The 55,944-nt window shown below is 55.6% G+C and carries 60 protein-coding genes, 1 tRNA gene and 6 pseudogenes (2 of these 67 only partly in view); 39 read left to right on the top strand and 28 right to left on the bottom strand.

What is annotated here, in order from left to right:
- From HYG81_RS42940 to HYG81_RS42950, 3 genes are all read left to right on the top strand, one after another.
- Positions 1–1,002, top strand: the end of a protein-coding gene (locus tag HYG81_RS42940; protein WP_226778489.1) for a DUF1156 domain-containing protein. It extends 1,872 nt beyond the left edge of the window; only the last 1,002 of its 2,874 coding nucleotides appear in the window; the start codon falls outside the window, past its left edge; it ends in the stop codon at positions 1,000–1,002.
- Between the two features lie 26 nt (positions 1,003–1,028).
- Positions 1,029–3,257 (top strand): DEAD/DEAH box helicase, encoded by a 2,229-nt coding sequence (locus tag HYG81_RS42945; RefSeq protein WP_226778490.1) that lies wholly within the window; start codon positions 1,029–1,031, stop codon positions 3,255–3,257.
- 598 nt (positions 3,258–3,855) lie between these two features.
- Positions 3,856–7,779, top strand: a complete 3,924-nt coding sequence (locus HYG81_RS42950; protein ID WP_226778491.1) for a helicase-related protein — start codon at positions 3,856–3,858, stop codon at positions 7,777–7,779.
- A gap of 104 nt (positions 7,780–7,883) precedes the next feature.
- Here HYG81_RS42950 and HYG81_RS42955 read toward each other — a convergent pair whose 3' ends face one another.
- From HYG81_RS42955 to HYG81_RS42980, 7 genes and pseudogenes are all read right to left on the bottom strand, one after another.
- On the bottom strand, positions 7,884–8,075 hold the full coding sequence (locus HYG81_RS42955) for a hypothetical protein (RefSeq protein WP_226778492.1): 192 nt from the start codon (positions 8,073–8,075) through the stop codon (positions 7,884–7,886).
- Between the two features lie 1,244 nt (positions 8,076–9,319).
- Positions 9,320–12,811, bottom strand: a complete 3,492-nt coding sequence (locus tag HYG81_RS42960) for a UvrD-helicase domain-containing protein (RefSeq protein WP_226778493.1) — start codon at positions 12,809–12,811, stop codon at positions 9,320–9,322.
- Entirely contained in the window at positions 12,801–14,039 is a 1,239-nt protein-coding gene (locus HYG81_RS42965) for a PD-(D/E)XK nuclease family protein (RefSeq protein ID WP_226778494.1), read from the bottom strand. The genes HYG81_RS42960 and HYG81_RS42965 overlap by 11 nt, the downstream gene beginning before the upstream one ends.
- Positions 14,036–14,923 carry a hypothetical protein gene (locus tag HYG81_RS42970; RefSeq protein WP_486641989.1) on the bottom strand — a complete coding sequence of 296 codons (888 nt, stop codon included), beginning with the start codon at positions 14,921–14,923 and terminating at the stop codon, positions 14,036–14,038. The genes HYG81_RS42965 and HYG81_RS42970 overlap by 4 nt, the downstream gene beginning before the upstream one ends.
- Before the next feature lie 3 nt (positions 14,924–14,926).
- Positions 14,927–15,094, bottom strand: a complete 168-nt coding sequence (locus tag HYG81_RS45950) for a hypothetical protein (RefSeq protein ID WP_425607577.1) — start codon at positions 15,092–15,094, stop codon at positions 14,927–14,929.
- Positions 15,095–15,331: 237 nt separating this feature from the next.
- Positions 15,332–15,430: pseudogene (locus tag HYG81_RS45955) on the bottom strand (DUF7692 domain-containing protein); the annotation flags it as partial.
- 215 nt (positions 15,431–15,645) lie between these two features.
- On the bottom strand, positions 15,646–16,392 hold the full coding sequence (locus HYG81_RS42980; protein WP_226778496.1) for an HFX_2341 family transcriptional regulator domain-containing protein: 747 nt from the start codon (positions 16,390–16,392) through the stop codon (positions 15,646–15,648).
- Between the two features lie 208 nt (positions 16,393–16,600).
- Between HYG81_RS42980 and HYG81_RS42985 the strand changes: the two genes are divergently transcribed.
- Complete coding sequence (locus tag HYG81_RS42985; protein WP_226778497.1) at positions 16,601–17,164, top strand: hypothetical protein; 564 nt, start codon at positions 16,601–16,603, stop codon at positions 17,162–17,164.
- 328 nt (positions 17,165–17,492) lie between these two features.
- Here the strand turns inward: HYG81_RS42985 and HYG81_RS42990 are convergent.
- The 4 genes and pseudogenes from HYG81_RS42990 to HYG81_RS43005 all read right to left on the bottom strand — a co-directional run bounded on the left by HYG81_RS42990 (position 17,493) and on the right by HYG81_RS43005 (position 20,467).
- Positions 17,493–19,104: pseudogene (locus HYG81_RS42990) on the bottom strand (DUF7845 domain-containing protein).
- A 2-nt stretch (positions 19,105–19,106) separates the two neighbouring features.
- Complete coding sequence (locus HYG81_RS42995; protein ID WP_226778498.1) at positions 19,107–19,439, bottom strand: hypothetical protein; 333 nt, start codon at positions 19,437–19,439, stop codon at positions 19,107–19,109.
- Positions 19,440–19,955: 516 nt separating this feature from the next.
- A complete protein-coding gene (locus tag HYG81_RS43000) occupies positions 19,956–20,186 on the bottom strand; it encodes a DUF7563 family protein (RefSeq protein WP_226778499.1) in 231 nt (76 codons plus the stop codon).
- 175 nt (positions 20,187–20,361) lie between these two features.
- Positions 20,362–20,467: transfer RNA gene (locus tag HYG81_RS43005), tRNA-Ile, on the bottom strand.
- 642 nt (positions 20,468–21,109) lie between these two features.
- Between HYG81_RS43005 and HYG81_RS43010 the strand changes: the two genes are divergently transcribed.
- Positions 21,110–21,610, top strand: a complete 501-nt coding sequence (locus HYG81_RS43010) for a Cdc6/Cdc18 family protein (RefSeq protein ID WP_226778500.1) — start codon at positions 21,110–21,112, stop codon at positions 21,608–21,610.
- 44 nt (positions 21,611–21,654) lie between these two features.
- Here HYG81_RS43010 and HYG81_RS43015 read toward each other — a convergent pair whose 3' ends face one another.
- The 5 genes from HYG81_RS43015 to HYG81_RS43035 form a co-directional block, all read right to left on the bottom strand.
- Positions 21,655–21,942 carry a PadR family transcriptional regulator gene (locus HYG81_RS43015; RefSeq protein ID WP_226778501.1) on the bottom strand — a complete coding sequence of 96 codons (288 nt, stop codon included), beginning with the start codon at positions 21,940–21,942 and terminating at the stop codon, positions 21,655–21,657.
- Positions 21,943–22,030: 88 nt separating this feature from the next.
- Positions 22,031–22,282: a hypothetical protein gene (locus HYG81_RS43020; RefSeq protein WP_226778502.1), complete on the bottom strand. Its 252-nt coding sequence runs from the start codon at positions 22,280–22,282 to the stop codon at positions 22,031–22,033.
- Between the two features lie 206 nt (positions 22,283–22,488).
- A complete protein-coding gene (locus HYG81_RS43025) occupies positions 22,489–23,322 on the bottom strand; it encodes a VOC family protein (protein WP_226778503.1) in 834 nt (277 codons plus the stop codon).
- A gap of 61 nt (positions 23,323–23,383) precedes the next feature.
- Positions 23,384–23,710, bottom strand: coding sequence for a DoxX family protein (locus HYG81_RS43030; protein ID WP_340674457.1), 327 nt, complete (start codon positions 23,708–23,710; stop codon positions 23,384–23,386).
- Positions 23,711–23,766: 56 nt separating this feature from the next.
- The gene (locus tag HYG81_RS43035; RefSeq protein WP_226778504.1) at positions 23,767–24,600 is read right to left on the bottom strand and encodes a bile acid:sodium symporter family protein; all 834 of its coding nucleotides are present in this window, start codon (positions 24,598–24,600) and stop codon (positions 23,767–23,769) included.
- A gap of 372 nt (positions 24,601–24,972) precedes the next feature.
- Here HYG81_RS43035 and HYG81_RS43040 point away from each other — a divergent pair, with 372 nt between their 5' ends.
- The 4 genes from HYG81_RS43040 to HYG81_RS43055 all read left to right on the top strand — a co-directional run bounded on the left by HYG81_RS43040 (position 24,973) and on the right by HYG81_RS43055 (position 26,647).
- A complete protein-coding gene (locus HYG81_RS43040) occupies positions 24,973–25,383 on the top strand; it encodes a hypothetical protein (RefSeq protein WP_226778505.1) in 411 nt (136 codons plus the stop codon).
- A 327-nt stretch (positions 25,384–25,710) separates the two neighbouring features.
- On the top strand, positions 25,711–25,980 hold the full coding sequence (locus HYG81_RS43045; RefSeq protein ID WP_226778506.1) for an AbrB/MazE/SpoVT family DNA-binding domain-containing protein: 270 nt from the start codon (positions 25,711–25,713) through the stop codon (positions 25,978–25,980).
- Positions 25,981–26,337, top strand: a complete 357-nt coding sequence (locus HYG81_RS43050; RefSeq protein WP_226778507.1) for a type II toxin-antitoxin system PemK/MazF family toxin — start codon at positions 25,981–25,983, stop codon at positions 26,335–26,337. It abuts the gene before it with no gap.
- Between the two features lie 109 nt (positions 26,338–26,446).
- Complete coding sequence (locus HYG81_RS43055; RefSeq protein ID WP_226778508.1) at positions 26,447–26,647, top strand: CbaC protein; 201 nt, start codon at positions 26,447–26,449, stop codon at positions 26,645–26,647.
- Between the two features lie 98 nt (positions 26,648–26,745).
- On the opposite strand, the gene HYG81_RS43060 is transcribed toward HYG81_RS43055, so the two are convergent.
- Positions 26,746–26,934 (bottom strand): PLP-dependent transferase, encoded by a 189-nt coding sequence (locus tag HYG81_RS43060; protein ID WP_226778509.1) that lies wholly within the window; start codon positions 26,932–26,934, stop codon positions 26,746–26,748.
- Between the two features lie 1,399 nt (positions 26,935–28,333).
- Between HYG81_RS43060 and HYG81_RS43065 the strand changes: the two genes are divergently transcribed.
- The 4 genes from HYG81_RS43065 to HYG81_RS43075 all read left to right on the top strand — a co-directional run bounded on the left by HYG81_RS43065 (position 28,334) and on the right by HYG81_RS43075 (position 30,211).
- Positions 28,334–28,681, top strand: a complete 348-nt coding sequence (locus HYG81_RS43065; RefSeq protein WP_226778510.1) for an SWIM zinc finger family protein — start codon at positions 28,334–28,336, stop codon at positions 28,679–28,681.
- 278 nt (positions 28,682–28,959) lie between these two features.
- On the top strand, positions 28,960–29,184 hold the full coding sequence (locus HYG81_RS43070; protein ID WP_233289943.1) for a DUF2267 domain-containing protein: 225 nt from the start codon (positions 28,960–28,962) through the stop codon (positions 29,182–29,184).
- On the top strand, positions 29,184–29,312 hold the full coding sequence (locus tag HYG81_RS45510) for a hypothetical protein (RefSeq protein ID WP_255647817.1): 129 nt from the start codon (positions 29,184–29,186) through the stop codon (positions 29,310–29,312). Before HYG81_RS43070 ends, HYG81_RS45510 begins: the two co-directional genes overlap by 1 nt.
- Before the next feature lie 110 nt (positions 29,313–29,422).
- Positions 29,423–30,211, top strand: a complete 789-nt coding sequence (locus HYG81_RS43075) for a TrmB family transcriptional regulator (RefSeq protein ID WP_226778512.1) — start codon at positions 29,423–29,425, stop codon at positions 30,209–30,211.
- A 13-nt stretch (positions 30,212–30,224) separates the two neighbouring features.
- Here HYG81_RS43075 and HYG81_RS43080 read toward each other — a convergent pair whose 3' ends face one another.
- Complete coding sequence (locus HYG81_RS43080; protein ID WP_226778513.1) at positions 30,225–30,512, bottom strand: amphi-Trp domain-containing protein; 288 nt, start codon at positions 30,510–30,512, stop codon at positions 30,225–30,227.
- Positions 30,513–30,757: 245 nt separating this feature from the next.
- Here HYG81_RS43080 and HYG81_RS43085 point away from each other — a divergent pair, with 245 nt between their 5' ends.
- The 15 genes from HYG81_RS43085 to HYG81_RS43150 all read left to right on the top strand — a co-directional run bounded on the left by HYG81_RS43085 (position 30,758) and on the right by HYG81_RS43150 (position 41,412).
- Complete coding sequence (locus HYG81_RS43085; RefSeq protein WP_226778514.1) at positions 30,758–31,402, top strand: hypothetical protein; 645 nt, start codon at positions 30,758–30,760, stop codon at positions 31,400–31,402.
- The gene (locus HYG81_RS43090) at positions 31,399–31,863 is read left to right on the top strand and encodes a hypothetical protein (protein ID WP_226778515.1); all 465 of its coding nucleotides are present in this window, start codon (positions 31,399–31,401) and stop codon (positions 31,861–31,863) included. Before HYG81_RS43085 ends, HYG81_RS43090 begins: the two co-directional genes overlap by 4 nt.
- The gene (locus HYG81_RS43095; RefSeq protein WP_226778516.1) at positions 31,863–32,207 is read left to right on the top strand and encodes a hypothetical protein; all 345 of its coding nucleotides are present in this window, start codon (positions 31,863–31,865) and stop codon (positions 32,205–32,207) included. Before HYG81_RS43090 ends, HYG81_RS43095 begins: the two co-directional genes overlap by 1 nt.
- 107 nt (positions 32,208–32,314) lie before the next feature.
- On the top strand, positions 32,315–32,638 hold the full coding sequence (locus tag HYG81_RS43100) for a DUF8118 domain-containing protein (protein WP_226778517.1): 324 nt from the start codon (positions 32,315–32,317) through the stop codon (positions 32,636–32,638).
- Positions 32,635–32,820 (top strand): hypothetical protein, encoded by a 186-nt coding sequence (locus tag HYG81_RS43105; RefSeq protein WP_226778518.1) that lies wholly within the window; start codon positions 32,635–32,637, stop codon positions 32,818–32,820. The genes HYG81_RS43100 and HYG81_RS43105 overlap by 4 nt, the downstream gene beginning before the upstream one ends.
- A complete protein-coding gene (locus tag HYG81_RS45960; RefSeq protein ID WP_425607578.1) occupies positions 32,813–32,977 on the top strand; it encodes a DUF7563 family protein in 165 nt (54 codons plus the stop codon). The genes HYG81_RS43105 and HYG81_RS45960 overlap by 8 nt, the downstream gene beginning before the upstream one ends.
- A gap of 3 nt (positions 32,978–32,980) precedes the next feature.
- Entirely contained in the window at positions 32,981–33,220 is a 240-nt protein-coding gene (locus HYG81_RS43110; RefSeq protein WP_226778691.1) for a HalOD1 output domain-containing protein, read from the top strand.
- A gap of 330 nt (positions 33,221–33,550) precedes the next feature.
- Positions 33,551–36,610 (top strand): PAS domain-containing sensor histidine kinase, encoded by a 3,060-nt coding sequence (locus HYG81_RS43115; protein WP_226778519.1) that lies wholly within the window; start codon positions 33,551–33,553, stop codon positions 36,608–36,610.
- A 303-nt stretch (positions 36,611–36,913) separates the two neighbouring features.
- Positions 36,914–37,057, top strand: a complete 144-nt coding sequence (locus tag HYG81_RS43120; RefSeq protein WP_226778520.1) for a hypothetical protein — start codon at positions 36,914–36,916, stop codon at positions 37,055–37,057.
- Positions 37,058–37,214: 157 nt separating this feature from the next.
- Positions 37,215–37,733, top strand: coding sequence for a DUF7342 family protein (locus HYG81_RS43125; protein ID WP_226778521.1), 519 nt, complete (start codon positions 37,215–37,217; stop codon positions 37,731–37,733).
- An 88-nt stretch (positions 37,734–37,821) separates the two neighbouring features.
- The gene (locus tag HYG81_RS43130) at positions 37,822–38,166 is read left to right on the top strand and encodes a toxin-antitoxin system TumE family protein (RefSeq protein ID WP_226778522.1); all 345 of its coding nucleotides are present in this window, start codon (positions 37,822–37,824) and stop codon (positions 38,164–38,166) included.
- Positions 38,167–38,591: 425 nt separating this feature from the next.
- The gene (locus tag HYG81_RS43135) at positions 38,592–39,620 is read left to right on the top strand and encodes a DUF7995 family protein (protein ID WP_226778523.1); all 1,029 of its coding nucleotides are present in this window, start codon (positions 38,592–38,594) and stop codon (positions 39,618–39,620) included.
- Positions 39,621–39,729: 109 nt separating this feature from the next.
- Complete coding sequence (locus tag HYG81_RS43140) at positions 39,730–39,939, top strand: DUF8129 domain-containing protein (RefSeq protein ID WP_226778524.1); 210 nt, start codon at positions 39,730–39,732, stop codon at positions 39,937–39,939.
- Between the two features lie 927 nt (positions 39,940–40,866).
- Positions 40,867–41,019, top strand: coding sequence for a DUF7837 family putative zinc-binding protein (locus HYG81_RS43145; protein WP_226778525.1), 153 nt, complete (start codon positions 40,867–40,869; stop codon positions 41,017–41,019).
- A gap of 165 nt (positions 41,020–41,184) precedes the next feature.
- On the top strand, positions 41,185–41,412 hold the full coding sequence (locus HYG81_RS43150; RefSeq protein WP_226778526.1) for a hypothetical protein: 228 nt from the start codon (positions 41,185–41,187) through the stop codon (positions 41,410–41,412).
- A gap of 107 nt (positions 41,413–41,519) precedes the next feature.
- On the opposite strand, the gene HYG81_RS43155 is transcribed toward HYG81_RS43150, so the two are convergent.
- The 3 genes from HYG81_RS43155 to HYG81_RS43165 all read right to left on the bottom strand — a co-directional run bounded on the left by HYG81_RS43155 (position 41,520) and on the right by HYG81_RS43165 (position 42,999).
- On the bottom strand, positions 41,520–42,350 hold the full coding sequence (locus tag HYG81_RS43155; RefSeq protein ID WP_226778527.1) for a helix-turn-helix domain-containing protein: 831 nt from the start codon (positions 42,348–42,350) through the stop codon (positions 41,520–41,522).
- 101 nt (positions 42,351–42,451) lie between these two features.
- Complete coding sequence (locus HYG81_RS45965) at positions 42,452–42,526, bottom strand: hypothetical protein (protein ID WP_226778692.1); 75 nt, start codon at positions 42,524–42,526, stop codon at positions 42,452–42,454.
- 185 nt (positions 42,527–42,711) lie between these two features.
- Positions 42,712–42,999 (bottom strand): PadR family transcriptional regulator, encoded by a 288-nt coding sequence (locus HYG81_RS43165; RefSeq protein ID WP_226778528.1) that lies wholly within the window; start codon positions 42,997–42,999, stop codon positions 42,712–42,714.
- Between the two features lie 227 nt (positions 43,000–43,226).
- Between HYG81_RS43165 and HYG81_RS43170 the strand changes: the two genes are divergently transcribed.
- The 5 genes and pseudogenes from HYG81_RS43170 to HYG81_RS43190 form a co-directional block, all read left to right on the top strand.
- Complete coding sequence (locus HYG81_RS43170) at positions 43,227–43,826, top strand: hypothetical protein (protein WP_226778529.1); 600 nt, start codon at positions 43,227–43,229, stop codon at positions 43,824–43,826.
- 353 nt (positions 43,827–44,179) lie between these two features.
- Positions 44,180–44,422 carry a DUF7692 domain-containing protein gene (locus HYG81_RS43175; protein ID WP_425607584.1) on the top strand — a complete coding sequence of 81 codons (243 nt, stop codon included), beginning with the start codon at positions 44,180–44,182 and terminating at the stop codon, positions 44,420–44,422.
- 152 nt (positions 44,423–44,574) lie between these two features.
- Positions 44,575–45,498 (top strand): transcription initiation factor IIB, encoded by a 924-nt coding sequence (locus HYG81_RS43180; RefSeq protein WP_226778531.1) that lies wholly within the window; start codon positions 44,575–44,577, stop codon positions 45,496–45,498.
- Positions 45,499–45,624: 126 nt separating this feature from the next.
- On the top strand, positions 45,625–46,563 hold the full coding sequence (locus HYG81_RS43185) for an ArdC-like ssDNA-binding domain-containing protein (protein WP_226778532.1): 939 nt from the start codon (positions 45,625–45,627) through the stop codon (positions 46,561–46,563).
- Positions 46,564–46,653: 90 nt separating this feature from the next.
- Positions 46,654–46,911: pseudogene (locus HYG81_RS43190) on the top strand (transcription initiation factor IIB family protein); the annotation flags it as partial.
- 118 nt (positions 46,912–47,029) lie between these two features.
- Here HYG81_RS43190 and HYG81_RS43195 read toward each other — a convergent pair.
- Positions 47,030–47,706 (bottom strand): annotated as a pseudogene (locus HYG81_RS43195) (IS6 family transposase).
- Between the two features lie 197 nt (positions 47,707–47,903).
- Between HYG81_RS43195 and HYG81_RS43200 the strand changes: the two are divergent.
- On the top strand, positions 47,904–48,560 hold the full coding sequence (locus HYG81_RS43200; protein ID WP_226778533.1) for a trimeric intracellular cation channel family protein: 657 nt from the start codon (positions 47,904–47,906) through the stop codon (positions 48,558–48,560).
- 153 nt (positions 48,561–48,713) lie between these two features.
- Here HYG81_RS43200 and HYG81_RS43205 read toward each other — a convergent pair whose 3' ends face one another.
- The 4 genes and pseudogenes from HYG81_RS43205 to HYG81_RS43220 all read right to left on the bottom strand — a co-directional run bounded on the left by HYG81_RS43205 (position 48,714) and on the right by HYG81_RS43220 (position 51,700).
- The gene (locus HYG81_RS43205) at positions 48,714–48,977 is read right to left on the bottom strand and encodes a hypothetical protein (RefSeq protein ID WP_226778534.1); all 264 of its coding nucleotides are present in this window, start codon (positions 48,975–48,977) and stop codon (positions 48,714–48,716) included.
- A gap of 417 nt (positions 48,978–49,394) precedes the next feature.
- Positions 49,395–50,372 carry a BtrH N-terminal domain-containing protein gene (locus HYG81_RS43210; protein WP_226778535.1) on the bottom strand — a complete coding sequence of 326 codons (978 nt, stop codon included), beginning with the start codon at positions 50,370–50,372 and terminating at the stop codon, positions 49,395–49,397.
- Between the two features lie 239 nt (positions 50,373–50,611).
- Positions 50,612–50,716 (bottom strand): annotated as a pseudogene (locus HYG81_RS43215) (IS6 family transposase); the annotation flags it as partial.
- A 105-nt stretch (positions 50,717–50,821) separates the two neighbouring features.
- Positions 50,822–51,700: an amidohydrolase family protein gene (locus HYG81_RS43220; RefSeq protein WP_226778536.1), complete on the bottom strand. Its 879-nt coding sequence runs from the start codon at positions 51,698–51,700 to the stop codon at positions 50,822–50,824.
- 158 nt (positions 51,701–51,858) lie between these two features.
- On the opposite strand from HYG81_RS43220, the gene HYG81_RS43225 reads away from it, so the two are divergent.
- Positions 51,859–52,011: a hypothetical protein gene (locus tag HYG81_RS43225; protein WP_226778537.1), complete on the top strand. Its 153-nt coding sequence runs from the start codon at positions 51,859–51,861 to the stop codon at positions 52,009–52,011.
- A gap of 188 nt (positions 52,012–52,199) precedes the next feature.
- On the opposite strand, the gene HYG81_RS43230 is transcribed toward HYG81_RS43225, so the two are convergent.
- Positions 52,200–52,958: an enoyl-CoA hydratase/isomerase family protein gene (locus HYG81_RS43230; RefSeq protein ID WP_226778538.1), complete on the bottom strand. Its 759-nt coding sequence runs from the start codon at positions 52,956–52,958 to the stop codon at positions 52,200–52,202.
- 27 nt (positions 52,959–52,985) lie between these two features.
- Positions 52,986–53,636 carry a helix-turn-helix domain-containing protein gene (locus tag HYG81_RS43235; RefSeq protein ID WP_226778539.1) on the bottom strand — a complete coding sequence of 217 codons (651 nt, stop codon included), beginning with the start codon at positions 53,634–53,636 and terminating at the stop codon, positions 52,986–52,988.
- A gap of 107 nt (positions 53,637–53,743) precedes the next feature.
- Between HYG81_RS43235 and HYG81_RS43240 the strand changes: the two genes are divergently transcribed.
- From HYG81_RS43240 to paaC, 4 genes and pseudogenes are all read left to right on the top strand, one after another.
- The gene (locus HYG81_RS43240; protein ID WP_226778540.1) at positions 53,744–54,685 is read left to right on the top strand and encodes a Phenylacetic acid catabolic protein; all 942 of its coding nucleotides are present in this window, start codon (positions 53,744–53,746) and stop codon (positions 54,683–54,685) included.
- 5 nt (positions 54,686–54,690) lie between these two features.
- A pseudogene (locus HYG81_RS43245) lies at positions 54,691–54,864 on the top strand (PacF protein); the annotation flags it as partial.
- A 54-nt stretch (positions 54,865–54,918) separates the two neighbouring features.
- Positions 54,919–55,224, top strand: a complete 306-nt coding sequence (locus HYG81_RS43250; protein WP_226778693.1) for a phenylacetic acid degradation protein PaaB — start codon at positions 54,919–54,921, stop codon at positions 55,222–55,224.
- On the top strand, positions 55,224–55,944 hold the 5' portion of the coding sequence (paaC, locus tag HYG81_RS43255; RefSeq protein ID WP_226778541.1) for a 1,2-phenylacetyl-CoA epoxidase subunit PaaC. It continues 113 nt past the right edge of the window; 721 of the gene's 834 nt are visible here — the first part of the coding sequence; the start codon lies at positions 55,224–55,226; its stop codon lies beyond the right edge, outside the window. The genes HYG81_RS43250 and paaC overlap by 1 nt, the downstream gene beginning before the upstream one ends.

Genomic DNA, 55,944 nt, shown 5'->3' on the forward strand with positions numbered 1-55,944 from the left:
TTCACTCACAAAGAGACAGATGCATGGGATACACTCACAATGTCTCTTATTAACTCTGGCTTCACTATTACTTCAACACATCCGGTCACAAGTGAAATGCCGGCTCGGCTCGATACACAGGGAAGCGGATCAGCGGATAGTACACTGTTTCTAGTTGGAAGAAAGCCTGTTTCGAAGGCAGCTGTCGATGATACACCGTCGCTTTGGAGTGACGTGAAATCAGATACACGGAACGTTGCAAAAAGAGCAGCCCAAGACCTAATCGGCTCAAATTTGAATCTCACAAAAACTGATGTGATCATTAGCGCTTTTGGACCAACATTGCGTACGTTTGCAGAGTCATACCCTGTTGTCGACGACGAAGACAATGAGGTCTTGCCACGCCGTGCCCTCGAGGAGGCTCGCGAAGCTGTTACCCAGGTCCTTGTTGATGAGTACCTTGAGGCCGAGGGGATTGACGAACTCGACGATGTCACCGAGTGGTACATCCTTTGCTGGCTCGTCCACGAATCCGAGACGTTCTCCTATGACGAGGGCCACCAACTCGGTCTCGGGATCGGCGTCGACATCGGTGAGATCAAGCGCAGCACGAAGACCTGGCGAAAGAGCCGCGGCGATATCACACTCCGCGGCCAGGCTGACCGCGTCCAGAATATCAACGAGAAGCCCGAGGATCGCTCGAGCCGGATCCCGGTGAACCCAGACGATCTTTCCTTTAGTCTCGCGCTGGACAAGGTCCACGCGGCGATGCACGTCTACGATGTCCAAGGGGAGAGCGCCTGCTGTGACTGGCTCCGGGAACGGAACTTCGACACGGACTCGACGTTCAAGGCGACTCTCAAGGCGCTACTCCAAGTGCTGCCCCACGATCACGACGACTGGGAACTTGCACGGGATCTCGCTGCCGGGCGGACTCGAGACGTACTCAATCTAGACTTCAGTCCGAACGTCTTCACCGACGATGGAGATGAGATGACGCAGACCAAGCTTGAGGACCACTGACTGCCCCACTACTACCGAACATCAAAATGGAAGGCTTACTTGACAACTGGCGATACCAGACCGCAGACCTATTCAGAGCAGATATTAGTGAAGACGATTACGAACCTGTCGACATCGAAGTGGCCGTAGAGCGCGCGAAAGAATTGACCGGGATTGAAATCCCCTCCGTGGACAGGTACGTCATTCCCCTGTTCAAGATCGACGAGCCGATACTAGTTGATCAATACGTTTTCTATACACCTAGTAGCGGCCAACTCAGGTGGTACGATCCTGGATTTGGAATTTCTGGTTCAAAGCGATCCGCTTCCTGTGAAACGTTAGGAACGACTGAGATCGGTCAACGTCTCCGGTTTTGGCTCCCGTCCTATCTGGAGGAGCCAGAGTTGCCGATTGACGACTCCGAGTTACCGCCCGAGCAGATCCAGCCATCCGACCGATTGAGTGACGACGAGCAAGCGGCGTTCTTCCGGGACCTGAAGGGCTTCGTTCGCTCCGAACGCGAGAGCGAACGTGACTCCAACTGGGAGACGTACTCCGAGATGGGGCTTGATGTCGCGATTAATCGGAATCGCATCTCTGGTCCATTCATCTCTATTCGAGGAACGACCGGAGAGAGTGGCGACCAGGCCTACGTCTTCCAGATCGCAGTGGACGAGGACGAGGAAGATGAGGACGAGATCGATTTGCGCGATGACGAGGGACTCTTCGGTGGGAACTTCTGCATCGCAGACACTGACGCGAACAACGAGCAGTTCCCACTTGAGGTCGAGATTCTCTCCGTCGACGGGCCAAATATCACCATTCAACCTGACTGGAGCACCGTCGAGAATCGGCCCGTGGCCGAAAAGATTCTGAGCAGCGACGAAACCGAACTCTGGTTCCACGAGCTGCTGAACCCGATTCCCTTCGAACGACGTCTCACGGCGATCAATGAGGTCAAGAGAAATGAATCAAAGCGTGAACTCCTCACCGGCCAACGTTCCGTCGAATTCAACGTCAACAGGTACGCGATCCCTGATCCGGAGATTGAACTCAATGACTACCAGTACCAGGCGCTACTCTGGGCTGACAGTACGAGCGATGTAGTCTGTATCCACGGCCCACCAGGAACGGGAAAAACTCGAACGCTTACTGCATACGTCCAGCATGCCGTCGCAAAGGGGGAATCAGTACTCGTGACAGCCCACTCGAACCAGGCCGTCGACAATCTATTGGTTGGCGATAGCACTCCAGGCACGCCGGAAGAAGATACGCTGCACGCGATGGCACAGGATTCAGAGACGGATCTATCGATAGCACGGGTCGGAAACAATACCCGGGAATCAGTCGTAGAAGCAAACTACGTCGATCGTTCACCGAAAGCAGCTGACGTCGTTGCAGCGACGACTAGCGGGGCGTCGCAGTTCAACCAGAACGAATTCGACGTCGCGGTCGTCGACGAGGCGACACAGGCGAGCCGTCCTGCATCGGCAATTGTGCTCAACTGTGCTCGGAAGCTCATTCTCGCAGGGGATCACAAGCAACTCTCACCTTATAGTGCAGCAGAGCCAGAGGATGATGACCATCATATCTCTCTTTTCGAGTACCTTCTTGAGCGATACGACGATGATATCTCTGTTCTCCTACGGACACAGTATCGAATGAACGAGGAGATTGCAACATTTCCAAACGACGCCTTCTACAATGGTGAGCTGAAAACTGCTGACCAATGTCGTAACTGGACTGTTGATGACTTGAAGCCGATTATGGGAATCGATATTGCTGGCGATGAACAACGACAGACACACGGCAACTCCCTCTACAACTACGAGGAAGCGCAAGCGGTTGCGAAACAGGTGAAACTTCTTGTTCAAAACGATCTCGATCCCAGTGATATCGGCGTTATCACGGCATACAGTGGTCAGGTCGGGAAAGTAATTAATCAAGTCAATCAACTCGATATCGACAATCCGAGGCGAGTCGATGTCGATACAGTCGACTCATTTCAGGGTGGCGAACGCGAAGCGATCATCGTTTCGTTCGTCCGCAGCAATGACGACGGACACAGCGGCTTCCTCGAGTTCCCAGAAGAAGGGCCTCGGAGATTGAACGTTGCACTCACTCGAGCTCGCAAACGCTTAGTCCTGATCGGTAACTGGGACACCTTGGGAACAGTAGCGCCACACCGATCACCCGATGAGAGTTGTGCTTACCTCTACGCGTCTCTAGCTGATCGGCTTCAATCGCAAGAGCGGATGTTATCAATCGGAGAGTAGAAGTGAATACGGTTGACCGTCGCTATTCGCGAACACTAACTCGGCGTCCGATCAAGAACCCTTGTCCTCTCTCTAACCGAACACGAATCGACTTACCTGGGGTCCCTCCTTCGATATGGACTTGGTGATTCTTGTATTTCGCTATAGTATCACGGGTCCCACCTGAGGAGTCGACACTAAGCGTCACTACTTTTCCATCTGCCTCTTTTTGTGAGATCGTATCAGTGGTGGAGTGCGAGGAACTCTTTTGTGACGTACTATTCGTAGAACGGGACTCGGTTGTTTCCGCCTCCACCGAAGATCGTTGATGGGACTCCATCGATCGAACATTCCCATCAACGATGGCGGCATCGTTCTGTCGTGCACGGTCGTGAAACGTTCCTTTACTATCCCCAACGTCTCCAGGTTTTGACTCCCCTACGTTGTAATCAGAATCACTGCGGTGGCGGTAGCCATACCGATCACGGTTATTCCCTGCCATGTGGGGCACGTTCACACTGAAAAGTGAAATAGTTTTGGCAATCAGACAATTTCGGAAATCAGATATGATATAGACCCTTAAGTGATATGTGGCCTGAATGAGAACGGGAGAATATAGATGTCCGGCCTCGCTGAACGCACTTGGGAATCAGTCTACGAAAGCAGACCTCAATCAGAAGGGTCGTACCTTGTCGATGAGTTTTACGTTCCTGCACTCGAACGAAGTATCCGTTACGACCGTATCGCTGGCTATTTTTCTAGCAGCGCACTTGCAGTTGCCTCCCGTGGGATACATTCACTTCTCGAGAATGACGGCGAGATGCGGCTCGTAGTCGGTACCGAACTGTACGAAACTGACCGACCGGTTCTCGAGGCACTCACCGACGAGCTAGAAAAGTCACTCGAAAATCTCGATGACGAACGATTGGACGCACAGCTTGCACTTCTTGCCCGGTTGCTCCGTGAAGACCGGCTCCACATCAAGGTCGCCGTCCCACGTGAGGGGAACTGGCGGATCTTTCATCCGAAGATGGGAATTTTCCACGATGAGGACGATGATGCGCTGTCATTCGAGGGTAGCGTCAACGAGACGATCGGCGGCTGGAAGCGAAACTATGAGCGATTCAAGGTCCACTGTTCGTGGATCGACGAACAGCAATCGTACGTCGACGGGGATATCGACACGTTTGATCGACTCTGGTCCGACAAACACCCTTACGTCGAAGTGTATGACCTGCCCGAAGCGATAGAGAAGGAACTCATTGACTGGAAAGACCCTGGTTCGGAAGCCGATCTTGAAGAAGCAATCCAGATCGCCCGTGGCGAAGCGCCACCAACCGAACGCGATAAGGCGAATATCATCGCAGACGGCCACCTTTCCCCAGGTGGACTCGCACTCGCTGAAGAAGCAAGTACAATCACGCCGTGGCCACACCAGCGTGTCGTCTCCGATACGCTCGTCAACACCTATCCGAACAGTTTCCTACTCTGTGACGAGGTCGGGCTCGGGAAGACGATCGAGGCGGGTCTCACACTCTCCCGGCTCGGTCTCACTGACGAACTCGAGACGGGGCTGTTGCTCGTTCCAGCAAGCCTCACCATTCAGTGGCAAGAAGAGCTCTGGGAGAAATTCAATTTGAACGCGTATCGCTACGAGCGTGGGAGCAACTACGAGTACGCCTTTATCGATGCGTTCGGTCAGGAACACGCTCCACCAGATATTTCTGAGATCGACGCCGATTCTCACGAGCAGGCGTGGGTCGACAGCCCCATCTGGCGGTTCCTGCACGATCACCAAGCCAACGATCCTGCCGATTCACCTGCTATCGTCGTTATGTCCTGGCATACAGCTCGTATGTCGGGTCGCTGGGATCAGGTTGCACCGGAAAATGGTGAACAGGTTCGGACGCGTGACGATGTCCTCGCGTGTTGTCGTGGGCGGTCTCTGACCGATCGCGAAGGTGTCTGGGATGCCGTTATCGTAGACGAAGCCCACAACGCCCGGAAAGGGAGTAGCTTCTATGCGATGCTCGAGCAGCTCCGGGAGCACACACAGACATACTATTTGCTCACTGCAACACCGATGCAGCTGCACGCTGGTGAGCTCTACGATCTGATGTCACTGCTCGACCTGCCCGGCGAGTGGGATAACAAGGATGACTTCGTCGAGTTCTTCGAAACGCGACAGGCACTTACACAAGTACTCGGGTCGGAGTTAGGGGATGAAAATACATCTACTGGCGATTCGTGGTCAGCGCAGGCAACACTCACAGGGGGACACTACCAGGATCGACTCCCGGGAGACCGAAGCCTTTCTGATCGAGTCTTCGATGCCGTCGCCACTGAGTTGGATGTCGGTGACGAACAGCATGCGCGTTCTATCGCAAAACAGCGGGTCCTTCGAGCCTGCGACCTTGCCAGCGACTATGGTGAGCACTACGATGGATATATCGAGACGTTCGAAGCCGCAATTGACGAATACGATATCGATCCGTTTGAGGCCAAGGAAGATGACAAGCTGAAATACCTCCTGTATCCGGAGTGGAAAGCCAACGACGAGTGGCTGATGTTCTCGCGGAACGATCGACTCAACGCATTAGACGAACTCACCGACGGCGGTTGGCGCGTCGTCCAGGACGTTCTCTCCGCCTCGACTCCTGTTGATGCACTCATTCATCGCAACACCCGACCAACGCTTCGTAAATATGAACAGGTCGGGCTTCTCGATGAGACTGTCCCAGATCGCAATCCAAAGCAGCGGAAGATCGACCTCACAGAGGAAACCCGTCACGTCTACGATCGGATCGACGAATTCACGCGGAAGTTCTACAAACTCGCCCAACAATCGAACGAGGCTGAGTCTCGCGCGATCGGGTTCGTGATGACCACGTACCGGCAACGGCTCACGAGCAGTGTCTACGCGATTTCACAGAGTCTCCAGACACGCCTTCGAAAGCTCCGTAGCCAACGAGCCGTACTCAAAGGAAAGCAGCGAGCAGCGAACCGGAAATATAGTGACTCCGAACAGGTTGTTCTCGAAACGCTCTCCGAGTACGATCTCGAGGATGTCGACGCTCTAGATGAACTTGGGGACGACCTCGAGGATACTGATCTTGCGGAGATCATCCCGAATGTCACCGACGAAGGAGTTCATCTGTTAGAAGAAGAAATCGAGGAGCTAGAGTCGTTCGTCGGCGAACTCGAACGGATCGATCAGGACCCGAAGATTGGGCAGCTCATCGACGATCTCAACGAATTAGATCGGGAGGGACACAACCGGGCCATCGTATTCACGCAGTATACAGACACGATGGACTTCATTCGGAAGAGCCTCGTCTCTATTCACGGCGAGACAGTTGCGACATACTCCGGGCGCGGTGGGGAAATCTACGATTCAGAGGCGGAGGAGTGGATGGTGGTCGGTAAAGAGCGTGTGAAACGCGAATTTGCCACTGATGAGGGACAGGTAGATATTCTTGTTTGTACCGACTCAGCCAGCGAGGGGCTAAATCTGCAGGAATGTGGTGCGCTGATTAATTACGATCTTCCGTGGAATCCGATGCGAGTTGAACAGCGTATCGGTCGTATTGATCGTATTGGCCAGCAACACGATGAGATCACGATCTTGAACTATAGCTATACGGATACAGTGGAGACAGACATCTATGATCGTCTCGACCAGCGTATCAACCTCTTCGAAAATGTCGTCGGCGAAATGCAACCTGTGCTCTCAGGCGTCAGCCAACAGATTCGAACTGCGACTCTCGAAGCCGACCGTGACAGTAGTACTGAGATGGTCGAGAAGGCCGATCGTGAGTTTTCTGAACAAATATCAGAACAAGAGAACAGCGACCGTGTTGATGTTGGTGAGTCATTAGAAACGGTAGAGACACTCGTTCCACAGAAAATTATCGACGAAGCGAAACTGGATGCTTGGCAGTCCTACAATCACCCAGATCTACTCGACGTAGGGGAGACGGATTATAGCTATTCAGCACCGTTCGTAACTTCGAGCCTTGAAATTGTCTTGACTGAAAACGAAGCGTTCACCGATGAGGGAATCACGTTTACGTCAGTCCGTGAACTCGATATCGAACTGACGGAGGGTGACTATGCCGATGCTATCGACTTTGCGGAGAGGATCTATCGTCTCAACTGTAGCGAGCTCACCGTTCCCAACTCTGATGACGAACACACATTCGCCGAGATCATTGCCCCAAACGACGAGTGTGTTGCAGTGACGTTCTCGTCGGACTGTGCCAATGAGTTCTCCTCGATCCAGTATCTTGCACCCGGAAATCCACTGCTCAGACAGCTTGTCGACGTAATCCGGGCCAAGAGTGAGCAACCAGATCGGTTATCGAAACAGACAGTCATGCGTGATGACCGTCCGGTTCGATCTGTTGTTTGTGGGTGGGGTCGAGATAGTGATCTCGCAACGCTTGACTCTGATGGAACCGTCGAAGAGACTCGATCGATGAGTTCTCTTTCAGTATGGAAGGAGCAATTCTTAGCAAACCGCGAACGAACTGATCTCTCCTAACGCGCTTCCTCAATAATTCTCACAAACCACAAAACCAGTCAAAAATCAACGTTTAGAACGAGAAAATAAGGCGCAAGATAGTGTTACCACTAATCAGATACTGCTCAGCCGCCGAGCGCGTTCCGGTTCTTTATCCGACGTGGCAGTTGCTCGCGCTCCTCGAGCAACTTCTTTCGCGTCCTGCTGAGCGGTCGGTCATCTCGAGAACCCCCAGTATTCACACGGGCCTTCGACGGCTGGAAGACGTTCGTGAGATGGAATCGATCAGTCGACCCATCGGCGTACTCGAACATCATCCAGATACCGCTAATACCGAGTTCATCATCGTACTGCTGCTGATAGCTGGTGACCGCTTCACGAGCAATCTCGAGCGCTCGTCTCGGTCAGCTGGCGTGTACCGGACTTGTAGAAGTTTTCGACCCGCTCGTTAGTGTCTTCGCTAGTTGTCCACTCTGGCTCAACAGCCCAGTTTCTAACATGTAGTGGTCAGAATGATGCGACTGAATCAGTCGCTTGATTCAGCCGCTGTCCGGATTTCTGTGTGATGGAGCCACCAAGACTCAAACGCATCCTCACAGATCCGGACGAGTTCATTTCGAACGGTCAGTTGAAGTCTCTTAGATCACGAAACAGGCTCTCAGCCGTCGTTCGTACTTTTTGATCTGGAGTGCACCTTGGTATAACCGGAAGTCATCCGTGTTCGGTTAAGGAAAATCGAGAGACGAGACTGGGATTTAACTTCAGTATCTTCGCAGTAGAGGCTAATTCTCATGGTTGAAACGAGCTGCTCGCTAATCGATGTGGTTATGGTGCACTGAGTGCACTAATAGGTGAGAAATCACAATGACTCGTCCAAAATTCGGGATTTCGCCGTCACCACAAGTCGCCCAGCAACTCGATGATCTCGTCGAGGAGTGTGTCGATCTCGGAGCCAGCCGCTCCGAGATCGTCGAAGCAGTCCTTTCAGCGTATCTCACTACCGATGAAGATCGAATCTCCACAACGCGTGAACTGGTAATTCGACTGCGGCAATCTCGATGAACGCGAGTTAGTGCACTCAGTGCACCTATCTAATTGCGGTCATATCCTGCGAGCTGCACAGCAGAATAATCCAAGAAGGGATTTGTGGAAATAACCTTCTCCGCCTAGTCGGAATCCGGCTGCCTGCTCTTGGTTTCACTGCTTAACCGAACACGGATGAACCGGAAGTACGTATCCGACTCCAGTGCGTCTTTAGCCGATTTGCGCGGACTGTTCGCTGGCATCACATTAGTTGTCCTGCAGTCTTAATAATAGGTTAGGGTCTGAGGAGTAACCGGTACCACCGACAAAACTCTGAACCAGTATGTTATCGCTTGAGAAGACCAAGATTTGTGTTTCCGTTGAATTGTCTTTTGACTTCGTAAACTCGCTAGTAGATATCTGTTCTCACCTACGTATTCAATGGATTCTTTAGAATTACAACAGAGCGGCAGAGTCGCCGATTCACGGGTGATAAAATGGTGTTCGACAATGAGACGGAGTACAATCCGATTGGCAGCTACTGTCGGACTAAAGCCGCGAGTCTCCGTTCGACGATTTCTGACGGCCATGACGACTCGACTGTGTCCTGCTCGACTCCGAAGGTCTCTACTGTCCGATTCACAGGATGGTGCGAACTATCCTGCTGCTCGAAGAGGTACGAGTAGGCAGTCACTTGGAGTTCGTACCGACGTCGCGTCTCCGGCGTTTGATCCGTCAGCGTGATTTTCAGGTCGGCCACGTGCCGTTCGCCGGAGGGCAATGTGACGACGAAATCGCTCGTCCCGTGTATCTCGATCTCGATGTCGTCAATAGTGACGAGACCATCGATGGGCTTCTCAACGGTAACCTGTTCGGCCCGTTGAATCCGATTCCACAAGTCGGACGCGAGGAAGTCGTCCAGTACCTCCTCTCGGAAGAAGGTAAACAGGCCGTCGCGTTCGTTGTCGTCGATTTGCGGAGCGTGGTCGTCCACGACGTCGTCAAACACGTTGCGAACTCCGTCCCCTAGCGAATGGAGTGTCTCTTCGGATACATCGCGTTCGACGAGTGTGGTCAGAACCTCGTGTAGGCAGGTACCGACATTGTTTGGACCCAGCCGGTCGAACTGGAGGGGGACGTGGTACGGAACGTCGTTGGTCTCTGTGTGTAGTGCGTTTCCGAGGAGGTGATTGAGTGCCTGTCCGTCGGGATCGTCCGTGAGCGGATACATCGTGCTCGGTTTGATAAACCGGGGCACCCACGGGTCGAGTTCGGCGCGACGCGGTGGATTGACGGCGACGTCGTCGCCGTGGAACGTAGACGTGGTTGTCCACGTCGCGCGAAGTGTGACGTCGTTGACGCCAACGTCGAACGATCCGTCGTTCGAATCAGCATCTGGGTCGAGGGTGTACGTCTTGGTCTCGTCGCCGGTGAAGTTGAGGCCATCCCGTATCGTGTCGAGCCACCGGTCACGGGGTCGGGATTCACCGAACAGCGACCGTGGAAGTGGAACGACGAGGTGATCTTGCGCACGCGTGAGTGCGACGTACAGAAGTCGCCACGCTTCGGCTCGTTCATTCGCTGCAACCCATTTGAGGCGGTCGGGACCGACGAGTGACGTCGAGTCCGCAGACTTAGTGACGTCGTCGCACCAGTGGCCCGTGGCCCACCGCAGTCCGACATCGCGGTCCCGCGTGTCCTCGGGATCGTAGAGCCCGTTGGCGAACGGTGGGAGCGCAATGTCTGAGGGGATGTCGGTGTTCGTCGGAGGGGCGAGTCCGGCAGTGTTCCCTTGAGTGATGAACCGTTGGGCCTGCGGTCCGTGCTTCCAGAGACCGAACCCAGGATTCGCAACAACGACGACATCGTCTTGATCGCCCTTGGTGTCGTGTATCGTGCGGAATTCGACATCGGGACTCGTTTCGGCCGTGCTCGGCTGGTTCGGCCCCAAGTACGTGTTCTCTCGAAACGGTTCGATCAGCTCGGTGAGTTCGCGCGGAGTGAAGTGCTCATCTACTTCCCATCCTTTCAGGGTCTCGACGAGTGCATCGAGATTGGCGACTCGTTGTGCAGGATCGACGTCGAAACACCCGTGTGGATCTGCTCGAAGGGCGAGCGTCTCGATGACGTCCTCAACGTACGTTCCAGCGGGACAGGAGAGGAAGGTATCGCGCCGTTCGCAGAGATCGGCGAGGCCACTGAGCACGCGCTGGTGGACATCCGAGAGACCGCAGTCGTCGAGAACCGCGCCGGTGTCCCAACGATGGGTTGCGAAGTCGCTTTCGAGTGATTCGAGACCGAGGTTCGATTCGGTGACGAGGTCGCGGGTTCGATCCGGGTCAGCAGGCGCGACCAGCCACTCACAGACGTCGAGAACCGTATTCACGACGTCGCACTCGAAGAGGTCTTCACTCGCGTTCCGAACGCTGAGCCCCTCCTCATCGAACGCCTCTTTGTACGCGTCCATCTTCGAGGACCATCTGAACAGGACCGTAATCCCGAGAGGAGTTCCGTCGTCATCGGTGAACGTCTCGTCCGCGAGTCCCTTCGAGAGCAGCGCCGCTAGTGTCGTTGCTTCCCCACGACCTTCAACAGGTTTGACCCAGGTGTACGAATCGGGGTCTGAAGCTACCGGATCGAAGGCTGCGATGTGGACACTCGACTCGTCGGTCGAATCCCGATTAGCTTCGAGACCAGGGTATCGGACGTCCAACTCTCCGAGGTCCCCGCGTGCTGGATCAGTGAGAGCTGCCTCAGAGATTTCGTTGATCGCACTGGCGATGTCGGGGACACACCGGTACGTCGTCTTCGCGGTCCGGTGTTCGTGGACGTCCCAGTCAATCCCGAGGTACTCCCCGTTGACCGTCGCCATCTCGAAGAGTGACGGCTCGGCGTGTCGCCACAGGTAGACGCTCTGAAGCAGGTCACCGGCTCCGAACACCCGCGTACGAGGAGTGACGAGATGAGAGAGTGCAGCGTGCTGTATCGACGACACGTCTTGGGCCTCGTCGATGATCAGACTCTGGATACGTGTCTGGTACCGTTGTCTGATTCGTGTACAGTGTGCGTCATTGACGTCGTCAAGTCGGTCGTCGAAGTACGCGTCCACGAGGTACGCGACATCCGTGTGTGACACGACGCCGCGGTCGCGGATGGTCTGCCGATACGTTTGTTGGTACTCTTCGAGCACTACGCAGAAATCGTCGATACGGTCACTCCAGTCGTCGTGAAGTCCCGAATCTGCGTCACAGACCGTGTCTCGTTCGCCATCATCGATGTCGTCGTAGGCGCTCTCGTCAACGTCTGCCCCGATACAGCGATTGATCGCAGCGAAGACGTCGTCGAACGATTCCGGGCGACCCTCCGCGTATACGTTATTGAAGGTCTGTTCGAGACTGGCACGGAATTCCTCCGTAGAGATACGCCGATCCCGGCTGTAGGTGACGGCGGTCTCAAGCATCTCGCTCACGTCGTCATCGTACTCGGCAGCGGGATACGCGTCTTCCAGCCGCTCTAGTCGCTGCGCCAAGTCTGAATCCTCCTGAACTGCCCGGTAACAGGCAGCATGCAGATGTTTCTGTCGAGCCGTGTTTCCGACCACTGGCATCTCCTCGAAGCCGACGTCGGGTGCGATCTCACTCAGCACGTCCCGAAGGATACTGTCGATAGTACCGACGAAAGGTGCTCGTCTGACCCGTTGGATCAGATATTCAAGCTCGGCATCTGAGACCTTGCTTGCGGCGGGGACGAGATTGTGTTCGACGATTTCTCGCAGCCGGTCACAGATTTCCGTGACGATATTCTCCGCCTCGCTACGGTTGAATGAGATGACTGCGACTCGCTGCTCGGGTGTCGGGTCCCCATTAACGTACCGGCGGAGAACGTCCTCTGCGGAGATGTGGTCGGTGACTTCGGACTTCCCGGCACCTGGGACACAGTTGAGAGTATACAATCCCAAATCGTGGTCGAAGTACGCATCCCGAATTTCTCGCTGTGCGTTCTGGAGGCGGATCGGATCGTCACTCACCATCAGACACCTCCTCGTTGAGCATCGCTCGAACATAATCCGGGAGTTCTCGTTCCGGACTCACCAGCCGTCGTCGCTCGTCGGCTGGAACGACGTCAGTCTCCAGATGTTCCAGCAGCGGGGATGGACGACGTTCCTCACCAGAGGTGGATTCGGTGTGGCGAGTTACGATCAGTCCGTCTCCAGCGGCCCGCAAGGTGTCGTCGAACTGATCGCGGTCTCGGCCCGTCGTCCATGCTGTCCGAGGTGCAAGCGTTCCCACGCGGCCTTCTCCACGGAGGATCTTTTCCTGGAGTTCTGGAGGGATAACACTCTCAGTTTGCTTCGGCCACTCGCCGTCTACCAATCCAACGGAAATGACGTACGGTACGTCTAACAGCCACACGTCGTTCGCTTCGAGGATATCGACCGCACGTGCGTTCGAGTGCTCCCTTCGACCGGGGCGCTGAGTTGCGATCAACTGACTCAACTCCGCGATACTACTCCACGACCGGTCAAGCGTTCCTTCGTCAAGTCGATCTGCGTACTTATGACGAAGTTGCTCGACGAGGGTTTTCACGCGAACGACTGCTCGCGCGTCGCGCTCCGTCTCGACGAGAGCCGGGGAATCACGCGCTTCCGTCACCGGAAGCCCGAACTCCTCGTACCGTTCGACGACGTCGATGAGGACGTCGGTAACCGCCGTCGGTCTCGGTTCTGGGCAGTCGTGGAGCCACTCAACGTACGTCACGAGACAGTCATCTGTTTCGGGATTCTCTTCGAGTTCGTCGTGCCACTCCCCGAGCGTTCGTGGTTCGTCCGGTAGCACCTGCATCGATGTCTGGACTGTCTCTGGATCGATTGGCCACGACGGCGACGTCGCCGACTGAGGGCACCAGCGGTGTTCGAGCGGGCGACATAGTACCTCCCGAGAAGGCTCCTCTGTACCGAGTACGTCACACACCGACTCAATGAGTGCGTATGGTCGGGTCTGGGTCACTCTGAGCTGAACCCAGAATACGGGCGTGATACCGTACTGGACCGCTGCACGGTAGAGAGGTTCCTCATACTGGTCTAAATCGCGTGCGACGACGGCGATGTCACGGATGGGCACACCGAGATCCCGGAGGCCGGCCACGGTCGCCATCACGGTTCGAGCCTCCTCTCGGCGCGTTTTCGTCACCAACTCTGCAACGAGGACGTCGGCGTCGCCGAGCGGTTCTGCGAGGGTAAGGCGGTCTGAGGATTTCACGATTTGAACACCACCGTTCCCGGTTCGGCGACATCAAACAGCTGCGGGACTCGCCGCGAAAGGTATGAACCAGTCCCACGTCGGAAATGGATATGGACAGGCACGGTCACCGAGGTCAGTATGGCGTGCAATAGGTCGATATGGGCGGCTGGAACGCCGCTCACGCCGACGAGTGAAACGCAGTCAACCTCTGGGAACGCTTCTTGCCAAACCACTCCGTCAGTAGCGAGGATTTTCCTCGCTGCGCGGCGAACGAACTCCACGTCGGAGATCGACTTCGACGTGCGCCGGCGGAGTGCTCGTTCGATGCCCGTTGCAGCGCTCAGGATCTCAGCTACGTCCGCATCGATTGGGGCTGTAAGCCCATCGACGACGTCTTGAAATATTTCGAGTCGGTTCGGGTGGAAGCCGGTCACGTTCTCAATCTCCGTCCGAATTTGTTCGACGCTCTGTGGATCCGAAGGCACAGCAGGGGACGTTATCGACACCTCGTCGTTCGACAGCACTGATCGAATCATCGACAGGCGATCGATGCGGTCGATTGTCGTCGTCGGAAGATCCACGACATCAAGGAGTCGCTCCCCAACCTCTGTGGGATCGGTGAACTGTAAGCCATCTTTCGGCGTCTGTGCCTCTCGAAGTCGCCGCTGAATATTTCGTCGGTGTAACTCCACCGGAGCCAAGATCAACTCCGTCTGATGCGATGAACGGTCTGCACGCTCTAGTAGGGCTTCTTCGTGCCCCTCGTGGAGAGTCAAATTCTTAGGGAGTTGCTCTTGGTGTGTCTGAGCCATGGGTGTGTTACAGGTCGTAGCGGAGGGGCGACCGAGATGTGCGATCTCGTTAGTCACCGAATCTTCGTCACGTATTGTTGAAGAAATCATCAGTCACTTTAATTCTGATGAATCCTCCGCCGGAGTGTAACATTCGGTCGTAATCCACCGAATTTGTCGTGTGAGTGGGTATGTGGCGTCGGTCGGCTTGACCTGTTTCGAGCGGTCATCATACTGTGCAACGCCGAGCTCGTTGAGTGTCTCCAAATGGACCTGTGTCAATCCGATGGAGACGCGGGTTCGCTGTTCGCTAGTGACTCGACCAGGATCGACAGCGTTCTAACGGGCGGCGATTTCGACGGCGAGTTCGCTAGCGGACACGGGGCTTCTGACCGAGAGAGAGAAAGGATAACTCGTCTCCGTCTGCTATTTGAGATCGCTTCGAAGACATCGCTAGGGTCCATCGAAATCGCGTGACTACACTCGACATCGGTCATCGCTTACCCTCCTGAGCAAGCCACTCTCCACCGCTTTCGTCTTGTTACAGTCGTAGAAGTCGGCTGCGCATTCGATCGCGTCACATCGGTACGCATAGTCACCGTCGGTTCTGATTCGCATACTCGTACACACGACCCCTGAAACCCTCGTTTTTTCGACTCACTGAACGGCCCATTTCAGCCCACAATCGGCGGAACGTGTCGGTCGACCAGAGAAGAACACAGTCTCAAACGACCGAGTGACTCGAGATATGCACACGTGGGTTCACGTTTCGTGTGCATATTCGGGGAACGGGATTTGTCGACGTGCAACCCTAGGGGTGATTGAAGAGTGCACTATTCCTCAAGAATAAATCTAGAGAAGTCCAATACACGTTCGCCTTGTTCTGTTAACGTAATACGTTTCTCGTTACCAATCCGCTGTACACGGATGAATTCTCTTTCCGACAAAGGCGCAATTAGATTACTCCGAACAAGATCATAGATATTATCGCTGTCTTGTCTCTCTATCCCTCTGACTAACGAGAGGTTTTCATCATTAACAAACTTATTTAGATCACTTATGATAACATCATTGCCCCTATCGTTTTCTTCCTTTATGAATTCAAGAACTTTAATCGTTTCTTCATTAGGGGGTTCTATTGGATAAGCAGAGACAGTGAAGGTTTCTTCAACCCCTTGGCTTACCGTTGACTCTCCGTAGTCTTCGGGCTTCACATAGTATGGCCTTCCACCTGCCATCATACACGCCAGCATACCACTGATAGCAGTGATTTTACTCCCAGTAGATATATTCACAAAGACCGCATCTGCATGGTGTTGATAGATTAGATTCTGAAATTCACCAAGTGCCTCTTTCAGATCGAATATATTGCATTCGCGTAACTCGTAATCAATATTTTCGTCGTCAAGTGCTGTTTCTACTTTTTCCCGACATTTAGCACCTAAACTCTCACTTTCATCCTGATCATGAATTAGAAGGATCGCTTTATCTGCATCTTCCTCGATTATCGGTTGATAGATCCGCTCATCTTCGTATCCTAATGGAGCTATATGAATTCGGCGAGGGCCACCTAATGACATATCTCCTACTAAGTAATCAGATATAGATTAGCTTTCGGACTATTATGCGCATCTCAGAATAGACAAAATGGCCCATTCTTTCTAGATCCCCACTTCATCTGGAATTGACTAGGGTATATTTACGACCATATGATACAAAATTACATTCCAACGTCAATGGTATAAGTAATTAGCGGCCTAAGTAACAGATAGGATGATCTGATCAAGTATGATCTCGCAAAAATGCAGCACAGTAGGGAATGGGCGTGCCAGCGCCCATCTCCTATCCCCCGAGATGAGGGAATTATGGTTCGGAACTCATGAGAACATCATTGGACCGCCATATATCTCCTTCGATAATTGGGGCGAATCAGCGCGACCAATGAAGAGAGATATGAGTTCAAAAAGTTCAGGCGGCTCAACCGCTTCCGACGCAGCAGAAGAGTACCTTAGAAACAACAGCGGATGGCATGAGGTCCGAGACCTCGCTAACGCTACCGGCTATAACAAGGATTACATTCGCCGAGTTGCGAAAACGCTCGCGAACAACAATCCTAATGCTGAAAGCCGTAAGAACGGTCGTAAGCAGATTATTGGCTACAGCATCAATGGAAATCTCGAAGTACCTGGCGGAAACAAAACGGCCCTTATCAACCTCATCAAGAAGTATGGGAATAGCCAGCCTGGAAATCTCCAAGGCATGTCGGTCTCAGAGCTCCAGAAGTATCTACGGTATAACATCGCTAACGGAATCGTCCCTCTAGGAAGCAAATTGGAGTTCCGGTGGAAGTAGGGCATAAATCCACCAAACCTCTGTCCAGGTTTACTGAGAAACCCTTTTGTTGGGAGATGACCCCCGTTTCATGTGCTTCAACTGGAGATCTACGTGCGGAGGCAGGGGCGGGGCGCTGTAATTTTTTGGCCCAGTCCCCTTGGGGACACCCGCCAAGGGGGCTTTCGCGCGAAGCGCGAAGCGACCCCGCAGGCGTTGCGGTGCGATCGCGGTGCCGACCCCGTCTTCGAGCCGGTAGATACAACCAGATTTGTCTAAGCAGGGGTATTATTCAAGAATAGTTGATGAAAACAAGGGGAACGAAAGCGTTGCCACTATCGAGGCCGGTTCAACGATCGGCGACAGCGCCGATGAATCCGGTTTCAGTTCCGCCGCCGGGAGTCTTCCAAGTCAGTTCGGTACCGCGGAGGACTGTCGGATCGTTCCCTGACTTCGACTACTTCTCGAGGGCCTCACTGGCGATCGTTCCGAGGTTCTCGAAGCTATCCGCCTTTAGCTGGGAGAGAATCGTATCGATTCGCATCCGACGGGGCTCGCCCCGGTCGTCGAACTCGAGGTCAGCACCGTTCTTCGTGAGCCACTTCTGGAAGGGTGACGACTCGGCGACGTGGCAGCTAAGCCCGTGAGGTGTTGCATCCGGTCGGCGTAGCTCTCGATCGCGTACTCGGCCGACTCAACGAGCGCTCGCAGTTCCTCACGGTACTTTCGGGCCCGGAACGATACGTTTGGTCGAGCTCGAGAACCTCACCAAAATCACTGATCGCCTAGTAGATCGTCGCGGGGTGTTTCCCCAGCTTGTCGGCGAGTCCGTCGATTGTCGAGCCGCCGTCCGTCGCAACCGTCTCGGTCACGTCGCGGGCGGTCTCGCCCATGTCCCGGAGCGTCGTCATCAACAGGTGATGCGACTTCGCCTCGAGGCGCGGCGTTGGGTCTTCGTACGGTTCGACAAGATCGTCACGGACGACCGCGTCGAAGTGATCGTCAGCAATGTACACGCCGTTTCCATCGGGTCCGAGCGGGATGTCTCCCCACTGGAGTGCGTTCAGCAGCGTCTCCTCGATCTGCTCGGTGACCGCGTGGCGATCGGCCCATGCCCATGCCTCGTTGTCGTTCATCGATTTGTTCACCAACACCTCCACTTTCGGGTGGTAGGACGGGTGATTCTTCGAAACCGCGTCCGGGTTCTTCAGCTGGTAGATCTCGAACTTTCGTCCGTAGGTGTCCCGGTAGGAGTTCGCCAGCCGATGCCGGGTCGAGAAACAGCCGGTTCTGGTGATTGATCGCCTCCTTGTTGTTGATATGGAGTTCAGCCTTCACTCCCTCGAGGTCGGACAGGTAGTGCGCGACCTTCTGCAGCACACCGGCCGACGAGAGTCTTTCCGCCCACTTGCGACGGATTCGAACGTACCGCTCGTACGCCCACATCCGGCTTGCTTCGTGCGGCTCGGCTCGGAAGTAGTCAGGATGAATCCGCCGTTGGCGTGGTCGAACACGGCCGCGAAAAACTCCGGCAGCAGCTCGAGGCCACGGTCGGGTTCAATGTTACTCGTGTGGAACTCGACGTCGACGCCGTCGACCTTGCCGATCTGATTTTCCCACGGGAGCTGCAACCGCTTGCCGCTCTCCCAGTGGCGCATATTCGGGAACCGCGAGTCGATGTTGTACGACGCCTTCCGCTCGCCGCGCCCATGACCCACGATATCCCACTCGTAGAGCCGTTCGGCGTTGATCCCGTTCGGCAGTCACGGCGCGAACCCGGACTTGCTATACCAGATCTCTAGGTGCCAGGGCTCGCCGTCGACCTCGATATCGATCTCGAGGTACCCCTCGAAGGGCGGCCCGAGCATCACCGGCGACAGCGCATCGTACGGCCCGCGGCCTCAGTCAGGCCATTTCCAGCTCCCCTCGATCTCGTGCGGTGCCGTCTCGACCTGCGACACCGCTACTCACCTCGCTCGCGTTCGCTCTCGAGCAAGCCGGAGAGCACCGCCACAGGATTCCACCACGTTGCACCCTCGCATGGATAGCAGACGTGCTTGAACGACGTACAGTCCGTTGCTTCGAGCGTCACGGAGTTGGCCTCGGGAGATTGGTCCATCTCTTCGAGGCTGGCACGCTTGACGTGCGTCCGCCCACACCTCACGCAGACCGCGTCGACGGGGATGCCGAACCGACCGGCTACCGGGCTCGCTAACCCGGCCTCGAGGTCGCGGCCGTCTCGATCGGCATCACCGCTGGCCTTCGGACTCTCGAGTTCCGATGCTCGAGAACTCATAACGGCCCCTCACGTGCGTCGCGAACTGCGCGCGTACAGTCAGGACAGATCCGGCGGAGCGTGTCGATGCGATCGCCAGCGCTCACACTTGTCGGATTCGACGAGGCGATTCATCGCGAACCACCGTCCTCGCAATCAGTGTCCGTGTGTAGTGATCGGCCAAAATAGTGGGGCCGGTAACTGAAGCGGGCGGAAACCATGATTATGATCTGGGTGAACCAAATGGTCGATCCCGAGCGGATCGTAGCCGTTTGTGACCGTTGCGGATCAGCGTACGCCGCAAAGGTATTACTATCAGGCAAAATCCGCCCAATAGGGACCGATATCTGCTCCTGCGGGCATAGGAAGTTTCCGAGACTACCATAATCAGTACCGCTCGAGGAGTGTCCGCTGTCGGCGCGAAACTCTCTGTCCCCGAGAGCGCGACGAACATCCTCGTCAGTCGCTTGATGGGCCGGATGGACTATGGGCGTCTGACTCCTGACATCGTACAGACGATTCGCCGGAACGAACCCGCTACACATCGGTCTCACCGCCATGACGGCCGGGTGATGTCTCCGGGTCCAGGTTCGAAACGTCGACGCCAGCTGCAGAGCCGCGACTCAGTCGAGTGTATGTATCGCAGTCACCACAGCGGTGGGCGCGATCGTCGTCGTCACCGAAGACGCGGCGGAACCGGTCGATGATATGGGCACCCCAATGATTACAGGTCGAATTGTCGACCGACGGCCACGGTGCGACCGTCATGCCGACCGCCTCGTTTCGGCTACTAATTTCGCAGGACAGCGATGACCCGGAACCAGTGACTGGTTCGGTTCAGGTTCAGGCAGGGGAATTCGGAAACAGAAAAGTTGCACTTCGAGTGGTTCATGGCCCGATTATCGGCCGAATCCGTTTCGGCTACGCTTCAGGTTTTTGCGGATGGGCCCTGACGGATTCGAACCATCGACCACTCGGTGTCTCACACGATCTCACGAGTCAGATTGTGTTATGAGCCGAGCGCTCTAACCAGACTGAGCTAAGGGCCCGTATATCGGATGAGAGTAGAACATATCATAGTTGTTCTCATTTGAAAGGCCAGGCCTGTTCTTCGCGAGCCACTTATGTAAAGGCAACCACTCAATCATCTGATTGATTCGAGATAATGCTGTGGAACACCCATATTGGATTGGTCGGGCACGGCATTGTGTGTGGGTGAGAGTGTTGCAGTAGACCAGCACGTTAACCGGCCAGAATCCACTGCCGATATTCTGAGATTCGAATACAACGGTGCTGGCCGTCGGGCCAGCGCGCCAATGCGTAGGGGGCCGGTGTTGCCGGCCCGGCCGTAAGACCGTATTATCCCACGCGACGGTTACAACTCGAGCGCGATAACTCTAGTCGTCTAGCTCATCATGAATCGTCTCGCGAATATAACTCTCGAAGCCGAATACCGACGCCTCGGGTACGTCCGATTACAGCCAATGTGCCGCCTCGAGAACAGATCGATAGACGGGCCTATAGACCACGCGCGTGAGAAACACTGCCCACTACTGAACCGTCCTCAGACTCCGCGCCGCATCCGTCGAAACGACGATATCTCGCTTCGAAAGCCGAACCCTGCCACCGGCCACGTTGTCAATCAACGCGTTAGTCCCTTGAGATCGTCCCGATTTCGATCCTCTCGAAGCGTGAGTGTCGCTTTCCCCGCGTGTTCGGTCGCCCGATTCTCGAGAAAACGCGCGAGTGTCGGCGTCGAACCCGGCGTGATCGGTGGCAGCGAGCTCGAGTACATTGCCCGGTGTTCGGATTCAGATGCTCGCGACGCGATCGCGTTGCTCCATCACAGCGTCCGGAATACCGCAAACGGCTCGGCCGACCGAGTCACGGGGGCTGTGATCGACGACTCGAAACCCGACGCGGACCAGGCCGTGGTTCGATCCCGACTCTCGGATCTATCTTGTGACCAGCGACTCGTACTCGAGGTCATGGCGGATGTCCATCCGGCGACAAGCGGTGGAGTGTATGAGGCGTATTGTGAGCATGCCGATAACCCAGTCCACGATCGAACGCTGCGTGGGTGGCTTCCGGAACTCGAGCGCTATGAGTTGATCGTGAAATCCGGGTCGGAGTACGAACCCATCTACGAGGTTCGGGAGATCGCATTGAAAGAACTCGAAATTATGGTATAGACGCGGGTTAGGAGACGTCTATTGGCCCATTGGTTGATCGTCTGCTACTCTGATAGTAGCTCGCCCACGTACTGGTCTTCCCAGTCCCGACGCGCCTTGATCTCGCGGCGGCCACGAGCCGTGAGCGTATAGACGTTCGTCCGTCGATCAGCTTCGCCTTTCTCGACGAGGCCCTTATCGACGAGTGTATCGAGATTTGGATAGAGCCGGCCATGGTGGATCTCGCCTTCGTAGTACTGCTCGAGTTCGGTTTTGAGTGCGAGTCCGTGTGGTTCGTCCTGGCCGGCGATCGTGTACAGCAGGTCACGCTGGAAGCCCGTTAAATCGTACATATTTGTTCTGTGTTCTATCAAGATATAAGAGTGTCGAAAACAGCATCGGGAACGGCTATGGGAGGTGATTTAGACGATGCCGGATTTGTCAGTTTTCATCATCTATATCGTCTTTTAGCTCGCTCGCGTCGAGATCGTCCCACGCACCCTCCTGTTCCCAGTCGACGATCGGCGTTGGTTCCATCCTCGAGCGGTCGCGTATTTTGTCCGTGTATTCGAATCGCTCTCGAGGATACTCAGTGAGATCGGTCAGGACCAATGTTGCAACTAACGCCTCGAAGTCACTCGATGAACATGCTTCGTGGATCGTCTCTGCAACCGTCACGTCAGCAGTTGGCATATGGTAAGGCAGTATAACGAACAGGCATAAACATAGGTTTGGAGGATAATATCTCGTTCTAAGAAGTAGCTCTGTCGAAATCCTATTCTTCATATGTATTTTAGCGTGAAACGCACGCTCAGTACAGTTGCTTATAGACCACTGGTTATTCTCTCAGAAGATCTTGGTGTTTAGAAGAGTGTTCTGAACGAAGCTAGAAGCTACATTCAGACTCGGAACCGCACCTCAATCTCGTCTGGTCCTGTGACAGAGATACTGTCGTTCGTCTCAGTTACCGTATACTGGCTGTCCGCGGTTCGGTCTTGGATCATGTCAAGTGCCTCTGTTTCAGGAAGGACCACTTCGAACCAAGACAACCCTTTGCCGCCGACTGGCCTAGACCGATGGTTCCACGTGTTTGCCCCGAGATGGTGGTGATATCCGCCAGCACCGATGAACAGTGCGTCTGGCATTTCCGTTTGGACTTCGAACCTGATGGTGTCCACATAGAACTCGCTGAATGCCTCTAGCGAGGATACTTCAAGGTGAACATGCCCTATGTCCGTTCCAGCAGGGAGCCCGGAGTTACCTTCGGCAGCAGCGTCCACCGGGTCAAGGTCAAGGCGATACGTGCCCATACGAATACACCCGTTGCCGCCGCGAGGCCAGTCCTCACGCGGATAGTCTCGGTAAATCTCGATTCCGTTGCCCTCCGGGTCAGTACAGTACAGCGCCTCACTCACGCCATGGTCGGACGCGCCATCGAGGTGCCAGCGTTCCCTGATCCGAGCCAACGCATCACCCAGCGCGGCGCGTGAGGGGACTCTGAACGCGTTGTGGAAGAGTCCCGCTCCCGACTGGTGTCGGGAGAGTGCATCTGGGTCGTGTTCTAGTACGAGCAGTGGAGTCTCCTCGACATCGAGAACGGCTGTCGTGTCGGAGCGGCTGAGCATGGTGAGCCCGACAACAGATTGGTAGAAGTCGGACATCTCTGTGAGCTCCGAGACGCGGAGGGCTGTCTGTCCGATACGTGTTTCCGGTGGAAGTACGTCCGTATTCATTGGATTCAGTAAAATAAATGTGAGCGCTGCTTATCCGTCTGTGGCCCGCGATTGAGACGAATCAGCGGAACCATCTTTTGTGGTTGGATAGCATGTGTTCGATTGAGAGTGCACCAGGGCCACTCAGAGCAAGCGCTAGTACAATCAAGGCGAGCGTGAGCGTCAATTCGATACCATTACTCGTGGCTGGATACCCGTTGGGAAGGTGATATAGTCTTGTCACGACGAGCATATCGATGGCAATTGCTGCGCTTGCGATTCGAACGGCCAAGCCGGCCAGCAACAAGATGCCGCCAACAAGTTTGAGGAGACCGATGCCCCACGCTGCAACCGTGGGAAGCGGAACTTCGAGGCTCGCCAAGAAGCCTGCGAAGCCCGAGATACCCATTGGTTTCGGCCCGATTACGAACACTTGCTGTGGGTCAGGTCTGCTCCGACTGGCCATCATCGCCACACACCCGCGATTAGTCCGGACCCAACGACGCCGATGAACGAGAACGCAAGGACCGTCGTGAGGACGTTCGGATCCGAGAACCCGGTCGTCGCGATGAACAACGCGATCGCCGCGTTTCGGGCGGCAGTCGTCGTCGCCAACACCTCTCGGGTTGCTCGTGCTGGTCCACCGAGGCCGTACCCGAGTAGTAATGACGCGCCTACAGCGACGGCGGAGAGCCCGAGTGTTCCTGTCCCGAGGAGGGACACCATACTGTCGCTGTAGACGATCACTAGCAGTATGATTAGCCCGACGAACGTGTAATCGGAGAGTCGCTGAACAGAGGGATACAGCCGGTCTGCAAGCGCCGGAACAACGAACGACATCCCGAGCCCGAGCAGTAGCGGAACCAGTTGAATGCCCAGAACCATCCGTCCGATTGCGAACGGATCGACGGCGACATCGCCAGGGAGCAGCAGCAACAGGGAGACGGGAATCGTCACGACCGAGAGCATACAGAGGATTGCCATAAGGCCGCTCGCGAACGCCACGTCACTGTCAGAAACCTCTGCGAGCTTCGGACCGAACGGTGCGCCGGGCGAGACCGCAAGCAGCACGATCCCGGCTGCGAACCCAGTCTCCACTGAGACCGTCCGAACGAGGAGATAAGCAATCAGCGGGACCATGACAAGGTTCACCGCTAAGGAGTTTGCCAGCAGCCGTCGCTTCCGGAGTGCATTGACGAGTTGGCTGGCGGATAGTTTCACCCCCATAGAGAACATTGTCGAGAGTACGAAGACCGTCGTCACGGACTCGACGACCTCCTGTCCGGATGGCACTATCATTTCTTGTCGTCCTTAGATGTGGTTTGAATTTCGCTCATTTGCCTGCTGTGGTTTCAGATGTTTCTGGTACCAATTAATTTCCCTACTATACACCATAGCGGGTGTGTTGTAACGCTAGGACAGCTGTGGGACATACGGTCTGGTCACGACGGGGGCTTGCGACAAAGCCATGATCCGAAACGTCGACCTCGTCTGTTCGGACTGTAGGTGAGATCGGCAACACGGTTCATGGCTAATTGGCGAGCAGGTGTAGCACGACAATGCATCCGCTCTGTGGCGTTGTTCGACCCCGGAGAGAGGTAGAGGATTTGTAAGATGTCGATACACGAATTGATCAGTCGATCAGCGACCACACAGGCATTCGAGACGTCGGTGAGTATTGACGCACGGTTTGGCACGTGGGACTGCAAACAAGGCAGCGTCCGTGCGTGGGCACTGGGCCGGCGACAGTGTGTGCTCTCGTTGGTCCGGTTCATCGCGGACGAGGGTGACGAGATAGGATTCTCGACGCCAGTAGAAGTGATGATTGCACCGACGACGTCGTACCAGCCATCCTTGAGCTGGCACGATCACTTCACCGGCACGTACCAAGTGGCCGTCTACCCGAACATGAATCCAGACTGGGGATCGGTCGAAGCTGAAGTCTCAACGCTCGAGGAAGCACTCGAAGTCGCAGAAACCGTCTGTAGTGACCTCGAGGAGGAATACGATCTGTTGACGGACGACGAGCGAGAGAACGGCGAGGTCGCCCTTTCGTCGCGGGGACCAAAGCCGATCGTCTAAGCCAACAGCCTCGCAACGAACGCACAGCCGGTGGTGTTGTTCGACCCCTGAAAGGGGTAAAGTAGAAAAGATGGATAATCATCACCCCCTCGGATACCTGCTGTGGCGCGCGTGGAGCAGTTTCAGAAGCATCGACGAGGATCAGGTGAACGAGGAAGATTAAGAGAGAAACGCTGATGCGGTGGCACTCCTTGAAGACGTATCGCTCTTGGAGAGTGGAGGACGCTCAAAATCCACTGGGTCCAGCACGGCCGGACGATTGGCTAGCCAAACAATTGCCTCCGCTCGCCCGATATCCTTTTGAGTATGGATATGATATGAATATGTATGGGCGAGGTAAAGAAACGACGTGTTGGCGACCGCGGGCAGATCACTCTCCCAAAGGAACTGCGCGAAGAATTTGACATTGGCGGCGGCGACGAGATAGAAATCCGCAAAGAGTCGGGGAAAATCGTTATCGAGAAACCGATCACTCGGGACGATCTAGCGGCCGGGTATCGTGCGCGAGCCGATCAGCTTCGAGACCTCCATGAGGAGATGGATGGCGTTTCGCAAGAGGCCGACGAGTATCTCGGCGACGTCCCGGAGTGGGAATAGATGGAGGTGCGCCGGGGAGACATTGTGATCGTTGAGCTCGACCCGACGAAAGGATCGGAGCAGCGGGGGACGCGACCATGTCTTGTCGTCCAGAATAACGTCGGGAACGAAAACGCACCCACGACGATCATCGTCCCGTTTACGACGTCGGTTGATGACGATTTGTATCCGTTCGAAGTGCTCATAACGGCCGATGAAAGCCACCTTCGCGAGGACTCCGTCGCGATGTGCAGTCAGATCCGAACTGTGTCGATCGAACACCGGATCAAAAACGTCGTCGGATCTATCCCCGATAAGCGGATGAATGAGGTTGATAGCGCACTCGAGTATAGCCTCGGATTGCGCGGCCCGTGGTAGTTTCCCGGACAACCAAATTATGGTCCTTTATTTGACGTTTTGTTTGCGAACATATTCGCCGATACCCTTTGACGTACTCAACGATACTCTTCAAGACAGGATTGAATAAATGCGTATCTCGAAAGGAGCACTTCTTGTCGTTGTAGCCGTCCTTGTTCCGTTCATCGTCGAGTTTCGGACAGCCCTCTCATGGTTCGGGATCACGCTATCCGTCTTCGAGACGATCGTACTTGGACTGGCAATCGTACTTGCTCTACTGGTCTGGGCAATTTGGCCACAGAATGATGAAGTCAAAACGGATGTCCAGTAGCGATCACACTCACAAGTATACCATACAAACGGTCCAACTTTCGTTGTCGATCATGGTTATTCTCCGACTGATAAGGTTATTAAATAGTCATATCTCCCTCATTGGTGGTTGGCAAGCGCTTGAATGAGATCAGCAATCAGATCGTCGACACTCCCGATACCCACAGATATTCGAACGAGCATGTTCGAAATTTCAGCTGCCTTACGTTCTGCGGCAGAAAGATACGACGCGGACATCGTCGCTGGGTGGTCGACAAGTGATTCGGTGCCGCCCAGACCAACGACCAACGTAAAAGGGATTTACATTCTATGTCGTAGAGGTGTAGATGGAGGCAGGCACCACGCTCAGGGGATAGTTCTTCAAGAAACCGCGTGCTGGAACACGCGGTTAATGCCTATCTCGGCTCAGGACAATGACCCGGGATACAGGCGATCAACAGTACGAGCCGAATCGCGAAGAAACTGACTCTCAGGGCAGTAGTTGCCCGCACTGTGGGTGACCAACAGCGGTCGTCGAGTCGAGCGACTTCGGTCCCACGGCGGACCAGTACTGTCCGATGCACGGCGTAGTCCACGCAACGTCGATCTCAACGGTGAACGACAACAGTTGAGTGCCGACGCCGCTCGACTGATCTATTGGTCGCCCACAGCACGGCGTGCGATCACGCCGACGCCATCCGAGAGGATCTGCACTGTCCGATCTGTCGGGCTGACACTCATCGGGTCCGCGATCGACGGACCGACATAGTGTGACTTGAGACAAGACTGACGCTGGAGGAAAAACGATGAGTTCGAGCGAGCAGTGCCCGCATTGTGGGCGTTCGCTCGCGCTCGTCGCGGATGACGCGATCCGTCGTGAGTAAATCTCGCACGGCTTCGGCGCGGCGAACGACAAGCTTCGATCGTACTGCAGCGCGCACTACCGAGCGATCGATAACGACCGTGATGCCGTGCTTGAGACGACGCGACTGTCGACGCTGGCATTGTTTCGTGACGGCGTGGATCAACATGATGCGACGGCCATCGTCTGGAGTGCTTGATCAATGATAACCTCGAGGCCTTCTATCTGGCCTCCGTCGATAGTGCGTTTGCCACCAATGCTACCGTAGAAGCACGTGAACTACCCCGCCCTACTCGCCGCCTTTGGCGGCTCCTTGAGGGTGGGGCTTCCCGACTAACGCACCTGAGCAGGTCCTTCATTCTCGTTTTCTACGTGGGTGGCTGTTCTGGTTCGTCGTTTTCAGCCTACTCCACCCAACCCACCGCTTCCCACCTACCTCCAGGTCCCAGACTACTCACTGCGCTCACTTCGCTCCCATCGCTCACTACGTTCGCTCTTTGAGGCCGAAGGCTCCACCTTGTATTATGCTGAACAGCCGGTGGCGTTGTTCGCTCCCTACGAGGAGTAGAGTGATCAAAGACAATGCAAACTGCCAGCCGGATCACGAACCCACTCGCCGTTGAGTTCACTACTGAGGCCGATTCGACCGTCGAGCATTCCCGCTTCGACGTATTCGACGCTCCTGAGCACACCAACACGAGCTGTGATTACTGCGGGAAGTTCGGTCTTGTTCCCACGCACAACTGCGAAACTGCCTGTGACCTCGGCGTTCAACTCATCTGCTCCGACTGCGAGAGCACGTAACTCGAGACGATCGACCAGTCTAACGGTAGTTACACCTGACCTATGTCAATATCACCATCAGCACATCCGCTCGAGCGACTTGAACCGACCCAGCGGACGCTCCGACGCGCCCAGTACGAAGCCTTCGAGTTCGAACTTGTCGCGCAGGGCGTCCTCGTTCGCAACGCCAGCCATGCAAATCCCGAGGACCACGAGTATCTGGTCACAATCGAGGACGGCTTGCCGCACAGCTGTCCGTGTCCAGCAGACGAACACCACCAGGGAGCCTGCAAACATCGGGTTGCAGTCGCGATCCGAACGTCCGTTCTCGAGGCTGCACGCAATGCACAGCGGATTCGCGAACTCGAGGCCTGCGGGTTGCAGGCCACAGCGAATCCACCAGCGCCGTGAGTTACCCCACGAGAGGATGTCAGAGAACGATCCACATGACGTTCTTTTCCCCCAACCTAGAGCGAACTATCTGTTCACTACACTTGCTTATTGAACGCTACTTTCCTACAAGACGGTGCGGAAATATCCGGTGCTAGTGTTCTGAGTAGAGACGATGCTATCCCTAAATCAGGCAGAACATCTATTGAAATCCATCCTGAACAAATGTTAACACGGACTATGATACCTTCCTTGGCGAAGTGCAGAACCGAGGGCAACTCTCATCGAGTGAGGATGCCGTGACGGCGACTCGGATCACGCTTGAGACACTCAGCCAGCGCATCGAGCCGGGTCAAGCAGAGAACCTCGCAGCGCAACTTCCCAAAGAAGTTGGGATATTTCTCACAGATGTAGACACCGTCGAGAGATTTGAATGGGATGAGTTCATCGACCAAATTGTCGAGAAGGGGAATTACAGCCCGAGGACAAGCAAGCAGATGCTATTCACCATGCGCGGGTCGTGATGGGTGTCGTGGACAACGCGATCGAGAACCTCCGTGATCAGATCTCCTCCGCTGACGACTGGAACGAGCTCTTTGTACTGGTCGATCAAGAGGAGAAGATCATCACCGAAGAACAACGTTCAGAGTGATTAACACTGGACACAATCGCATATTGGAAGTGTGGCAATTAGTGGATACGACTGTTCTCTCCTCTATAATCTAGAAGAGGCCTTTTGTCTCCATCAGCCATAACGCAGCTATGTCTACGACTGACGAAGCAGTTACTGACCTGGAGGAATTGGGCTTGACGGAATACGAAGCGCGCTGCTTCGTTGCACTCACTCAGCTTTCGAAGGGGACTGCGAAGGAGGTCAGTAAAGTTGCGGAGATTCCGCGTTCACGAGTCTACGATACCATTGAACGCCTCGATAAACGGGGATTCGTCATGGCCCAGGAATCCGAGCCGCGTGAATACAAAGCCGTCCCGATAGAGATGGCGATGCGACGAATCAAGGAAGATTACGACTCCCGTGTCAACGCAGCTGAGAATTCCTTACATCAGGTCGAAGAACCGGAGTCCAAGGACGATGAAGGAATGTGGGCGATTACGCAACCGGACCACGTCACCGATCGTATTTGCACGTTTCTTGACGAGGCTGAGGAGCAAATACGGCTTCTCATCGCCACAGAGGACGTTATCGATCAGCGAATTCTCACATCTCTCCACCAGGCCACTGACCGTGGTGTGCGTGTAATCATCGAAGTGGCGAACGAAGACATCCACGATCGCCTCCACAAAGCAGTACCGGATGCCGAAGTTATTGTCACCGCTGATCTCGCGGACACGAATTCGGTCTACGCCGAATGGCCGGGCCAACTTCTCATGGTAGACAAGCAATCGATCGTCGCGGGAGGTATCGAAGAGAGCGATCTGCCTGACGTAACCCAAGAGGTCGCAGTATGGACGTACGGGCATGATCACGGGTTCGCTGCATGGATGCGGGAACTGCTCGATAACCGACTCGCCACTCTAGATATTGAAGCGTGAGCGTGCTAATTGATCACTCTATTTCTAACTGGTCACTTCCGCCGTCCCTCTCACTGCCGTTCTCGTCCCATTCGAGTTCAAACTCGATACTCAATTCACCGGCCCCGTCCGTTGGCCCCTCGCGTTCGGCTTTGACCTCAAACGTTGGGCTGGCTGGCGGTTCCATCGTCACGGACTCGGAACCAGATTTGAGCGTGACTGCATCGCCTTGGTCGAGCTTATCAGCAACACTGCGAAGATACGATGCGATTTCTTCTCGGGTCTGATCGCTCTCTGATTTGAACAAGACTTCTTCGGGCATGCAGAGCAGTACACTGCCCGCACCGATAAGTGCATTACCTGTACTGAACGATGTGTGCTTCATCTGTACTTACCGTTTGTCGGGTAGTCACAGAGAAAGGGAATGGGAACTTTTCTATGACACCCTGCCACGAGGTGAAAATGACACTAAATCGTGGGGTGACTTCGCCAGAGGCGACCAGCATCCGCACGAACGTACCGTACGTGGTGTTGTTGCACCCTCGAGAGGGGTGGAGGGTATCACAGATGTCACGAGCAGACGAGACGGCAGCACAGCCAACGGAAACATCCGATGAAGCGCAGTCAACCGACTGCACGACGCCGCTTCCACGACGGTTCCTTGTAACTGCCAGTGGGCCGGTCACTCGGATCACTGACCATAGTGACGAGACAACCGAGCGTGTTCGCGCCGACATCTCAATCGAGTACTCGATCGAGACGCTTGAAGAGTTCGCCACGTTCTGGGAGTTCCGCGATTACCGCAGCTGGAAGCGAGCGGCTCTCGAGGCTCTCCTCGAGAGACAGGAACTCGACGCTGTGACGTACGCCGTCGACGAGGGTGACCTCGAAGAGTGGGACATCACGGTCGACGGACGTGTCGAGGCATTTGCGGGACTCGTCGAGACGATGGCCGACTACACAGGACGAGATCCTTCTTGGCGAGATGCAATCCCTCATCAGATTGCAGCTCGGATCAACGGTCTCACCGATGGTCGCCAGACGACTGACGACGTTCTCACGGAGTTTGCTGACGAGCTGCATCGGGCAGAGCTGTGGGGGCTTGGAGCGCACCTTGCGCTCCTGAACGTCAGACACGCCCACCACGAGCCGATTGAACAGCAGGCCGCAACGCTTGCTCGCACTCTCAGTGACGACGAGGTGAGCCGATGAGCGAACAGTCGATCAAACTTGGTGACGTCTGCTTGGATCTCGCACAAGGGCGGCCAGTCCACGTGGTCGCAGATACTGGCCAGACAGTCGCCGAGTGGTCTGAAGCAAACAACTACAATCTGCTCGATAATTACGGGAACTCACGATTCGACACAACCAACGATGATCGCGTGTTCGATGCCGTCTACTGTTCGAGCCTGAAGTCCAGACCTTCGAAAACCTACGCATATCCGGAGTCGCGGCTTGGTCGCATTGAAAGTGAAGCAGCTGATGCCGGCCGCCAGGTCGCCGATCGTGTGGTCGTCACTGTCCTTGAAGAGCTGTTCGAACGAGCAGCCAACGTTGACGATGGAGCCGTGGCCGTCCTCGAGCGCTATGCCACCGACGTGGGATATGAGGACGAGGCCGCTGAAGCGCGTGAACTGGCTGAGGTCGACCGGATCATCGGAGATGAGGTCTGATGGTGGCCGATCTGCTGACGTACGTCGACGAGATTGACGCACCCGAGGACACGCTCACCGAATCACAAGTGTGGGCGCTTCGCCAGGGCGTGCAGACGGCGATTGATCGCGGTGACGTGAGTCTCTCACTCCCGTCGAAAGCGCTCTCACCGGGTCGATGGCATCATTGGGGCATCGGCGTCTCTGTCTGGCTCCACGACAGCGGCGTCGTCGTCCTCCAGAAGGATGGGAACACGATTGTGACCGATATCTCGATGCTCGAGCACGTTTCGCTGGTACTGGCGGGCACCCACGGAAAGGTCGGGCAAATCATACGTGTGGATCCGAGCGAAGGCGAGACGTGAGGTTCGGTTCCTTGGACTCCCTCCATCGCAGGCTCCACAGCGACCGATTCGACCGTGACAGCACGTAGTGTTGTTCCACCCTTGAGAGGGGTGGAGGGTTTGAACCGATGAACCAGTTCAGAACTATCGATCGAGTGGTACAGCGATCCGAATACTACGAAACTGACACGGGACGAAAGCTGCGCCTGCGTGCGGAAGCCGAGGTGGCTGCTCGTACAGAGCAGGTGGTTCCCGATAGCGGAACCGTAGCCGCCGAGGCTACTCAGAATGAGTCCGAGAAATCGACGTACACGCGGCATGTCGAACCGCCGGAACAGGGCGGGAAGACGTACGTCCGCTGTACGTACTGCGAACGCGAGCTGCTGACCGAACTCGGTGGACGGGACAACCTGTCGCATGCGCCCGGCTGCCCGGAGCGTGAATCGCGATGAACGAGTCCACCGACAACTGGTCTGACGAACGAGTGCAGGCCGAACTCGAAGCAGTGCTGGCCGATCTGCAAACGCTCGAGGAGCACTTGGCCGAGCCGTTGACTTTCGCAGATGCAATCGCTGAACTCGAGACGACGATCACCATGTACGAGCAGACGGACATGGGGCCTGATAATGCCTGAGTGTTCGAACTGTGGCGCGCACGTCACAGAACAATACAAGCGTGTGTTTGCGGATAACACCGGAACGCTTCATGCCTGTCCGAACTGCCGAACCCAGCGCGAGCGATATCATGGAGCAGGGGCCGGGCTAGCGGAGGAGGTGAATCATGGCAACTAAGCAATCAAATACGAGTGGTCGGAAACGCCAGCGAGCATCGCAATTATCGAAGCGATCGCGAGTCTCGAAAACTGTCCATCAACCGAGCTGGGACCAACCCACGGGATCGTCTTGTCCGACACGATCGATACTGAGGCGCTCAATCAACTCGTCACAACCGGCGAATCGGTGTCGGTCGCGTTCTCGGTCGGTGAGTATGACGTCAAACTCACCGAGAAGATGCTGCTCGTTCGTGCCACCTGAGCCACGAACGCTCGATCAGCAGTGAGTCGTGCGAACTGTAGACTCTGTCTTAGTCTCGATTGGCTCTGTTGAAATCCTATTCTTCATACGTATTTTAGCGTGAAACGCATGCTCACTACACATGCTTATTGACCAGCGAGCGTTCTATCAGGTTCGAGTGAGGTTCGTAGCGTCGTGCTGAATACACAGCGTATATTCAGCACGGATAGGACCTAGATTCTGCAGCCCGTGAGATCCATCGCTATTCTGGGCCGCGAACAACGCGAATTATTCATTCAAAGAATTACGACTACCACGGGTTTTATTCTCATCAGTACCCACCGAGAAGTCATGAGTGACCGAGTGGACGCGACAGGATCTCCCTTCTGGGCGGATGATGCCGATGATTCATTAGTGATCCAGCGCTATCGCACGCTCGTCAATACCGTCGATGACGGGATCTATCAGCTCGATGCTGCCGGTCGATTCGTCGCGGTTAACGATATCATCGTCGAGATGAGTGGCTACGCGCGAAACGAACTTCTCGGTGAACACGTCTCTATTGTACTTGAAGACGATGATGTCGAACGAATCACGCGTGAAATTACTAGGTGCATGGCGAACGACGACCGGTTGACCGAAACGTTCGAGATCACAGCACGAACTGCATACGGTAAGAGCCTGCATTGCGAGCTGCAGACAAATCTACTCGTCGAAGAGGGCACGTTTCAAGGATCGGTCGGAATCATCCGTGACATCACCGACAGAAAACGAGCGCAAGAGACGCTCGATGAACATGAACAACAACTCAAGCGTGAACGGGACCTAATTGATCAAATCCTCGAGACCAGTCCCGTCGGCATTCAGGTGCTTGACGCTGACGGCGAGATCATCCGACAGAACGACCGTCTCAAAGAAATACTCGAGGTCCCAGAAGGAAAAGCGGAAACGTACGATCCGTCACAGCGGACAGTCTACGACGAAGACGGAAGCGAAGTCACGATCGATGAACACCCCTTTGCTCGAACACTCGAGACGGGGGAACCGGTTTATGATGAAGTGCTTCGAATTGAACTTCCGAGTGGCAATTCACGATGGCTCTCGGTTAATGCAGAACCGCTCTTCAATGAGGCCGGCGAGATTGATCGTGTTGTCACGACCGGTGAGGACATTACCGACCTCAAAGAACGTGAACGAGAACTCGAAACCGAATTAGATGAGGTTTTCGGACGGGTTTCCGATGCGTTTTATGCAGTCGACGAAGAGTTCCGGTTTACGCACGTTAACGATCAAGCTGCGGACCTACTTCAGCATTCTAAAGAAGAGTTGCTCAGTGAGAATTTCTGGGACGTGTTCCCGACCGCCGCAGAAACCGACGAAGTGTGGGACGCATTTCACACGGCACGGGATGCGCAGAAAGCGACCAGCTATGAACTCTATTCCGACACACTCGACTTCTGGATTGAAGCGAATCTCTACCCCTCCGAAACTGGGATTTCGGTCTACTTCCGTGACGTGACCGAGCGGAAGAAGCGCAAACGTGCCCTGGAGAAGTCCGAGCGACGCTACCGCACGCTCGCAGAGTATTTCCCGAACGGGCTCGTTACGCTGTTCGATCACGACTTCGAGTATACGCTGGCGGCTGGCCAGGGGTTCGACTGGATTCCCCTCGATCCCGCCGATCTCGAAGGACAGAGCTTCTACGACGTCTGGCCCGAGGAGACGGTTACTGACCTTGAACCCGCGTTCAGGGCGGCACTCGAGGGCAAAGAAGCGTCGGTCGAACTTGAGTACGCCGGTCGAGAATGGGTGCTTCACTCAGTGCCGATCACTGACGACCAGGACGAGGTCTTCGCCGGGATGACGATGGCCCAGGATATCACGGAACAGAAGGAACGCGAACGGTATCTCGAGAACACGAAGGCCCAATTCGAGGCAGCGACTGAAGCTGGTGCGGTCGGCACGTGGGAGTGGAACGTCCCAGAGGACACATTCGTTATGGGTACCACATTTGCCAACACGTTCGGCATCGATCCCAAAGACGCACGAGAAGGTATTCCACTCGAGCGATTGCTGTCGTCGATCCACGAGGACGACCGCGACCGGGTCGCTGAACAGATCGAAGAAGCCGTAGATACCTGTGGTGACTACGAGGCAGAGTATCGCGTCTGGAACGCTGACGATGAACTTCGGTGGGTCGTTGCTCGTGGCCACGTTGAATGCGACGAGGATGGGACTGCTGAGACGTTCCCCGGTGCGGTCACCGACATCACTAAACGGAAACATGCTGAGTTACAACTCGAGCGAAGCAACGAACAATTGGAGACGCTGTTCGAAATCCTCCCTGTTGGTGTCATCGTTACGGACCAAGACGGCGGATTCATCGAGGCTAACGCTGCCGCCGAAGAGATATGGGGTGGAGATGTGTTTGACGCCGACTCCCTCGAGGAGTACGACAAATACCCCGTCAGGTGGGCCAACACCGGCAAGTCCGTCGAGCGTGATGAATGGACGCTCGGTTACGTTCTCGAGGGCGAGGAGGTTACTGATCCCAGGATCTTCGAGATCGATACCAGAGACGGTGAACAGCGGATTCTAAGTGTCCGCGGAATGCCTGTAAGAAACGACAGTGGGGAGGTAACCCGTGCCGTGATTACGCTGACCGACATCACCGAACGTCGCGAGTATCAGCGGAAACTCGAACAGACGGTCGCACAATTGGAGGCCTCGAACGAACGTCTCGAACACTTTGCGTACGCAGCCTCGCATGACCTGCAAGAACCGTTGCGGATGGTCTCGAGTTACCTCCAACTGATCGAGAAGAGGTACGGCGACGCACTCGACGAGGACGGCGAGGAGTTCCTCGACTTCGCCATCGACGGCGCGGCTCGGATGCGGTCGATGATCGACAGTCTGCTAAAGTATTCCCGCATCGAAACGCAGGGCGATCCGTTCGAACCGACCGACCTCGAGTCAATTCTCGACGCCGTCCTTGCGGACATCCAGCTCCAAATTGAGGAAAGTGGCGCCGAGGTATCGGTTACCGAACTTCCATGCGTAAACGGCGATGCCAGCCAGTTACGCCAACTGTTCCAGAATCTACTCGAGAACGCGATCGAGTACAGTGGTGACGAACCGCCGACAATCCATGTCGACTCCGAGAAACGGGATGGGGAGTGGATCGTCTCAGTCACTGACGAGGGGATTGGTATTGATCCCGACGACCAGAAATGTGTGTTCGAGATCTTTCAGCGTCTTCACAGCCGTAAGGAGTACGACGGGGCGGGTATCGGACTGGCGCTCTGCCAACGGATCATTGAGCGCCATGGTGGTGATATTTGGGTGGACTCGGAGCCTGGCGAGGGAACGACGTTCTCGTTCACGCTTCCTCCAGTGAACGACCGCAAGTAAATTACCAGAATTGGAGAAACAAACGAGAGGTCATGCTGAGCTCAATCTCTATATTCAGCAGGCGACTTTTGGCATATTTTGAATAAATCGATATCTGCTTCGGTAACTACTTGCTCTGTACTTACCGCAGAGGGTGCCAAACCTATCATGTTCTAAGTATTTCAACAGAGCCTCTCGATTGTATCACTTGGGTTCTCTGTAGCCCTCTGTGCTTCCGATGCGATCGACCGTGGTGTTGCTCACCTCCTCAGAGGGGTGGAGGGCGCGTGTACAAGCAATACGCGCTCTCCAAGACTGATCATCATGCCACTCCTAGACGTATACGAACACACGTTTGACGAAGATGTCCCCCTCTCTCGACAGCCGCCCGTCGGAGACGGGGACAGCGAGGAACAGATACTGCCCTACGACGGACTCAGCGCAGACAGCGACACCGAGGAGGATTGATCCTCACCATGACGATCGAGATCCAGAACAGGATGGCGTGGGTGGCGGCGAACGTGGGGGTCGAAGACGGTTGGGGTGCACGGCGAGTGCCTATGACTTTGAGCGATATATTTTGCCCAGAGGAAGAAATATGTGTGCCAATCCTGTTAGTAGGAGTATGACAGACGATGTCCGTCACGGCGGCCCGCCCCCGTTCGATAGACCGTTCGAAGGCGAGGACACAAAGCAGCGCGTGTACGGTGCGGTGTTACACGCTCGAGAGCCGATGACGGCCGCCGAGATCGCCGAGCGGGCAGACTGCTCGGGGGAGTCGGCACGGACACACCTGTCCTTCTACGCCGACCTTGGCATCGTCATTCGGCATGAAGGCCGGCCGGTCAGGTACGAGCGCAACGACGACTATTTCGAGTGGCGGCGGGTCAACAAGCTGGCGCGGGAGAACACCGTCGACGAGTTGCAGGCCCGCGTGTCGGAGTTGACCGACCGGATCGAGGAATACCGCGGCGAATATGGGGTCGGCTCGCCCGCCAAGGTCGATGTCCTCGAGTTCGACGCGGAGCGGATTGACGACGTGTATGTGGAACTCGGTAATTGGGCCACCATCATTGAGGAGCGTCGCCTACACGAACGCGCCAGAAGAAAGGCCGCCGGCTCGACGGCCCCATCGCATAGCTGAGATGGTGCCGGCGGATGACGGTGCGAGTCCCGCACCGATAGATCGGTCGATGTTGGAGCGAATGCGTTCCCGATTCGTTGGGCGTCGCATGTTCGAGTCGGCGGAGATCGTCAAGGAGGGGAAGCTGCACCTCTGCGTCGAGCTGTCAGGCGACTACTATCCGAACGAGGCGTCTGCTCGCTTTGAGATTCGCTGGTATCGCAACGACGACTTCAACTTTCACTACCAGGAGGAGCGACGGGACGGGGCGTGGAAGTGTCGATGGGATCGGCACCCAAACGCACACAACTTACGGGATCACTTCCATCCACCGCCAGCCACTAGCCGCACCGACGCGGAGAACGCTCAGTGGCCGGACGACCACCGCGACGTGAGCCGCCTCGTCCTTGATCACATCGAGGAGCACATCGAGATGCTGTGGGAGCAGCAGTAGGCGGAGGCATTGCCGAACGTGTTGAGGAGATCCGTTCGAGACGTGCGACTGTTACTTTTGTCCGGAGGAGACGCTGAGATTCGACTGACCCAATTTTCGGAGTGAACGGACACTTCAAAAGAGCGCTATTCGACCCTCAAAGAGGGATATAGGGACTGTTGAGATGGAGACGAGTGGACTAGCGACTCATGCTCTACGGTGGGAAACAAAACGTACGGAAAGCGCTGGTGAGGGTGCCTCTGACAGGTAACAGCCGAACGGACGACAACCGCCCGGCATCCCCACATATAAACCAACTAATACGTATAGATAATTCTTTTGATCTATCGACAAAATATCCTTTCACTTTCACTCCACTACTCGGAGATTCACGAGGGAAGGGATAAGAGCGAAAATTGACGACACACGAGGAGTTCCACAACACCATGAACTACGACGATGACGACCGCTGGGAGTTCGCTCCCGAAGACGAAGGAAGTATTGCTCCCGATGTGACCGACTCGAGAGCCATCGACGACGGCAGCTACGAACGCGTCGACGACTCGCTCGAAAACGATCACGTGGGGTATCCAGACGCTCCTGAATCAGCATCCTACAAGGACGGCTCCACCGCTGAGAATCAGTGCAAGTGTGGCACAGAGATCGCTCACGATCGAACAAAGTGCGACTTCTGTCTCACGAACAGCCTCGACTACGGTGATCTGGCGGTCCAACCTGACACCGAGCGCGAGCTCACTGGGCTGATTCACGTTCTTGTCGACGCGAAAACCGAGCATAACGCCATTAGCAAAGCCAAATCCGTCTTCAGAGGACTGACTGGCAATCCCTTCACCACCTCTATCGACGGTATCGACGAGTGCGAAGTGATTGCTGACCTCGAGGGCGAGCTCGTGACGCGGTTCTCTCGTGAATGGGGTCAATTGCCTGGTGCCGCTGACCTTGACACGACTGAAGGACAGCGCCAGCTCGATCTCATCCGCCAGAACGCCGGCCACGACTACACTATAGCTGCTGAGGAGAGTACCGCCAACACCGAGGGAAACCGACCGACGCTCGAGCCAGTGCTGTTCGACGCTGAAGGCGAGCCAATCACTGACATCGAGGAGGTCGGACAGCTAATTGCCGGCGGCACGCTCGAGCGAACCAGTTCCAACTGGGATACTGACGAATATCCGCGACGTGAGGAGCCAACACGCACCTGGATCGTTCCTGCGATCGCCCTCGAACACGTCTCCCCACCGGATCGCTCCGAGAACCCTCCTCGTGAGGGGCGAACCCGTCGCAATCTGGAGTGTCAGTCTTGCGGTGAGGCGACGCACCACACGTTCGGTGGCTTCGATGAAGTGCCAGTTCCAGAGATTCCAGACTCATCAATCTGGGAATGCACCCGGTGTCAGTCTTCTCGACACGGCCCGGACCCTGACAGTCCGAACGGAAACACGCACCGCCGGTGAACTAAAAATCTGGACGACGGACGCGTCTCACTGCTCGAAATACACGTTAGACCAGCGCCACGGTCCCGTAGTGTTGTTCCTCTCCTCGAGGAAGTGAGAGGAGTCCACGATGGCAGATGCCGACCAGACTGATGAGTCACTGACACCAGCACAGCGCCTCAAGTCATCGAATCCCCGGATCATTGATGCAGGAGTCGCGACGATCACCGACATGGAGACACTTCAGGCGTGTGTCGCCTACGAAAACCAGCACCAACAACGCCTTCCGATCCTCAAACAGCTAGGCCAGCGAGCTGAAGAACTTCGTGAGGAGTCGTGACTGGTCCACCGATTACGACGCCTGCGAAGATCTGAGAGTATTGTTTGTACCCTCGAGAGGGGTGGATGTTTTTCCAGATAACAGATCAACCCGAGATTATGATCCAACAACAGACAGGTTCACCGCTGACGGTGGACTCGAATCGACCGAAGAAAGTGTTGCGACCTCGCTCGAGGATTTCGGCGCTGACGTCAGCCATCGCAAGGTCGAAACACGACTCGATCGCCCCGTGCCAGCGAGTTCGGCATCGACGACCGCGTCGACGAACTCGAGGCAACACTCGGGGAGAAAGACGACCGTATCAACGAACTTGAGGCGACTAATGAAGCGCTTCGAGAGCAACTCAGTGACTATCAGGAGGTACTCGAGCGTCGTAATCAATATTCGAACCCCAAATAGATGAGACGGGTGCTGATGACGGTGACTCGATCTGGGGTCGTGCACGGCGGTTCGTCGGAAATGACAACTGAGACCCATTCCAAAGTCATTCGCCGAGTTTTTCGACTGAGGTGACGGCTGAGATTCGGTCACCTGGTCTATTCTCTGGATTGGCGATAACTGGATCGACCGGCGGGATCGGTGTTTCCTGTGAAGCAGTAGTTGGTAGACTGGCAGTAATCTTGGTGCTCCTGATCAGTGGCTGGTGGTTCTGGTCAGCGTCTCCCTCTGAAGGCCGTGGATCTCATCGGGTGGGACCCGGTCGTTCTCTGTATCGGCGGGGCGTTGGATTTCCTAAGGAAGGTATATCTATCGTTTAGAGGGGAATCCTCGAGTTGCAACCTGATGTGTTCGTGTGCTGTCTATTTTCAGTTTCACCGTGGTTGGATCGCCTATTTGTGAATACGGGTGTTCTCCTGCTTGTAGAGGGAGTAACCACACCACCTCCATCGAAATCACACGCTCCCTCTGTATTACCTTCACAAATTCATGTCCACGACGAACCCACCGGATCTCGGTGCGTGTCCGTTCTGCCAGGCCGAGATCACGACGATCAACGTGATCCTCGAGTATGAGACCGAGACGGGACCGGCCGTATACGCCGAGTGTCCTGAGTGCCGCGACGTCGTGAACCCACAGTAACCACCGCCCATGCTATGTGACAGAGTAGGCCGGTTGTTTGGCCTAGTGAACGAAAAGGACGTCGTGTACGAGTGTCGGCGCTGTGGCACCACTGTTGACAAAGATACCGATACCTGTCCTGAATGCCGGACAGAAACGATCGTACAACATCGGATATCCTGACCTATGGACAAGGAGTACAACCAGATCCTGGTACTCGTGGCGGAGAGTCCGGGGACCACCCTCAAGGAAATTACCGATATGGCAGCCGATCACGGCGTCATTGATACGGACATCCCGGATGTCCTTTCAGAGGCGCTAAGAAACGATGATCTTCTCGAGTTTGATGACCGGTACTGGGTGATGCGGAAGGGAAAGTACGGGTTCCACCAATACGATCATCCGGAAACCTGATTGCAGGTGGATTCGGAACGAGTACCGGGATTGGAAGCCACGCCTCTGGGAGGTGTATCTGGTCTGCTACAAGCATCTCATCTCCAGCGTATAACGTGATGGACCAGCTATTTTGCGGGGAGGTACTGGTCGTATTGTGGTTCGAACAGTTGGCCGCGCTGCTTCAGGTCTTGAATCGCTGATTCGACCTCATGCCGGTACAGGTTGTAATCTTTCATGATGGATTCGATCAATGTTTCTCGTCGAACCGGATCGGCCTCATCCTCGTCACCGGTCCCGGCATGTTCATGGATGAAGTCGTAGACCGCTGTTTCTTCGTCGCTCAGATGGAGACGCGGGTTGTCTCCGTCGTACACTGTCTGGGTGTCCGGGTCCTCCCGGACTTCCTCGAGTTGTTCGGTGGGGAGGTCCCAGTTATGGACAAATGGGTAGTCCCCGATCGATCCCAGGTCGTTGTACAGCCAGCTTACCAAGTCGCTATAGCAGAACCGGCACAGCACGTAGAAATCGACCAGCCCGGGTTCCGAGGTGTCGCCGGAGAAGTATGTGTCAGTGTCGATCTTCGCGAAGTCATAGTTTTCGTCGACATCACGGCCACACCGCTGACAGGTGTGATCCGGCTTCTTGTGCGAAGGCAGGTCGCCGAACGGGATGAAGTACGCGGTGGCATTCCCAATCTGTGTCGCGGCGATGCGGTCATCCTTGAGCAGTGTGTCGACGTGGTTGTTGATGGTGCGGACGGAGAGACCGAGTTCGTCGGCGAGCTTTTGTGCGGACAGTGCAGGTTCGTCAGTATTCCGGAGCGTGGTCACGATCCGCTCCTTGGTGTCCCGTTCGGACATACTCGAGGCGACGGCTGCTAGCCTCATAACGTTTACGAGCTGTGAGGTGAGTTCAGAGTCTATGAATATATATCGGAGGTTCGGTGGGTGGATCACCGGGTGTGAACGTTCATAGTCTGCGAAGGTAGCTGGCAGGAGCAGCCGTGAGCGATGTTATGTCTCTGAAGTGGAACTAGTGTTCTCGGACAAAAATGAACCTAGTCGTCGCGCCATCGGTGGTCGCACCGGGTGCAGCGGAACAGCCATGTCTCCGGTTCGTCCGCCGAACGGATCTTCGCCGTGTCCGTGGTGGGCTGCTGTCACCGTAGTCATCCAAACGTTCAGGTAGTGGAGTGAGGAAGAGGGAGAAAAACGGTTTCACCGTCTTGACTGGTCAGAAGAGTTTCTCGTCAAGAACTCGCGGTACTGTCGTACAGTTTCCTATCCTGCCCGTTTCAAAGCTGGGAGAGAATAGTGTTTACTCGGAGAAGAGGCCGTCCACGTACTGTTCCTCCCAGTCACGCCGGGCTTCGGTCTCCCGTGTTCCTCGCTGCGTGGTTGAGTACACGTTCGTCCGCCGATCCGCCTCCCCCTTCTCGACCAATCCTTTGTCGACGAGGGTGTCGAGGTTCGGGTAGAGCCGGCCGTGATGGATCTCCTTCTCGTAGTACTCCTCGAGTTCATCCTTGATCGCTAGGCCGTGTGGTTCGTCCAGTCCCGAAGTAACGTACAACAGGTCGCGCTGGAAGCCGGTGAGATCGTACATATCAGTCCCCATGGCTATCAACGGCTTAAAAATAGTGGTACCATGGGCTATGAACCCTTCAAGCCCTCCACTATATGGTTACCTACTTTTCCCTTATCTTCCCTCAACTCATGTATATCTATGTGAGATAACATGAGAGTTATTAGATAGAGGGAAGTTGGATAGCACAGAGGTCGCAACCATCAGACACTCTAGACGATATCGATCCTGAACAGCTCAAGGAATACGTGAAGAGCCTCCCAGAAGACGAACGGGAGGAACTCCTAAAAGAAGTCCAGACAGAGGACGTCTACCCCGTCCTCAACTGGGCACCGAACCCTGCCGCCGTGAAAGCCACGCTCAACTTCATCTCGGACAATGGCACGGTCACCTACGAGGAACTGCGTCAGCACATCGTGAATCTGGACTACGCCGATACCGATGAGGGGAAGTACAACTTCGGGATCGTCTCGGTGAAGGAGGACGACCCCGTCTTCAACACGACCGGTGGCCAGGAGGCTGATACTGAGATTTCACTGACACCGATCGGAGAGGAGATCGCCAGCGTGTTCGACGACCACAAGGAGATTCGTCCCGTTGAACGGGCACTATTGTGTGGCCTCCAGCCCTATGGTAGTGGCTTCGCGTATCTTTCGCTGCTGGATGAGCACCGTGAAGACGGCATCCTCCGTCAGGATCTGGAAGATGCGATGATCGACCGGTTCGGTGGATCTGGGAAGTACTTTACTGGGTACTTCACGTCGTGGTATGCGAAACTCGGGTTGCTCGAGAAAGAGCAGGTAGGTCGGAAAAAGAAGTTCCATCCGGCCTTCCCCGAGGCCTGGTGAGAACGTTCTCACCAGATATCCCCTTAATCAATACTAATTCTTGCTTTCGTGTCTAATCCAGGTACTTGGTGATCTTTAGTTCGGCATCTTTAATGACCTGCTCCAGACTCCGGAACAGGGCGTGCTGCTTCTCCTTCCGCTTCTAGATCACGGGGTTGCACGTCGAGAGAATCCGTTTCCCGAATATGTACACGAGTCACGACTCATCGTGTGCATATCTCAAGTCAACCTGTTGTTTGAACCGCTGTTTGTCTCCGAATAGCCGACACGTTCCGCCGATTTTGGATCGAAATGGGCCGTTCAATGAGCCGAAAAAACAAGGATTTCGGGGGTCGTGTGTACGAGTATGCAGGATCGACGGCGACTATGCATATCGACGAGACGCGATCGAACGTCCAACTTACTTCTACGACTGCAATAAGACAAAAGCGGCGGTGAGTGTCTGTGACGACGTTTTAAAGGTTTTTCAGGCGTCTCGCCAATTCCTTGAGTGCGACGACCTCACACTCAAGCAGCACCAGGAAATCGCCGAGATGTTGTCGACGCGACCGGTAACCTTCGAGGTCAGTACCGCGATTATCGCCGAGACGGAGTGAGAGTTTCAGCAGGACCGTTGTAGGGTTGAAGCTTCCTAAACATGTAGCACTGATACCACGGACCCTTCTACTGGACTCTGGAATCAACTAGTGGTGTTTATCGCCCCAGTAGCGGTGAAGGGGCTGATCAGTTGTCCTCTTCGGAGTTATCGATGGCAACGAGAGACATCTACACGACGACGTTTGACGAAGGTGTTCAGACGACTACAACTACCTGTCCAGACTGTGGCGGCAACGTTCGAACGACTGACCGCGAGACGGTCTGTGAGGACTGTGGACTGATCCTCGAGGTCACCCAACTAGACCGAGGACCGGACTGGGGTCGACATGATGAGCAAGGATCCAAGAGACGGACCGGCGCCCCGCTGACACCGACACGCCACGATCGAGGCCTCTCCACCGAGATCGGATACACGCAAGACGGACATGGAAACACCCTCTCGAGCACGAAGCGTCGCCAATTGAACCGGCTGCGTCGTGAACAGTCCCGTGCCCAGTGGCAGTCGAAAGCTGAACGGAACCTCGCCTATGGACTCGGTGAAATTCGGCGAATCGTCGCGAGTCTCGGCCTCGCACAGAGTATCCGGGATCAGGCATGTTCGCTGTTCCGAACTGCACAGTCTGAACAGCTCTGTCGCGGACGATCGCTTGAGGCGGTGGCTGCAGCCAGCGTCTACGCAACAACTCGGTGTAATGGACTCGGACGCTTACGGGCAGAAGTCGCAGTCTGTGCGCGCTGTGATAAGCAGAGACTCACCAACGCTTACACCGCGATGAACGTCGAACTCGAATTACCAACACAGCCGATTTCAGCAACAGATCGGATTCCACAGCTTGCGACAAAACTCGAGGTCCCAGATCAGGTTCGTCGACGAGCACTCGAGCTCGCACAGACGGCACGCGAACGCGGACTGACGATCGGCTGCCGGCCGAGTGGCGTCGCAGCGGGCTGTCTCTATCTCGCTGCCCAGCGAGTCGGATTCTGTCTCTCCCAGCAGCGGATCGCCGATATCGCAGGAACATCACCGAACACGCTCCGTAGTCGGCGAGACGAGTTACTCGAGATCGATACCTGAGCCTGATCGTCGCAAACCAGATGAGACGGGTGTAGTGGAGCCGTTCGAGCGCTCCCTCGAGTGTGTTTTTCTTCCCCAAAGGGGTGAGGGGCGTTCCAGAAAGGAGAGCGTCCGTCATCGAGAACAATGACTACGAGCGACTGTTCGCAGGTGTCCTTCGATGATTCGGACACCAGACGTGACGAGATGCACAGTACGATGGAAACCTGGGTCGACGACCTCGTTGAGGAAGTTGACGATGCAGTCTCGAGTGAGCAGTTCCAAGAGTGGCTCGACGTTCAGAGTCACTTCCATGATTACTCCTATCGGAATATGTTGCTAATCACACGCCAGTGTCCGCACGCAACTCGCGTTGCCGGCTATCGGACCTGGCAAAACAAATTCGACCGGCATGTGAAAGAAGGTGAGAGTGCAATCTGGATCTGGGCGCCGATCATCGCAAAGCAGTGCCCCGAGTGCGAAAACTCGCCGTCGTACCACGATCGAAGCGACTGCGAATACGACGAGACATCACCCGAAGACTGGTCGAAAGGACTTGTTGGCTTTCGACCAGCGCCGGTGTTCGATATTTCTCAGACAGAGGGAGAGCCACTTCCCGAACTTGAGACGGAGGCGACCGGGGAGGCCGACGAACTAGTGCCAGTGCTTCTCAAGGGAGCTTCGATGCTTGAAGTGGAAGTGGAGGTCGTTTCTCCAGCAGAATGGACTCACGGAGATGCCAGAGGCGTGTGTCAGTACCGCTCTCCTGCGGAGCGACCACTAATCGAGGTTCGCGATCGAGAGAACAGTGCCGACCTTGCCGTAACGACCGTCCACGAGTACGCCCACGCACTCTTGCACGGTGATGTCGACGACGAGACCGAGCGCTCGAAACGCGAACTCGAGGTGGAAGCTGTCGGCTACATCGTCGGTCGGTATTTTGGGCTGGACACGAGTGGGTCGGCGTTCTACCTCGCTGCATGGGAGGGCGAAGAGTCGGAGGCCATCCTCGATCGACTCGAGCGGATCAGTTCGACCGCTGCGGAGATTATTGATGTCGTCGACGAGGTGATTACAGATGAGTGATCAACACCCCCTCTTCGAAATCGTCGACACGCTCAAAAGGGAGGACTCGGTCGTAACGAGTACCAACTGAAACAGGTGATCGACGTCGAAGCACTCGAGTTGTCCGAGACGATTCGTGACCAAGCATGCCAGCTCTTTCGCAGTGCTCAGAACGAAGATCTACTTCGTGGCCGATCCATCGAAGCCATCGCCGCGGCCAGCGTATACTGGGTATGCCGATGTAACTGGCTCTCACGGTTACTGGGCGAGGTCAGCGAAATGGCCCGCGTGTCAGAGTCACGGGTCACGAACGCGTACAAGACGCTGAACGAGGAGCGGGGCCTCCCTGCCGAGCCCGTCTCACCCTCGTCGCTGTGGCTCACAACTTCTGAAAGTCGACACATTCAGGGTGAAATCCATGTGGCAACTGCGAACGGCTTCACGAGATAGCAGCTACTGACTGATAGCTACCGATGAGCGGCACTGTCTAGTTTAGCACCTCCGCTGGTGTCTGTCCGTTGAGTGATTGGTGCGGTCGCTGTATGTTGTAGTAGTGTACAAACTGCTCAAGCCATTCTCTGACGCTCGCCCGACTGTCCACCCATGAATTATGGAAGCGGCCAACTCGCATCTTGAAGGTATAAAACCACTTTTCGATCAGGTTTCGATCAACATAGTCGAGTTGACCGCTCAACCCTAATCGAGAAAGGGCAGTCAGATAGCCGTAACCATCAACGAGAAACACCGTCTCAGAGAGATCGTGTTTCTCGGTCAATTTATGCAGGAACGCAGCGGCTGGATCGGTTCCTCGTCGTCCGAATACTGCGACATCGAGAATCAGCCGTGAGTCTATATCTATTGCATCATATACCCAAGACCATTTTCCGTTGATCTTGACAGCGGTTTCATCAATAGCGACCCGCGACGGCTTCGCCGTCGTGGGTCTGAGACGCTGTCAGCCAGCCGATGTACCCAATACTAGATTGTTTGATGAGTGCGTTCTACGCCGATCAAGCGAAGAATTGCTTGTGTCTCTCGAAGTGAACAACCGGTCGCGTGAAGCCGGACGGCGAACACTCTGATGGGCGTCGCCGTCCGCTCACGCTCCCAAGCTTCATCAAATTCCGCCGCGTAACACTCGCTGAGCAGGTCTGCGAGCATCATCCTAAACTCACTCCACGACCTGCTCGCTTCTCAAACCGCGCTAACTAGACGGCGCCCGATGAGCCTAGATCTCCTCACTACTGGATAAGTGAAGCGGTAAGTACAGATCATACTGATAACACACGTGACAGGCCGTGGATCGAGACGGGACCGGAGTCTCGGAGGACTCAAGGAACTCGTTCTCGTAGGAGCGGCTAATGGGGCAGGACCTCTTCGGAATATTGTTCGGCGATCCGTTCGCGGTGATGAACACGATCGGCTTACTCGCGTTCGCTCTCGTCGGATCATCGAAGGCGATCCGTGAGGAGTTCGACCTGCTCGGAATTACTGTCGTCGGGCTGGCGATGGCATTCGCTGGCGGAGCGACGCGCGATCTTCTCGTAGCGCGAGTTCCGTTAGCGCTTCAGTCCCCGATCGAAATCGCTCTGGGGCTGCTCGGAGTCGGCTTAGCGATCGCACTGAGTGTCGTCCTTACGTCTCCCGATACACATCCGATCACGCTCGTCGCGGACGCTATCGGACTCGCCGCGTTTACGACGACCGGTGCCATCGTCGCCACCGAAGCGGGCGTTTCCGTATTTGGTGTCATCGCTATTGCAACGATCAATGCAGTCGGTGGTGGTGCGTTCGCAGATATCCTTCTGGATCGGTCCCCGTTTATCCTCTTCGACGATTTCTACGCGAGTTGTGCGGTGCTGGGCGGAAGTACATACTTTCTAGCAGGGGTCGTCGGCGTCTCTGGGAGTACCGCTGCCGGAATATGCGCGGTCGTTACCGTGCTAACGCGGTTAGCTGCGGTCACTCGTGACTGGAACCTTCCGACAGTACAGGGATTAGGACTCGTTGAACAGTAAATCGGTATCCGATGAGAGACGAACTCGTCACGCGGGGAACGACTCCGGGCCACAGCGCTGACCAACGCGCCCTATTTTCATCCGGATCGAAGAAGACTCTCGCGTTCAGTTTGCATCTGTAGTGAACAGGTAAGTCTCGAACCGGACCACGTGTTAGTCTTCCGGCATCGTTACACGGAGTTCGTTGCCAACCTCATAGAAGTAGCCTCGCTCAAGCAACCGAGTAAGTGCATGGCTCGCGTCCTCGGATTCGAGGGCTAGTTCATCGCTATTGTGGAGAACCTCAAACGCCTGCTCTCGAGGGATCGACTGGACGTCTTCACTCTCAGCCGAGTTGTGACTGTGAGTAGAAAGGACATCGTACACGTCCACTATCCACTCTGGAAGCGATGGCCGTGGATCAGAGAGATCGTTCATCTCGACTTCGTACTTCCACTCTTTGCTATCGTCCTGCTTAAGAATATCCCTCAGCGAGGGACAGGACCGTTTCCGTAAGATATTGAACGGCCTCGGGATGCTACTTCGAACAAACTGGAACTGAGATTCCCATACAGAAAATCTCTCCACCACCGAGTACCTGAAAGCTGTTTTTTCGCGCCTGACGGGTGAGGCGCGCCCATGCGTGTCTCGAGAGTCGAATTCCTCGCGGATCGCCTTAGATAATCTAATGAAGGCAACGTTATCAACCGAATCGTGTTCATCACCGCAAATATGTCACTGAACGATACTGCGAGGAAATTCTGATCTATTGCTCGTTCCCCATAGAATGGGTTTCTTACGGACTCTGAGACCGCTTTTTCGCTCCGAAACTATTAAGCTCTTTACAAATTGAATCTACACTGCTTCTGCAAGATCAGAGAACAGCGCTTCTTCCCGATTCGCGAGGGTATATGCGAGGTCGCTCGCCTCTGTAAGGTGAGCCATACGCTCGGCTGCATCATCAGTTTCACTGCTTTCCTTGAGAATGTCGGCGAGAACTGTCCAGTCATCGGCAATTCGGTTCATCCGCTCGCCGAAGTCAGCGGCAAGCCCAGCATCTGATCCGAGAGTATCGAGGAAAGTAGCGTAGAGTTGGCGGAATGCACCGCCACCTGTTCCCCGGCGCTCAATGTTCTGATAGGCAAACCGCGCAGTCCACTGCATATCATCGAATGTCGTCCACGTCGGGAGGTCGTCCGCGAACGTTCGTATCGCAGCCACGCCACCACTCCCGGATTCTTTGCCGCCATCTAGCATCGTCTTCGTTGCCTGTTCGATTGCTGCCAGTGTCGCAGTGTCAGTCGCAACCGACGGGGTAGAATTCTTAATAGCCAGCCATCGACGCTCAAGCGGCCAGAATCCGTGGTCAGAACTCCAGGCGTTATCGAACGTGGCTCGGGGAACAGTTTGCGGTTCATCAAACTCGCTGTCTGAGATCGTCACTGAGTTATCATCGATATCGATAACCGCGATTGTGTGGGGACCAAAATGGGTGGAACTTCCAAAGTAAGGGAGATAGAAGAGATCAACGAAACAAAGAACTGGGCCTGACTTAAGTTGATTTTCGAAAGCGTTCCAGGCTGTTTCCTTCGATTGGCTGTCCTTCTGAACGGTTGTGATTCCAAGATTATCGAAAAATGCTGTTTCGAGGAACGGACTCCGCCCCATCATCATGCGCGAGGCAGTCTCAGACTCACCGTACCCGAAGCCGATACCCGCACCGAGACCAAAACACGACGCTTCGTCGAGTTCCCAGTTGTAGTAGTCAGCGAGATTTCGGAGGGAGGCGGATCCACAGTGTTCGCCAGACGTATGCTGATACTCGGTGAACATACCAGACAATGAGGCGAGAACCAGAAAAAGGATACGGTCATCATTCCATTAATAAGTAAATTAAGCCGCCCGCTGGCAGCGGTATTCAGATCAAGATTTAAAAAGATGGTGCACGGTAGTCTTGAAGCGTCCATGCTAAAATCACCTATCTAATGGTTATTTGGATCAGGTTGAGTTAGAGTTTGTGGGTATGGAAGAAACACCGCGGCTGTTGATGCAGATCAGTACTTAACCCCCTGGAGTTGAATGCCGAGTTTCATCGGCTCTCGTGGTGTCCGCTCTCGCCCCACAAAATTCAAATCGATCCAGTCGCTATACTCGCTGAGGCGGTCGATTTTTGGCATAGACACCACAAAATCGTGCCGACTCACCTAACACGTTTAAAGAAACAGCGCCCTATAGAGTACCGAACAATAACTGGTTAGAACCAAGTCTCCGGTTGAGACAGACTACGATAGCCCGAGGAACTCCTCAGCATTCTCGTAGAGAATCTTTCGCTGGACTGGTTTGTCGAAATTGGTATGTTTCTTGAAAGACTCAAGCCAGTCTTCTGGATGGATCATTGGATAGTCAGTCCCGAACATCACCTTATCTTGGAGGACGGTCCCGGCGTAGTGGATAACCTGATCGTCAATGTATTTCGGAATCCAACCGGAGAGATCCATGTAGACATTGCCTTTCTGCTGGCAGACGGCAAGCTGCTCTTTCTCCCAAGGGAAGGCGGGGTGCGCGAGCAGAATCTGGAGGTCCGGGTGTTCAGCAGCCACTCTGTCGACAAGTAGCGGGTCTCCATACTCGATCCGTAATCCGCGACCGCCAGGACTACCCGCCCCAAGCGTTGAGTTGCCACCGTGGAAAATGACCGGCACACCGAGATCCTCAATGGTGTTCCAAAGGTGTGTGTGACGGTCTGCAGAGGGATCGAACCCTTGAGCGATCTGCTGGAACTTGAACCCGGAGAGACCTAGGTCTTCGACACATCGAATCGCTTCCTCGACACAGTCATCTTTCAGTGGATCCACACTTCCAAACCCAATGAAGAAATCGGGGTACTCGTCGCGGATCTCGGCCACGTAGTCGTTTGGGACCGGCGGGCTCCCGGTATTGGTCTCGGCGTCCCACCCTAGCAAAACGGAGCGACCGATCCCCATCTCCTCGTACTCCTCGAGCATAGCTTCGTAATCCCACGTCTCCAGGTCGGTGCCAAACTTGTTCGCGGCGTCTTCCATCATCTCACCGCCCGCGTCGTGCAGGAACTCGCTCGTGGGCTGGTGGGCGTGCGTGTCGATGAGCCGCTGGCTGTCGATGCCGGGCAGGTCAAGCGCCATGGTTGAGGAGTTTCTCTCGACAACCAAAACCCTGTGGATTGTCTGCGTCCGGATCGACAGTCCATTCGCCGACGCACTGCCTGCCTCGCCACTTCGGTGACATCGTCGAAGATCCCTCGAAAGCCGGCGCCCTGACCGATCTCAGCCCCGTTGTCGGTATGCAAGGTGACGACCTCTACTATCGGCTGCCGTCTATCGAGTGCATCATCGAACTCGTCGCTACGCGGACATCAGACAAGGCGTCGGTTGCCAGCGCATTTCACAACCTCGTCGCCAACCGGTTAGCCGACTTGGTCGAGGGCCCGACTTGACACGCTCGTCGTTGGTGACGACGAAGATGTCCACTGGACCGTCCTCGAGCTGGCGAACGAACTCGAGGGCTCCGAGTACTCAGCGCCGGGCCACTTGCGAACGCATCCGAAATCAAGAGCGTTATCCCGCTCGTCATCAACATCGCGCGATACAACGACGACCTCCACGACGTCAGCGTCAGCTTCCACTAGAACTCCGGCGTTCGATCGGTGAGAAAGGCGTCGACGCCCTCGGCGTGGGCGTCCGTGTCATAGGCGAGCGTCTGGAAGTGTGCCTCCCGATCGAGCCCCTCTTGTAACGACGCGCCCAGATTCCCGTGAATCGCACGTTTGGCCAAGCCGATGGACTCCGTCGGCTGGTCGGCGAGCGTCTCGAGGAGGTCGTCGACCCGGCCGTCGACCCGGTCGTCTGGGACCGCTTCGTTGACAATCTCGAGGTCGGCTGCCTCCGTGGCTGAGAGGAGTTTGCCGGTGAACGCGAGTTCCTTCGTCTTGCGGAGTCCGATGAGCCGCGGGAGAATCACGGTGCCGCCGAGGTCGGGAACCAGCCCGACGTTGATGAAGGAGGCTCCGAAACGAGCGGATTCGGCGGCATAGGCGAAGTCAGCGACCGCAGTGAGCGCCATACCAGCGCCGACGGCGTCGCCGTTGACCTTTGCGACCACTGGGACGGGTGCCGTCAGTATGGCTTCGGCGACGCGTCCGAGCGTTGTGCGAACGCGGTCGTACGCCTCCGGTGCCGATTCGTCCCGTTCGGCCATTGCCTCGATGTCGCCCCCGGCGCTGAAGGCGTCGCCGTCGCCAGTGATGACGACGGCGTCGTGGTCGCTCGGGTCGAGATCGGTCAGCGCGTCCGCGAGGTCGCGGGCGACCGCGGCGGTCATCGCGTTGTACGTCTCTGGCCGATCGAAGGTAATCCGTCGGACGGAACCGTCGTCGATTCGCATATCGCAGTATGCTGGACCCGACCACAATTACTTGTCGTTGCCGGGTTGCCGACCGACGTCGGTGAACACCTCCGAAAACAGCGCTTCCTGTGCCCGACGGAGTCGTTCGAGGAAGGCCGTCTTGCTAATATCGAGTGCGTCCGCAACTTCCTCCGCATTCGTCTGACGAGGGATCTGAAAGTATCCCATCTGCAGTGCATACCGCAGGCTCTCCTCCTGTGCAGGGGTGATATCCCACTGCTTATCGACCGCTTCGTCGTTCCCGGGTCGCATCGAGTACACCCGCTTGAGTTGAATCCCAACGGTCTGACCTGCTGTCTCCAACACATCTTTCAGGATGTCGTTCCCGACGACTGCCCCCGTCAGAATCGCGCTCCCGTTCTGGTAGGTCAACGATTCGACCATGAAGCCGGTACTGATGAGTTCGTGGACGACACAGCGATGAAGCGATAGACACCGGTAGGTATATCGCCCATCCGTTTTCGCCTGATAGAGGTAGCGAATACGGTCGTCGTCCTCGAGTTCCGTCGTCAGTTCCTCACCACACGAGGAACTGAATCGGAGCAGTACGTTTCCGTCGTCGCGCAGCAGTGGCGGGGCGGTATCGACGGTCACCTCGAGGCGGCGTGTCGCGTCTGCGAGCGGGCAGTTATCGCCCTTGATACGGAACTCTGCCATTAGGCACTCGTCTATCATCACTCATCATTTCGGGAGGTGAACTTATAAACCCCGCATATAGACTGCACAATTAGTAAGCACGAACCGCCCGTACTCAATGATGAACAATGAACGTTGAGGAAACCAAAGAACGTGCGGAACCACGCGCCTTTACCCCGAAGGACGACCTTCCGGAGGAGTATCGAAAAGCGGCGACGCGAATGCTCGAATTCCACGCGAACAGTGAAATTATGGGCGCGTATCTGGAGCGCCCGTTCATCCGCAAAGCGCCGAGTCTGGAGCGGAAAATGGCCTTCAGCGCGAAGACCCAGGACGAAATCGGCCACGGGCAAATGCTGTACCGTGCCGCGGAATCGCTGGGGATTAAGACTCGCGAAGAGATGCTCGACGATCTCGCCGAAGGCAAGGGCAAGTTCCTCAACTGCTTCCATTATCCGATGGACAGCTACGTCGAGACGCCGATGATCGCGTTCTTTGTCGACGGTGCCGCGATGCGCCGACAGGCGACGCTGAAGCAGTCCAGTTGGGAGCCCTATGCCCACGCGATGGACAAGATCTGCTTCGAAGAGGGGATGCACGTCAAGCACGGTGAGTCGATCCTCCGCGAACTCATGAACGGGTCCAGAAAGGAACAGCAGCTGGTTCAGGAAGCCTTCGAGGAGTGGTGGCCCCGCATCCTGCAGTTCTTCGGTCCGACCGATGACCAGAGTACGCACCACGACTTCGCCTCCGCCGTTGGCCTGAAGACTGCTTCGAACGACGAACTTCGCAACTCGTTCCTGAACCGATACATGGAGAAAGCAAAGGACTACGGGCTCGAGATTCCCGATGAGCCCCGCATTCGGGACAACGGTGACGGCACCTACGAGGTCGTCGAGGACGACCTCGACTGGGACGAGTTCTTCACGGTTTCGAAGAACGAATACGAAGGCAGCATCGAACAGATCAACGGTCGCAAGGAGGCCCAAGAGGCAGTTGCGTGGGTCCGCAACATGATGGACAGCCAAGTGACCACGAACGACGGTCCAAAACAGCAGGCAGCTGACTGAGAACCATGATTTGGGAAGTATTCCGACAAGGTAGTGAGGATGCCGACTTCGTCTACTGTCGAGACGTCCACGCTCCCGACCGCGAGATGGCGAAGCAGTTCGCCGTCATCCAGCACGGCCGCCGTAAGCCTACCAACGCGCTCTGGGTCGTCCCACAGGAAAAGATCACGACCGTTTCGCCCGGTGAGGATCCTGGTGAATCGAATTCGGACGAGTCTGAGTCGACTTGGGCGGTGTTCCGTCAGGACAAAGTCGGCGGCTACCACACCCACTGCGGGAACGTGGCAGCAGCCGATGTGGTCGAGGCACAGCAGACCGCTCTCGACGAGTACGCCGTTAACGATCCGAACAACTTCTGGGTCGTCAAAGAACAATACATCGGAGAGATCACGGCTGACGATGTCTCGTTCGGTGGAACGACGGACAAGTCCTATCGGTTCGCCCAGACCTACAACGTCGACCCGGCAGCAGAGGAGGTCAAAGCATCGGAAAGCGAACAGGTCGAGGCCGAACGCAAGCGCAAGCGAGGTGAAGCGTAATGGCGACTACAGAGTCCGACCTCGGGGGACCGGACGACCTGAGCGAAGATGAACAGCGCGCGGTCGAAGCCCAGTTGTTCCGACTGGCCGACGACGAACTCGTCTTCGCCGAACGGTACACGTTCTGGCAGGTTCGGGCACCGACGCTCGAGTCCGACCTCGCCATCGCGAACAACGCTCAGGATGAACTCGGGCACGCACGTCTCTGGTACGACGCTATCCAGCAGTTCGACTACAGCGAGGAGTCGCTCATTTACGAGAGCGACCCGGACGACTTCCAGCACAGTACGCTGGCCGAGTTGCCCTTCGAGGAAGGCGATTGGACCGACGCCATCGTCCGTGCGTACCTCTACGACGAGGCAGAGGACATTCGCCTGGCCGCGCTCGAGGACTCCTCTTACGAGGTCATTCGGAACCGGACCAGTCGCATTCAGGGCGAGGAAGGCTACCATCTCGAACACGCGAAAAGCTGGCTGCAACGGATGGCCGTTGACGAGGACGCAAGCAAGCGCGTTCAGGAGACTATCGACCGCCTGTATCCCTATGCGCTGACGTTGTTCGAACCTGTCGGCGACGTCGAGGACGACATCGTCGACTTCGGCATCCGAGCTCGGACTCTCGACGAGATGCGCTCGGAGTGGGAAGACCGTGTCACTGCGTTCCTACCGGACCTCGGGTTCGAAGTCCCCACCGACGCAGAACTAGCGACGCCCGTCGGCC

The organism is Natrinema zhouii (assembly GCF_013456555.2).
GTDB classification, from domain to species: Archaea; Halobacteriota; Halobacteria; order Halobacteriales; family Natrialbaceae; genus Natrinema; species Natrinema zhouii.

Excerpts from the sequence above, each read along its gene's own strand:
- HYG81_RS43200 (WP_226778533.1), top strand. The coding sequence starts at position 47,904 with ATGGGGCAGGACCTCTTCGGAATATTGTTCGGCGATCCGTTCGCGGTG.
- HYG81_RS43125 (WP_226778521.1), top strand. The coding sequence starts at position 37,215 with ATGACAGACGATGTCCGTCACGGCGGCCCGCCCCCGTTCGATAGACCG.
- HYG81_RS43165 (WP_226778528.1), bottom strand. The coding sequence starts at position 42,999 with ATGTACGATCTCACCGGCTTCCAGCGCGACCTGTTGTACGTTACTTCG.
- HYG81_RS43030 (WP_340674457.1), bottom strand. The coding sequence starts at position 23,710 with ATGGGTATCTCGGGCTTCGCAGGCTTCTTGGCGAGCCTCGAAGTTCCG.
- HYG81_RS43120 (WP_226778520.1), top strand. The coding sequence starts at position 36,914 with ATGCCACTCCTAGACGTATACGAACACACGTTTGACGAAGATGTCCCC.
- HYG81_RS43185 (WP_226778532.1), top strand. The coding sequence starts at position 45,625 with ATGACTACGAGCGACTGTTCGCAGGTGTCCTTCGATGATTCGGACACC.
- HYG81_RS43090 (WP_226778515.1), top strand. The coding sequence starts at position 31,399 with ATGAGCGAACAGTCGATCAAACTTGGTGACGTCTGCTTGGATCTCGCA.
- HYG81_RS43115 (WP_226778519.1), top strand. The coding sequence starts at position 33,551 with ATGAGTGACCGAGTGGACGCGACAGGATCTCCCTTCTGGGCGGATGAT.
- HYG81_RS43015 (WP_226778501.1), bottom strand. The coding sequence starts at position 21,942 with ATGTACGATTTAACGGGCTTCCAGCGTGACCTGCTGTACACGATCGCC.
- HYG81_RS43085 (WP_226778514.1), top strand. The coding sequence starts at position 30,758 with ATGTCACGAGCAGACGAGACGGCAGCACAGCCAACGGAAACATCCGAT.
- HYG81_RS42980 (WP_226778496.1), bottom strand. The coding sequence starts at position 16,392 with ATGTCATTAGGTGGCCCTCGCCGAATTCATATAGCTCCATTAGGATAC.
- HYG81_RS43025 (WP_226778503.1), bottom strand. The coding sequence starts at position 23,322 with ATGAATACGGACGTACTTCCACCGGAAACACGTATCGGACAGACAGCC.
- HYG81_RS43140 (WP_226778524.1), top strand. The coding sequence starts at position 39,730 with ATGGCAGATGCCGACCAGACTGATGAGTCACTGACACCAGCACAGCGC.
- HYG81_RS43020 (WP_226778502.1), bottom strand. The coding sequence starts at position 22,282 with ATGCCAACTGCTGACGTGACGGTTGCAGAGACGATCCACGAAGCATGT.
- HYG81_RS42950 (WP_226778491.1), top strand. The coding sequence starts at position 3,856 with ATGTCCGGCCTCGCTGAACGCACTTGGGAATCAGTCTACGAAAGCAGA.
- HYG81_RS43075 (WP_226778512.1), top strand. The coding sequence starts at position 29,423 with ATGTCTACGACTGACGAAGCAGTTACTGACCTGGAGGAATTGGGCTTG.
- HYG81_RS43045 (WP_226778506.1), top strand. The coding sequence starts at position 25,711 with ATGGGCGAGGTAAAGAAACGACGTGTTGGCGACCGCGGGCAGATCACT.
- HYG81_RS43095 (WP_226778516.1), top strand. The coding sequence starts at position 31,863 with ATGGTGGCCGATCTGCTGACGTACGTCGACGAGATTGACGCACCCGAG.
- HYG81_RS43065 (WP_226778510.1), top strand. The coding sequence starts at position 28,334 with ATGTCAATATCACCATCAGCACATCCGCTCGAGCGACTTGAACCGACC.
- HYG81_RS43050 (WP_226778507.1), top strand. The coding sequence starts at position 25,981 with ATGGAGGTGCGCCGGGGAGACATTGTGATCGTTGAGCTCGACCCGACG.
- HYG81_RS42955 (WP_226778492.1), bottom strand. The coding sequence starts at position 8,075 with ATGATGTTCGAGTACGCCGATGGGTCGACTGATCGATTCCATCTCACG.
- HYG81_RS43130 (WP_226778522.1), top strand. The coding sequence starts at position 37,822 with ATGTTCGAGTCGGCGGAGATCGTCAAGGAGGGGAAGCTGCACCTCTGC.
- HYG81_RS45510 (WP_255647817.1), top strand. The coding sequence starts at position 29,184 with ATGGGTGTCGTGGACAACGCGATCGAGAACCTCCGTGATCAGATCTCC.
- HYG81_RS43100 (WP_226778517.1), top strand. The coding sequence starts at position 32,315 with ATGAACCAGTTCAGAACTATCGATCGAGTGGTACAGCGATCCGAATAC.
- HYG81_RS43180 (WP_226778531.1), top strand. The coding sequence starts at position 44,575 with ATGGCAACGAGAGACATCTACACGACGACGTTTGACGAAGGTGTTCAG.
- HYG81_RS43150 (WP_226778526.1), top strand. The coding sequence starts at position 41,185 with ATGGACAAGGAGTACAACCAGATCCTGGTACTCGTGGCGGAGAGTCCG.
- HYG81_RS43210 (WP_226778535.1), bottom strand. The coding sequence starts at position 50,372 with ATGTTCACCGAGTATCAGCATACGTCTGGCGAACACTGTGGATCCGCC.
- HYG81_RS42960 (WP_226778493.1), bottom strand. The coding sequence starts at position 12,811 with ATGGTGAGTGACGATCCGATCCGCCTCCAGAACGCACAGCGAGAAATT.
- HYG81_RS43220 (WP_226778536.1), bottom strand. The coding sequence starts at position 51,700 with ATGGCGCTTGACCTGCCCGGCATCGACAGCCAGCGGCTCATCGACACG.
- HYG81_RS43080 (WP_226778513.1), bottom strand. The coding sequence starts at position 30,512 with ATGCCCGAAGAAGTCTTGTTCAAATCAGAGAGCGATCAGACCCGAGAA.
- HYG81_RS42985 (WP_226778497.1), top strand. The coding sequence starts at position 16,601 with ATGATCTCGCAAAAATGCAGCACAGTAGGGAATGGGCGTGCCAGCGCC.
- HYG81_RS43225 (WP_226778537.1), top strand. The coding sequence starts at position 51,859 with ATGCAAGGTGACGACCTCTACTATCGGCTGCCGTCTATCGAGTGCATC.
- HYG81_RS43230 (WP_226778538.1), bottom strand. The coding sequence starts at position 52,958 with ATGCGAATCGACGACGGTTCCGTCCGACGGATTACCTTCGATCGGCCA.
- HYG81_RS43055 (WP_226778508.1), top strand. The coding sequence starts at position 26,447 with ATGCGTATCTCGAAAGGAGCACTTCTTGTCGTTGTAGCCGTCCTTGTT.
- HYG81_RS43240 (WP_226778540.1), top strand. The coding sequence starts at position 53,744 with ATGAACGTTGAGGAAACCAAAGAACGTGCGGAACCACGCGCCTTTACC.
- HYG81_RS42945 (WP_226778490.1), top strand. The coding sequence starts at position 1,029 with ATGGAAGGCTTACTTGACAACTGGCGATACCAGACCGCAGACCTATTC.
- HYG81_RS43035 (WP_226778504.1), bottom strand. The coding sequence starts at position 24,600 with ATGATAGTGCCATCCGGACAGGAGGTCGTCGAGTCCGTGACGACGGTC.
- HYG81_RS43145 (WP_226778525.1), top strand. The coding sequence starts at position 40,867 with ATGTCCACGACGAACCCACCGGATCTCGGTGCGTGTCCGTTCTGCCAG.
- HYG81_RS43105 (WP_226778518.1), top strand. The coding sequence starts at position 32,635 with ATGAACGAGTCCACCGACAACTGGTCTGACGAACGAGTGCAGGCCGAA.
- HYG81_RS43000 (WP_226778499.1), bottom strand. The coding sequence starts at position 20,186 with ATGACGGTCGCACCGTGGCCGTCGGTCGACAATTCGACCTGTAATCAT.
- HYG81_RS42970 (WP_486641989.1), bottom strand. The coding sequence starts at position 14,923 with ATGATTTCTTCAACAATACGTGACGAAGATTCGGTGACTAACGAGATC.
- HYG81_RS43205 (WP_226778534.1), bottom strand. The coding sequence starts at position 48,977 with ATGAACGATCTCTCTGATCCACGGCCATCGCTTCCAGAGTGGATAGTG.
- HYG81_RS45960 (WP_425607578.1), top strand. The coding sequence starts at position 32,813 with ATGCCTGAGTGTTCGAACTGTGGCGCGCACGTCACAGAACAATACAAG.
- HYG81_RS43135 (WP_226778523.1), top strand. The coding sequence starts at position 38,592 with ATGAACTACGACGATGACGACCGCTGGGAGTTCGCTCCCGAAGACGAA.
- HYG81_RS43235 (WP_226778539.1), bottom strand. The coding sequence starts at position 53,636 with ATGGCAGAGTTCCGTATCAAGGGCGATAACTGCCCGCTCGCAGACGCG.
- HYG81_RS42995 (WP_226778498.1), bottom strand. The coding sequence starts at position 19,439 with ATGAGTTCTCGAGCATCGGAACTCGAGAGTCCGAAGGCCAGCGGTGAT.